The organism is Proteus sp. PR00224, from assembly GCF_016238105.1.
GTDB lineage: Bacteria > Pseudomonadota > Gammaproteobacteria > Enterobacterales > Enterobacteriaceae > Proteus.
Genome location: NZ_JAEHQU010000001.1, coordinates 692056 through 733354, shown reverse-complemented (window position 1 = coordinate 733354; position 41299 = coordinate 692056). Strand labels below are relative to the sequence as shown.

Sequence of the window (41299 nt, the reverse complement as noted above, 5' to 3'; positions counted from 1 at the left end):
AGCCAGAGCCAGAGCCAGAGCCAGCAAAGAAACCCGCTACCAAGAAAAAGGCGGTGAAAGATGCAGATAACAACGAAGGGTGAGTTAGTCATCGCAGCACTGCGTAAACTCGGTGTCGCATCGGATGCCACGCTAACAGATATCGAACCGCAATCATTAGAGGACGGAGTAGTTGATTTAGAGTCAATGATGTATGAGTGGTTTGAAGATGGCGCAGGAATTCATACTGGTTATAAATTCGCTGATGAAGATACACCAATCGACCAAGGTGATGAGCACGGGCTGCACAAGCAAGCCATTAACGCAGTTATCTACAACTTAGCTACTCGCATTGCACCTGATTACCAAATTGCCCCACTCGATAAAGTTATTACAACTGCTAGATATGGCAAAGAAAGACTCATGCGTAGTTGTGCTTTAAAGAGAGCTAAAAATGCCAGATCTCATCATCCAGATGGTTTCCCTATTGGCTCAGGTAATCGCTTATTAACGATGACTGGTCAACGATACTTCCACAGGAGAAAACCACATGCCAAGAATTCAGATCCCTCTTGCTAGAGGTTTGCGAAAAGACCCGCACACAGCAGATTACATAGACGGTCTGCCAGTTAACATGCTAGCCACGCCGAAAGAAGTATTGAATGCGTCCGGATATTTGCGTTCATTCCCTGCATTAGAAAAGCGTCATAGTGTTGATGGTGTATCTCGTGGTGTTCAGTACAACACGAAAAACAACACTGTATATCGTGTGTGTGGTAATAAGCTTTATCGTGGTCAGAATGCTATTGCTGATATTCAAGGTAAAGATAGGGTGACTATGGCGCACTCTGGTTACAGTCAAGCAGTAGCGTCAGGTGGTAAGTTAAAACTCTATCGCTATGACGGTGAGGTCAAAGAATTAACTAACTGGCCTGAGGAAAAGGTAATTACCGAAGGCTATAAACGCGACGTTAAAAAATGGACTCACAAAGACGGTAATGATGATTTTGTACCGCTCACAAAGAATGATCTAGATGGGTTCTTAACGTTAAAAATCACGCCTAAAACTTCTGATGGTAAAACCGGTAATGAGATGCTTATTACTGAGCAAATGGTGGGCGTTAAATTATCTCAGCAGGAAGATGACGAGAGACCTTATCTTACCGACGTTCTAGTCGAAGGCCTTAAGCGTGCAGGCGGTAAAATTACAGTCACGTATAAAATGAACCTTGCTAAATCTAGCGAACAAACAGCCAAAGACGTTACTGAATTTGTAATGACGCAAGAAGTGTTAGAGGTAGTTGAAAGATACCCTCAATACGAATTAGGTGATGTTGTCGATGTTGCTCGTAACCGAGGGCGCTACATCTGGTTGCAGAAAGGCGGTGAAAGGTTTGGCGTTACTGACTTAGAAGATGAGTCAAAACCTGATCGCTATCGTCCGTTCTACACTGCCGAGTCTCAACCTGACGGCATCATTGCTATTGATTCTTGGCGCGATATGGTGCTCTGCTTTGGTTCATCAACCATTGAATACTTTACCATTACCGGATCAACGAGTGCGTCACAAGTAATATATGCGCCACAGCCATCTTATATGGTTCAGATGGGTATTGCTGGTCGTGATGCTAAGTGTAAGTTCGGAGAATCATTTGCATTCATCAGCAACCCAGCAAACGGCGCGCCATCTGTCTATATCCTTGGCTCTGGTTCTGCCAGTCAAATATCTACTGCAAGTATTGATAAGATCATTCGTAGTTATACATCAGACGAGTTATCACATGCGGCTCTTGAGACTATTCGCTTCGATGGTCATGAGTTACTCATTGTTCACTTACAGCGCCATACACTTTGCTTTGACGCAGCGGGAAGCCAGCAATATCCGCAGTGGTGCATTCTAAAGTCTGGACTGTATGACGAAACCTATCGTGCAATTGATTTTATGTATGAAGGTAATCAGATCACTGTTGCGGATAAGAACGATGGTGTTGTTGGTAATCTTACCTTCAATAAATCATCTCAGTACGACAAGCAGGTCGAGCATATCCTATACACGCCTATGGCTAAAGCCGATAACGCAAGGGTGTTCGATTTAGAGCTTGAGGCATCAACAGGCGTCGCCCAGATTGCTGATAGGTTATTTCTCTCTGCAACGACTGATGGCATTAACTTTGGTCGTGAGCAAATGATTGAACAAAACTCACCATTCCAATATGACCGCCGTGTGTTATGGCGACGAGTAGGAAGAGTGAGAAAGAATATAGGGTTTAAGGTTCGCGTTATTACTAAGTCACCTGTAACACTGAGCGATCTATCGATGAGGGTTGAATAATGGCAAGTGAAAACCTTTCTAAACCCATAGAAATTCAATCCGCTTATATTGTTCCAGATATCCTACCTACTAATTTCAGTGAAACATATCGACGCATAGTACTTAGCGGTGCTGATGATATGGCAAAGGTAGCTGGTCGTGCAAATGAGGCTGGTGCTGAGGCTTTTGATGCTCAATCTAGAAATGATGAGCAAGATATTGTTCTTGCAGATCATGAGGAAAGGCTTGGTGATGCCGAACAGACAATTATTGAGCATGGCATTAGGTTAGCTAATCATGAAGAGCGGATAACGAAAACGGAAGAGGACTTATCTAAGTTAGAGGTAAGAGTTCTTAACGTTGAGCAAGACATTGATGGGCTGAAAATAAAGATACAAGACCTCGATGGTCAAATATCTGAAATCAAAGTTGATTACGTTTCTCTCAGTAAAACAGAAAAACAGAAGCTTTTATCTCCTATCGATGTTTCAGCATCCTACTCAGTAAACGGAACTAAAGTTGTTGGCACTCGTGTTGCTGGCTTTACATCAGCAACGGGTACAGCACTTAAGGGCTCGTTTAACGCTAACCAATCCTACTCATTCAGTGCTGATTACACTCGGTCAGAAATGCAAACCCTAGCAAATGGGTTAATTGAGGCTAGACAGAGAATCAAGGCGCTAGAAGATGCACTTCGCTCACACGGATTAATAGACTAATGGAAATTAAAATTATTGATAACCCTATTCGACTATCTGAGTTTTTAAATGATAAGTCGAACACGGGAAATATCGTTGATGGTAATGATCAGTATTTCATTAAGACCGATGCGCTTTACTTAGGTATTTATGAGGGAGTTCTATTGGTTGGTGTTTTCGAGGTGCGCAACTTCTGGCATACAGTCGTTGAGTGTCACGCCATATTTGATGCTGGATTCCGTGGCAAGTACGCCTTTGATGCACACAAACTATTCTGCAAATGGTTACTGGATAATAGTCAATTCACTAACTCGGTAACTATGGTTCCAGATACCACAAAATATGGTCGCGTTATTGTGAAAATGCTTGGTGCTACACGTGTCGGTCATTTAGATGATGCGTATATCAGTAATGGTAAACCAGTAGGTGTCACCATCTATCAACTAAAACGCGAGCAGTACGAGGAGTTATTAAAATGCTGATTATTTCAGAGAAATTCAGAATCTCACTTCTACCAATGCATGGATACATGAAAGGTGGCGGTGATGGCGGTGCGGGCGCTCAAGCTGATGCCACTCGTGAAGCCACTGCGTTACAGCGTGAAATGTGGCAGACGAACATGCAAAACCTTGCGCCGTTTACATCACTCGCCCAGCAATATATTGGTCAGTTGCAAAACTTATCTTCTTTAGAAGGTCAAGGTCAAGCATTAAACCAATACTACAACTCTCAAGCATTTAACGATTTATCAAACCAAGCTCGTTATCAGCAATTAGCTAGCGCAGAAGCTACTGGTGGGCTGGGCTCAACAGCAACAAGTAATCAACTTGCATCTATCACTCCTACGCTCGGACAAGGTTGGTTGGCTGACCAAATGAATAACTACCAGAACTTAGCCAATGTTGGTCTTGGTGCTTTGCAGGGTCAGGCTAGTGCTGGTCAAAACTACGCAAACAATATGGGGCAATTGCTACAACAAAATGCAAATGCTCAAGCGGCTATGGCTAATCGACCGTCATCTATGCAACAAGGAATGATGGGAGGTCTTGGTGGTGCTATGGCGGGCGCTCAACTAGGTAGCGTTGTTCCCGGCCTTGGTACTGCATGGGGCGCTGGTATTGGTGCTGGGGTTGGTTTATTGGGAGGATTGTTTTAATGGCTACATGGCAACCATCAGTTAACTCAGGCGGGTTTCTTGGTTCGATAGGTCAATTTAATGACAATGCGCCAAGAGCTAGTGATGCAAATCCTGTTATTAACTCAATTAATCAAAGCAATGAATTAGCTCGTTCTGGCGCTAATAACATGGGTCTGCAAGCATTAAATGGACTTGTAGGTCTTGCTGGTATCTATCAGGAAAATAAAGCCAAAGAGCGTCTTGGTGAATTCCAAAAAGCATGGGGTGAGGCGTACGCGAATAGTGATCGTGATGGCATGAGACAGTTGCTAGCTACTTATCCAGAGTACGCTCAAGCCATCACTGGAGGTATGCAGGGTGTTTCTGCTGATGTTCGCGAATCTTTGGGTAACTTATCATCTGGCTATCGCAATGCGGTAATGAATGGTAATGCCACTGATTACGTTAGACAGAATGCAGATACATTTCGCCGCCTTGGCATTGATCCTATGGAAGCCGTTTCTATTGCAGAAAAAGACCCTAAAGCGGCTGTTCAATTAGCTGATCACATTGGCATGTCATCATTAGGCATTGATGATTACTTTAACCTACAAGATAAACAACTTGGCAGACAGATTGACCAAGGTCGTTTAGATGAGCAAATCAGAAGCAATCAAGCTGGCGAAGCACTAACAAGAGAAGGTCATCAGATACAGGTGCGTGGACAAAATATCTCCGCTCAAAACTCTATGCGTTCAGCTAGCTCAGCAGGTAGTAAACCAGCGGCAGTTCAGGAGTATGAGTACATGATGACACTTTCACCCGAACAACGTAAACAGTTCTTGGCGCTAAAAGGCAAATCGGGAACTGAAATGCAACAAGCTCAACTGGCTAATGGTCAGACTGTGATGATAGACCCAAATGCACAAGGCGCTGGTGATTCCAAATATTACAAAGGGTTTGATGCGAACGGCAATGTAGTAACTATTCCTGTTAACGCTTTATCTAGTGTGTCATCTACTGCTGGAACAGCATCAAGCACGAGAATGAATGAGGACTTATCTTTAATTGCAAACGCTCCAGCCTCTCAGCTAAATGCAATAACTGGTGTTACTGGAGGTACAGGGACAGCGCCGATTACCGCAGATGCAGGGACTAGAACGGTAAATAAAGATGCAAGGGCTCTTTATAATGCTGCTCAACGCATTCAAGGTAACATGCAGAATCAAGGTATTGGCGCAGCTAGAGAGATGGGTGCAAGTGGCATCAATACTGTCGCTGAGGCTAAGATGTTCTTCCAGTCCATGCCGCAACTTGATTACTCTAGCCCAGAAGCATTGCAAAACTCAGTTAAGATAATCGATCAGTATACAAAGGCATTCAACTCTAAAAATAATGCCAATTTAAGCTCACCAGCAAGTCAGCAACCAACACAACAAGCGCCCGCTAATAATCAAGGTGGGTATTCTAATCTCTGGGGTGGGTAATGGCTAAACCATGGAAAGATGTGATCTCGTCACCTGAGTATCAATCACTATCTAACGAACAAAAGGTATCAGCACAGGAGCAATATTTTAATGAAGTAGTTGCTCCAAATGTTGGTAACGACGTAGATAACGCAAGACAACAGTTTTATACCGCATACCCACTTCCACAATCACAACCCGAACAAGCAACCCAACCACCACAACCAGAAAACAGCTATATCGCTGGCATGAAACAAGCCAACCAGAACCTTTCTCAAGGGTTACAGCAATCGTCTGATGATGCTAAAGGTTTCCGTGAAAATGTGATTGACGCATTTACTGGTGAAAGCAAGATGACTCCTGAAGTTCAAGGGCTAGAAGGGATCATGTCTTCGCCAGAAATGAATGCATTTAATACTGATGCAATGAAAGCGGCTTGGGTACAAATGTTCGGTAATGATAACGACTTTGTAAAAGTCATCAGCAATATGGGGGGGCAAGTATCTCAAGATGAGAAGGGTAACTTACTGGTTGATTTACCGTCTGGTCGCTATGCATTAAACAAGCCAGGTCTATCATCTGAAGATGTCATGCCATTTATCGCGAACGCAGTTGCATTCACTCCAGCGACTAGAGCGCCAACAGTGTTAGGTGCAACTGCAAAATCAGCGGGAACAGACTTGGCTTTACAATCGTCTGTTAATATGGCAGGTGGTGGCGATATTAACCCGTGGCAAACTGCATTATCAGCAGGGCTTGGAGGTGGATTTAAAGCGGCAGAGAAACTTGTTAATAGTGGTTATCGAGTAGCAACAGGTAAGCCAACTCAAGAAGCATCTGAATTGTCTGAATTTGCTAAGCAGAATAATGTTCCTTTATACACGACTGATGTTGTACCTCCGCAATCAAAAACCGGTAGGCTGGCTCAAGGAGCTGCTGAAAACATTCCTTTTGCTGGTACGGCAGGTTTGCGATCAAATCAACAAGAGGCTAGGAGTAAACTTGTTCGTGATTTTGCTGACAGGTTTGGAGAGTACGATCCTAGTCAAGTTGTTGAGAGCTTGAAACGCAAAACGTCAACAATAAAACAGGCGGCTGGTGAAAGGTTAGAATCAATCCAGAATGCGTTATCTGGCGTACCCATTACTCCTAATCGAGCAATAAACCAGATTGATAGCGAAATAGCCAAGTTATCTAAACTTGGTGAGGTTGCTGACACGCAAACCATTTCAAAATTACAATCTTACAGAAACGAACTTGCATCTAGTAACGTTGACATTTCTCAACTAAGAGACTTAAGAACTCAATTTAGACAAGACGTAAAGGGTGAGAGAATGGCTATGCCCAATCGCTCTGATGCCGCGATAAATAGAGTTTATAAAGCCATGTCTGATGATGCTAGCGATGCAATATCAACAAACTTAGGTGCTGATGCTTTACGCAAGTATAACCAAGCTAATTCTATCTATGCAGATGAAGCTAATAAAATATTAAATACTCGATTGAAGAGCATCTTAACCAAAGGTGATTTAACACCAGAGGTAGTTAACAATATTTTATTTAGCAAAAACAAATCTGAAATTAGAAGCTTGTATAACTCAGTTGACACCCGAGGTCGTGCTCAAATAAGGAATGCCATTATTGGTAAAGCAATTGAGAAAGCGGGTGATTCTCCTGAGCAGTTCTTAAGGCAACTAAATATCATGTCAAACCAAACTGGAATAGCATTTAGAGGTCAAGAAGCTATTTATATAAATGGGTTGAAGAAGTATTTAGAAGCTACACGTCAAGCGTCAAAAGCTGGTGTCACAACGCCGACTGGTCAGCAAGCAATCCCATTCATGCTTGGTTTAGGCGCAGCAATAAAACCGTCAACTGCAATTGGCGCTGGAACTTATGGCGCACTAGCTCGCATTTATGAAAGTAAACCAGTTAGAGAGGCAGTGATGAGATTAGCAGGAACTCCGGCAGGAACAAGTAAGTTCGAAAAGGCAGTCTCTACAATATCACAAAGTTTAAGTGCTGGTTCGCAGGAAGAAGTCAGGAACTAATCAATTAGGTTATGGACAACCTACAAAATAACAATACCGCTTAATTGCGGTTTTTTTACGTCCAAAATACACCAGTTTTAATCTGGTGCGACTACTCACGCTTGGAGAAAGCAATGTCAGATATTATCCCTAATGTCGTCGTGTCGATGCCGTCGCAATTATTCACTCTAGCAAGGAAATTCCAAGCAGCGAGTAATGGTAAGATTTTCATCGGTAAAATTGATACCGATCCAACATTACCAGAAAACCAAATCCAGGTTTATTTAGAGAATGAAGATGGTTCTCATATTCCAGTTCCTCAGCCTTTAATTATCAATCAGGCTGGATTTCCTGTTTACCATGGTCAGATTGCTAAGTTTGTAACAGTTGAAGGCCATAGCATGGCTGTGTATGACAGTTACGGCGTTCAGCAACATTATTATTATAACGTGTTGAAGTATGATCCTGACCAATTAAGAAATGAATTGGAGTTAGATTATGGTTCATCACTAATTGGATACAAATATCCAGCTGCAAATTCTGTAAAGCGACAATTAAATAAAAAGCTGGATGATTCTGTTTCTATTCTTGATTTTGGCGTTGTTGGTGACGGAGTACATGATGACACATTGGCTTTGATGGAGGCACTAGAATACTGCTACGAAAATAAAGTAGGTATTAATGGTGTTTCCGGGTTAAGGAGTAAAATAACTGACACAATTTACCTGCCATTATTTGAAGATCGAATGAAGTTGATTGATTTGGATTTTGGTGGGTTAATTCTTTTGCCAACTGATGATGTTGGCGATGTGTTTATTTCTGGTAAAAAAGATAATGGTAGGTGGGTGTCATGCATGGATGATCCTGTTATGGCGCAAAATGTTAGTAATCTCTATGTAAGAAATTTAGTTATTAATAATAATAATGTAGATAATGCGATAGGAAGAAGAGCGTTTGGATTTAAAGAGTTACATATTAATTGCAAGACAGACAACCTCGTTGCTAGAAATTTTGGTTTAGGTTTCGATTTTAATAATTGTTTTTATCTTCACTCTAACAATAACGTTCTTTTAAATTCTGAGGCGTTATTATCTCAAGAATCTATTGGCCACAAATATAGGAATGCTTGTAACTTGATAAAGATTGAGTCCCCTATAGCATTAAATACTAGGAATGGATACCTTTTTGAACATGGTGTAACTGGGTTAGTTATGGATAAAGCTTCATTTGAGGCTCAAGGAGTATCAATAGTCTCCAATGGTGAGATATTTGATATGACAGTGAAAGATAGTTACTTAGAAAATGTTGGTGATGATAGAGACGTCTGTTTTGACTTTAGATCATACTCTCACGTAACGTTCTCAAATAATTATATGTTACCAAAAAGAGCAAAACATCTATTTAAACATAAGCCATTTCAACCAAGAAATATGATTGAGGTACAGAGAAATAATCATATTATTGGCATTGATCCAGAGAACTATTTTATAAATAAGGGATTATCATATAGTGTAATAGACCTTAAAAATACACAGGCCAATGCCAGCTTATCTAACACACTATACAGAATGTCTGAAATTGGTGAAGGGGTAATTATTAACAAGAAGGCTATGAATATTAATGCTGGCGGCCGGATAACTCATATTAGCAATGTGGTTAATGAATATATACCAGGAAACTACAGCGGTAAATATAATTCTGGATACACTTATGGTGCTTTGCATGGATTATACAACCCAATAAAAGACATTGAAAAAGGAACATGCTCCTTTAATACACAAATACTGTATTCTGATATGCAGTTATTATTATTAAATCTTCGCATTGCGGATACCAATGAAACAAAAGAGTATATTGGTACAATATGGGGTAACACATGCAGGAAACCAGACGGAACAATAGATTCAAGAGTCCAAGTAATTAACGACAATGGAAAGGTTTCTTTAATTATATCAGGAATTAAGGTTGGGAACTTTAATATTGTAGGTGGTGAGTTAAGAGTGATTTAAATCACGTATAGCACCAATATCAATGCACAGTAACGAAGGTTTATTAATTTATTTTTCATATAACTTATTGCTGTGCATCATCTTTTAGATAACATCATGTATAATCTTATAATATTTTATTAAGAATGGTTTATAACTATATAAAATACATTACGTATCAACAATATAGTTAAATTTGAGGCTTGGTTAATGTTATCTTATAGAAGAGAGCTTGACGGCATTAGGGCGTTGGCTGTATTTGCAGTAATACTTTATCACGCAAACTTTCAGTTGTTTGGCGTGAGTGTTTTTAAGGGTGGCTACCTAGGTGTAGATGTCTTTTTTGTTCTTTCAGGGTATTTAATCACTAGTATCATAAGAGACAAACTCGAAAAAGGAAATTTTTCGATAGTTGATTTCTATTGGCGAAGAATTAAACGTATAGTTCCAGCGCTGCTTGTCGTTTTAATATTCACATCAATTTGTGCATATTTTGTTCTAATACCAGACTCTTTAATTGCTTATGCGAAATCATTAAGATCGGCATTATATTTTGGCTCTAATTATTATTTCTTATCTGAAGATAGCTATATTGCTGAAGCGAGTATACATAAACCTTTACTTCATACATGGAGTCTTGCTGTCGAATGGCAATTCTATGTTTTATTCCCAATTATTATTTTATTCATAAACAAGTTTTTTAAAAGATACACACTGGGTATCTTAATTATTATGATGCTTGCATCTTTACAGTATGCAAATATTATTGTTGGTGAAAGTTCGGATGAAGCATTCTATTTACTTCCTTCTAGGGCGTGGGAACTATTTGCTGGAGGTATAGCCACGTTTTATAACAGATCAAATCTTGATACATTGAAAGATGGAACAATAGGTAGCTTAATTGCCAAAGTAATGCCAGTTTTTGGTTTGTTTTTAGTTATTCATAGTATGCTTTTTATTGGTCATGATAATCCCCACCCATCTTTTATAACTGCGATCCCTGTTATTGGGATATGCTTGTTTATTATCTTTGCAAATAAAGGAGATATTGCAAATGATATATTCTCAACTAAGCCTATTGTATTTATAGGTTTAATTTCATACTCATTATATTTATGGCATCAGCCTGTTTTTGTTTTTTTTAGATTACTAAAGTCTGATGAAATAAATCACTCTCAATTAATTATTTTAATAATAATCGCAATGTTATTATCTGTAATAACTTATTATTTGATAGAGAATAAATTCAGGGTGAGGAAATTAAGTATTTTTAAAATAATAACACTTATATTAATGGCTTCTTTACTGTTTTCTTTTTACAAAGTAGCAATAGAAACCAAAGGCTTTTCTGATAGATTTAGTGGAAAATTAAAAGAAGTAAATGAACGATTCAGTGTATTAGAGTTTAGAAAATTAAAAGATGAAAATAATTTAGGTAAAGGATATTTATCTAGTCAACAACAATCACTATGTAATAATAGAACCGTTGATACAGCTTGTGCTTTTGGTGATAAAAAATGGATTAATATTGGAGATAGTTTTGCTGGTCAGTTAGATCCTGAATTGAAAAAGGTATTAGATGAAAAAGGCCATGGGTTTATTAGTATGACTTATGAGCAGTGTCCTTTTGTATCTCCTAATATTTGGTTTGGTAATGTCCCTGAATGCGTAGTGGTTAATGAGGATAGATTAAAATACTTTTCTAACTTACAAGAGAAAAAGAAAATTATAGTCGCAGCTAATTACTGGCAGTTTTCATTGCCCAAAAAAAGGATACCTGTAAGCAATTTATCTTCATCTGCATTCCCAGAAAATGTTGATTTTGATAAAGAAATAGCGTGGAAAAGTTATGTTGACAACATTAAGTTCTTATTAAGTAAAGGTCATGATGTTTATGTCATCTATCCAATTCCTGTTCCTCATATTGATGTAAGGAATCAATTACTAGGACAATTAAATACTCCTATCTCTACATACAGAGAGGAATTTTCACCGAGCAAATTATCATATCCAGATACAATAAGAACGACCAAAAAGCTAGATTCTCTTTTACCAGATCACCCTAATCTGCATAAAGTTTATACAGATAAGATTTTCTGTGAGAATGAGCAATGTTTAATTATTAATAGTGATGGTGCGATATATAGCGGTGGTGGTGGTCACTTAACTGATGTTGGCGCTAAAATGGTTTTAAAAAGCTTTCTTTGATTAATAGAAAAGCCCACTAAAGTGGGCTTTTTCTTGTTCATTGCCAAATATTACTCAGCTAGTTACTAAAAGAATTCTTAAAGCTCACATTTATCATTTTTATGACGGGCATCTTATTGATGCCTATTTTTCATATATCACACTTTCATTTCATATTTCGTACAAGTATATTATTTATATATAAATCAAATTACGAGGCTATGATTTTGTGGGCTGATAACTTAAGGTCAATATCGATACTTGCTGTTGTTTTGTTACACGTATCTTCAGGGTTTGTTGGAGATATAGGCATTTCAAGTGATTTATATGGAAGTAAAAGCTGGTGGGCAGGGAATATCTACGAATCTATATCAAGATGGTGCGTTCCATCTTTTGTTATGATTAGTGGTTATTTTTTGTTAAATAAGAAAGAGGATAACCTGACTTTTTTTCACAAAAGAGTAAAAAGAATATTAATACCACTTATCTTTTGGTCTGTATTTTTTTCTTTTTGGATGGTGTTAAGATATTTTGTTAAAGGTGAATTGCCAGATGTATTGCCAGCTTTAATAAAAAACTGGCTCCTTGGTCAGCCTTACTATCACCTTTGGTTTTTATTCATGATACCATTCTTATATTTGGTGACACCGATTTTAAGAGTGGCGTTTAGTAACTCATCTAAAGGTGTTTTATTTTCATTTATAGTATTGTGTTTTTCGTTATCAATGCTCACTGTTATATTTTACTATATTGCATCCTTACTTAACATGGGTAGCAAGGTAACTTTATTCACAAATAACTTTCTGATGTTTTTGGGTTATTTTTGTCTTGGTGGGTATATTTGCAAGTACAATATAGAGTTAAAATTGGTAAATAGTTTACTTATCTTCCTTCTATCAGTAATGGCGACAGCCATAGGTAGCTATTTCTTTACCTACGAATATTTTTACTCTTACTTAAGTATCACTACCGTTTTTTCATCTATATCTATTTTTTTCTTAATCAAGCAATCTTTAAATAGAAAATCATTCATTGGTTATTTTTCTGGATTAAGCTTCGGCATCTATCTTATACACCCTGTTTTTATAGATATAATCTCTTTTTTAGGGAAGGGCTTAATACAGGGGAAAATAAACGCATTCATTTATATACCGCTTGCAACAATTTGTGTTTATCTTCTTTCATATTTAGTAGCACTATTTATGAGTAAATCTAGAATTCTTAATAAATGCATATGACCATAAAGCCCACTTCGGTGGGCTTCTATTATTCACTCTTCAAATAATGCACCGAATTCCCATCAGGCAATTTCTTACTTCTCTCACAATAAAACGCTAATCGTTCATTAAAGTACGCTCTCAAATGTGCTGGTTGTTGCCGTTCAACTTCGGGCGCAACAACTGGCATGTTTAGTCGTTCTTTATATGCGACACCTGAAGCGGATAAATCAACATTAACTTTGTCTTTTTCTTCTTGAGTTAGGTTTGCGAGATTCATAGTAGATCCGGTTAGTTTTTGGAGAGTATAGCAGGGTGTGGAATTAAAAGTGAGGAGGTGTGACATACTGTGTCGAGATTGTGACACAATATATGTGAAATGATGGTAAAAATGATTAAATTCTGCAAAGCCAAACTTTGCTGGCTGGCATAGATAGTGGCTTTGTAGGCTAAATAGCGTTAATCAATACTTTCACATCATCCGATATTAAATCTATTCAGGAAGAAGTGAATCAACGTACTGCGGAAATTAATCGTATTTCAGAACAGACTCAATTTAATGGCGTAAAAGTGTTAAGTGAAGACAGCACATTAAATTTACAAGTGGGGGCGCTTGATAAAGAACAAATCAGTGTTGATCTGAAAAAAACCGATGCCACTACATTGGGTATCGATAAATTAGATCTTTCTGTTAAACCAGAAAAATTACATAGTGGTTCTGCATCAACTTTCTCTGTTACTAATCAGGTAAAAAACCCAGTATCAAAAGATATTGATATTGATACTACATCGTTAAAAGCAAGTTTAGCAACAGGTGAGTCTTTAGAAGGTGTCTATTATGCAGTGGATGCAACTGGTAAAGAAGATAAAACTAAATTGGTAATTGAGATAAAAGATGCCAATGGTGATGTCAAAACTTTTGAAGCAACCCCAGATACATCAAAAGTCATTGATAGTAGTACTGGCGACTTTGTTCCTGGCGGTAAAGTGAGTTTAACTAAAGGTAATGAAGTTAAACCTAAAAACCCACCAACAATTAACGATGCACCATTAAAAGGATTAGATGATGCACTTTCTCAAGTCGATACTTTACGTAGTGCAATGGGTGCAGTACAAAACCGTTTAGATTCTACTATTACGAATTTGAGTAACACCGTTAGTAATCTAACTGCATCACGTAGCCGTATTCAAGATGCGGATTATGCAACAGAAGTGTCTAATATGAGCCGTGGTCAAATCCTACAACAAGCGGGTACTGCGGTATTGGCTCAAGCAAATCAAATGCCACAAAACGTATTATCACTGCTGCGTTAATTTCAATCTTAAATAATCCTCAAATAACACCCACTGCAAATTTTGTAGTGGGTGTTTTATCATCAAAACAATCGTTTTTTTAATTAATCATTTATGAGTATTTCAACTGACTCCCAAGAAGCTAAAATCGCACAAAATAAAATACTATGATTTATATGTTATTTTTTTATGAACAGAATGCACTTTCTATGAGCTGATTTCTTTTAATGAGAGAAAGTATCAATTTAATTAACGGTTTTTCTAAGGATTAGTCACTAATGTTTTAGGGTAAAGTAGTTCTCGTAATGCAATGACAAATTAATTTATCAATGAAAACCCGATTTTTACTGAAAATTTGGCATAGGTGAAAAAGAGGCGCTTTTGCTTCACTGTTCAGTCGATTGCTAAATTTATTTAGCCAGATAATGGTTTCCGGTCTTTTATCCAAAGGTGTCTTTTGTTGTGAGTGATTTGTATACCGCCGAAGGCGTGATGGACAAAAATAGCCTCTGGGAGCGATATGTCCCGTTGGTTCGCCATGAAGCATTACGATTACAGGTCAAGTTACCTGCGAGTGTTGAATTGGATGATCTTTTGCAAGCAGGTGGAATTGGGTTATTAAACGCGGTTGAGCGTTATGACTCAATGCAAGGCGCTGCCTTTACCACTTATGCTGTTCAACGTATCCGTGGCTCGATGTTAGATGAGCTACGCAGCCGCGACTGGGCGCCACGCAGTGTGCGCCGAAATGCAAGAGAAGTTACCCATTCTATTCATCAATTAGAGCAGGATCTAGGACGACCCCCATTAGAACAGGAAGTTGCTGATCATTTGCAGATTGAGTTAGCAGAATACCGGCAGATCCTATTGGATACGAATAACAGCCAATTGTTCTCTTATGACGAATGGCATGAAATTTACGGTGAAAGCTGTGAACCGTCTCAAGACGAAGATCATGATGACAATCCATTACAGATGTTATTAGAAAGTGATATTCGCCAAAGAGTCATAGACGCGATAGAATTGCTTCCCGAAAGGGAAAAAATGGTTCTTACACTGTATTATCAGGAAGAACTTAATTTGAAAGAAATAGGCGCAGTGCTTAATGTCGGGGAATCCCGCGTGAGCCAGCTACACAGCCAAGCCATAAAAAGGCTGCGAGCACGCTTAAACCCAGAGAAATAGAAGTTTTGCTTATTTTTGTTTTTGTTTATTAAGACTACAACACAGGGCTTTATCTCTTATGTCTGTTTCAACACAAAAGAAACGGCCGCTAAGCCGTTACATTAAAGACTATAAACACAGCCAGACTCATTGTCTACATTGCCACAAGGCGCTTGATCGGATCTCTCTCGTATTCAATCGCCAAGTCATCAATAAAGAAGCCATTTCTGAAATGACAGATTTAGTTGATGATGAAACGTGGGAAACGTTACAAGAGAAGTTTTCTGCGCTATGTCGTTTCTGTAGTGAGATTTACTGTAATAGTGAAACTGACTACTTTGACATTATGTCTTTTAAGCAGTATTTGTTTGAACAAACGGAGATGAGCCACAGTACTGTTCGTGAGTATGTGGTTCGTTTACGTCGGCTCGATGAATTACTGACTTCAACTAATTTTCCGCGTCAAGAATTTACGACAGAGAAAATTCAGTCAGACCTGAGTAAAAAGCTCACTCCCTCTGCATTTAGTAACTACAACATTGCGCTACGTAAGTATGAGCAATATCTCGATTGGTGCCAAGAGCCACCATCGATGAGTAGCAGTCACTAATTGCGCTCAAGAGAGACCTTAAAAGGAGTAGCCTAGCCTACTCCTTTTTCTTTTGTCGCTGATAATCACACTTTATTTACCTTTCTGCTTTTCCTCTTATCTTAAAAAAGTCTTTTATTTATCCTTTAATAAGGATATTTGCACTGATAACCTATTTTTAGATAAAAAAAAGCGCCCACAGTGGGGCGCAAGTTTCAGGTATTCATAAAGATATAATTAAATCAACTTCTAGGTTGACTTGGGCGTAAGTATATTTACGAAACTAACTCGTCGCGAATAATAAATATAAAAAGAGTGAGAGTAGTCACAGCATTCAAAAAAATAATATTTTGGGCTATCTCTTTAGAAAAAATGGAGTAACAAAAGAAAAAACCACCTTTAAGAAAACAAACTTTAAAGGTGGTCTCAAAGATAAGGAGAGAAAGAGAGGGGGTAATTAACTAATCGTCATCAAGCTTGCATTGCCTCCAGCTGCGGCTGTATTAATACTGAGGGCTCGCTCGTGTAATAAACGTTCTAACAGTAAATTTGTCTCATCTCTAGCGAATCCTTGTACTGAAATGATAGCACCTTTACGTTGCGCTATTTTCTGGCAAATTTCTTTAAGTTGATCGCAATCACCATGATAAATAACGGCGTTAATTTTAACTGAATCATCATCCCATTTATCAATAAGAGTGATAGATTTCCTAACGTCATCCGGTAATTCACGATATGTTTTTTGCGAGAATGCACTGTTAACCACAATGGCATGACAGCCTGAAGCTAATACTCCTGCTATTTGGCTAAAGCCATCTTTTTCGTTATCTGCAATGCAAAGTACGTTGCCACAAGGAACTAACTGATAAGTATTACGTTCACCAGTCGGACCTGGTAATACACGCAATGTACCAGCCTGAGAGGCAGTAGCGTAATCTTCTAATGCAGCATAATACGTTTTTTCAACTTTGTTCACTAACCATGCCATAAAGTTATGATAGGTTTGTAACAAACCATTACGCATTGAAGTATCAAGAGGGAGATAAGCATCTTGGCGCGATAAAGTTTGTGTTGTCGCATTTTCAGGGCGTTTAGATAATAAGCGATATAAATAAGCAGGCCCGCCCGCTTTAGGCCCCGTACCTGATAATCCTTCACCACCAAAAGGCTGAACACCTACCACAGCACCTACCATATTTCGGTTTACATATAAGTTTCCTACTTTTGCATGAGTAGCAATATACGCAATAGTTTCATCAATACGAGTATGAACTCCCATAGTTAAACCATAACCTGTGGAATTAATCTCATTTAATAAAGTAGGCAAATCTTGACTTGCGTAGCGAACAACATGTAAAACAGGACCAAAGATCTCTTTTTTCAGTGAACTGACTTTATCTAACTCAATTAAAGTCGGTTGAACAAAAGTACTATTGCTCTCGATGTGTTTCGGCAAACTATTATGAGTCGCTTGATAAACAGAATGTCCTTCAGTGCGCATCGCTTGGATATGGCGGTCAATACCTATTTTTGCTTCTTTATCAATAACTGGACCAATGTCGGTTGATAAAAGACTTGGGTCGCCAATATTTGCTTGAGCCATCGCACCTTTAAGCATTTCAATTGTGTGATCAGCAACTTCTTCTTGAATACATAAAATACGCAATGCTGAGCAGCGTTGACCCGCACTATCGTAAGCGGAGGCCATTACATCGGTTACCACTTGCTCAGTGAGTGCCGAAGAATCAACAATCATGGCATTTAAGCCGCCAGTTTCGGCTATTAAAGGAACTGGACGACCTTCACTATCTAATCTACCCGCTAGTGTTTTTTGTAAAATATGAGCAACAGCGGTGGAGCCAGTAAACATCACACCACGAACACGTTCATCAGCAACTAAATGTGCGCCAATCGTTTCGCCTTGCCCTGGTAATAGTTGTAATGCAGCGCGAGGAATACCTGCTTGATGAAATAACGCAATTGCTTTAGCGGCAATTAGCGGAGTTTGCTCAGCAGGTTTGGCTAATACGGTATTTCCTGCCGCTAATGCCGCCGCAATTTGTCCACTGAATATTGCTAATGGGAAATTCCAAGGGCTAATACAAACCACAGGGCCTAAAGGTCGATGGGTATTGTTATCAAAGTCTTTTTCAACCTGAGCGGCATAATAATAGAGAAAATCTATTGCTTCTCGTACTTCAGCTATCGCATTGTTATACGTTTTGCCAGCTTCTCGAACGAGGATCCCCATTAATGAGCCCATTTGTTGTTCCATTAACTGAGCCGCGCGAATTAAAAACGCAGCGCGTTCTGCTGGTGGTGTTGCAAACCAAATCTCACCATTTTCTTGAGCTATCGTTAAGGCAAAATCAGCTTCAGCTTGCGTTGCTTCGCGGACAGTTCCTACAATATCGGCATGATTTGCTGGGTTTAGTACTGATTGAGATATTAATGATGTTTCTGGTTGACTAAATTCACCACCAAGTATTGGCTCACAGTGCATTTTTTCTGTTGCTGAGGTTAACAAGGCACTAGAGAGAGATGCCAAGCGGTGTTCATTCGACATATCAATGCCTTGAGAGTTTTTACGCTCATCACCATAAAGCTTATCAGGCAGTGGAATTTTAGGATGAGAAAGTCCAACGTGACCTTCTGTTTGAGCCATTTTATTGACTTCTTTAACAGGGTCGGCGACCAGTTCATCTAACGAAATTGTGGTATCAGCAATACGGTTAACAAATGAAGTATTAGCGCCATTTTCTAATAAACGACGCACTAAATAAGCCAATAACGTTTCATGAGTACCAACGGGGGCATAAATACGGCAAGGACGACCTAATTTACCTTCAGCTATCTTACCTACAACCTGAGCATAGAGAGGTTCGCCCATACCATGTAAACATTGAAATTCATATTGACCCGGATAATAGTTTTGCCCAGCTAAATGGTAGATTGCAGAAAGAGTATGCGCATTATGAGTTGCGAACTGTGGATAAATAAAATTAGGTGAAGACAGTAATTTCTTTGCGCAAGCAAGATAAGAAACGTCGGTATACACTTTGCGGGTATAGACAGGATAATCTTCAAGCCCATCAATTTGAGCACGTTTAATTTCACTATCCCAATATGCGCCTTTTACTAAACGGATCATTAAGCGACGACGACTACGTTGTGCTAAATCAATCACATAATCAATGACTAAGGGACAACGTTTTTGGTAGGCCTGAATAACAAAACCAATACCATTCCAACCGGCTAATTCTGGCTCAAAACAGAGTTTTTCAAGTAAATCGAGTGAAATCTCAAGTCTATCTGCTTCTTCTGCATCAATATTAATACCAATATCGTATTGCTTTGCTTGTAATGTTAATGAGAGCAGGCGAGGGTAAAGTTCAGACATAACACGTTCATATTGCGCACGGCTATAACGAGGATGTAATGCTGAAAGCTTGATAGATATTCCTGGGCCTTCATAAATACCTCTGCCATTAGAGGCTTTACCAATGGCGTGAATTGCTTGTTGGTAAGAGACTAAATAATCTTGGGCATCTTTTTCAGTTAAAGCGGCTTCACCTAACATGTCATAAGAATAGCTAAATCCTTTTTCTTCTAATTTACGCGCATTAGCAAGAGCCTGAGAAATTGTTTCTCCGGTCACAAATTGTTCACCCATCAAGCGCATCGCCATATCAACGCCTTTGCGGACTAATGGCTCGCCACTTTTGGTGAGAATGCGATTTAAAGAGTTAGACAGTTTTTCTTCATTATGTGTAGAAACTAATTTACCTGTGAATAATAAGCCCCATGTAGCCGCATTCACAAACATAGACTGGCTTTGGCCTACGTGTGAACGCCAATTTCCGTGGCTAATTTTGTCACGAATAAGTGCATCACGCGTGGCTTTATCTGGAATACGCAATAAAGCTTCTGCTAAACACATTAGGGCAACACCTTCTTGTGAAGAAAGTGAGAATTCTTGTAATAGACCTTGAACTAACCCTGAGCGTCCAACACCATTTTTTTGTTTACGTAATTTTTCGGCAATGGAATAGGCTAATTTATGCGTTGCTTGTGCCTCATGTTCAGGTAAGGTCGCTTGTTGTAAGAGCATCGGTACTGCTTGTATTTCAGGGGTGCGATAAGCAGAAGTAATTGCTGAGCGTAAAACTGATTGAGGATGAATATGTTCAGCAAACTCCAAGAAAGGCTGATAATGAGCGGTTGGTGTTTCAATGCTTTCATCAATATCTTGCTCTGTAAATGTTGAGTCACCAAGATTAACCTGATTATTTTCAACTTGTTCTAGATAATTGAAAATAGCCTGTTTAATTAACCAATGCGATGTTCTATCTAGTTTCTGTGCAGCTTCTTTTAATCTATTGCGGGTTTCTTCATCAAGTCTAACACCCATTGTTGTGCTACTCATGCAGTGCTCCTCATATTCTATTTCTAATTCACAAGTACAGTTACCCGTTATTTTTATTAATATCATTCATGTTGCAACTTTGTGCAACATTGTTAACAATTTATTTATAAATAATGTGAAAGTAGTCAGGTTTTGTGGGTGATTAAAAGTGATCTAATTTATTTTCTCTATATATTTATATATAAATCAATAAATTATATTTATTTTGTTGATGTTTATATTTATAATACACCTTCGAATTAAGACAAATAGTGTGAAGTCATATACAAAATTTAAACATTTAAACGTTAATTTCTTGTTAAATGCAGTTAACCTATTCTAGGATTGATGTGAATGCTTTATCTGTTGCTGTAAGAAATTATTTTAATTAAAAACTGAAAAGATCATTAATGCGCAACGAAGTGCAACGTTCCTGTACAAGTCAAAAGCATACCGATGATCGGAAACAGATTTATGGAGAACTGCAATTATGGCTTTAACTTCGCCAATGCTAATTACATTTACGATCTATATCTTGGGTATGCTTTTTATTGGCTACCTTGCTTATCGTTCAACAAAAAACTTTGATGATTATATTCTTGGCGGTCGGCGATTAGGCAGTGTAGTCACTGCGTTGTCAGCGGGTGCTTCAGATATGAGTGGTTGGTTATTAATGGGATTACCTGGCGTGGTGTTTTTCGCTGGTATTTCAGAAAGTTGGATAGCTATTGGACTCTGTTTAGGCGCGTGGCTAAACTGGCGTTTAGTTGCAGGGCGTTTACGTTTGCAAACTGAAAAAAATAATAATGCATTAACGTTGCCCGATTATTTGACATCGCGTTTTGATGATAAAAGCAAAATGCTACGTATCATTTCAGCGTTAGTTATTCTTACCTTCTTTACTATCTATTGTGCATCAGGCGTGGTTGCTGGTGGAATGCTGTTTGAGTCTACGTTTCATATTCCTTATCACGAAGCGATGATTTATGGTGCGCTTGCAACTATCGCATATACCTTTTTAGGTGGCTTTCTTGCTGTAAGTTGGACAGATACCGTTCAAGCGACTTTAATGATTTTTGCTCTGATCCTGACACCTATTATTGTTATTTTCTCAGTGGGCGGCATTGATACTTCTGTTGCTATCATTAAAGCAAAAGATCCATCTTATTTGGATATGTTCAAAGGGCTTGATTTTATCGCGATTGTTTCGTTATTAGCATGGGGATTGGGCTATTTTGGGCAACCTCATATTCTTGCACGTTTTATGGCGGCTGATTCTAATCAAACTATTCGTAAAGCACGCCGTATTGGTATGACGTGGATGATCCTCTGTTTAGGTGGCACGGTTGCGGTTGGATTCTTTGGTATTGCTTACTTTGAAATGAATCCAGCACAAGCTGGCGCTGTAACAGCTAAAAATGAACGTATTTTTATGGAGCTGGCTTCACTGCTCTTTAATCCATGGATTGCTGGTATTCTGTTGTCTGCAATTCTAGCTGCGGTAATGAGTACATTAAGCTGTCAATTATTAGTCTGTGCAAGTGCGTTAACTGAAGATTTATACAAGCCATTTATTCGTAAAAGTGCGAGCCAAAAAGAGCTAGTTTGGGTAGGGCGTGGCATGGTGTTATTAGTTGCGATAATCGCAATCTTCTTAGCGCGTGATCCAAACAATAAGGTGCTTGATTTAGTGAGTAACGCGTGGGCTGGTTTTGGTGCCGCTTTTGGCCCTGTGATCCTCATTTCTGTAATGTGGAAACGTATGACTCGTAATGGTGCATTTGCTGGAATGTTGATTGGTGCTTTAACCGTGTTAGTGTGGATGCAATATAAATGGTTTGGGTTATATGAAATAATTCCTGGTTTTATCTTTGCCTCTATCGCTATCGTTGTCATCAGTTTAATGGGTAAAGAGCCGAGTAAAGAAAACCAACAACGTTTTGATGAAGCTGAAACTCAATATCGTAATACATAATAAAATATAGAAAATTAGAACAATAAAAGGCCACTTTATTTAATAAGGTGGCCTTTGTTATGTAAATTCATTATAAATTTAAAAGAGAGTATAATTTATAATACTAGTAACTTACTCATAATATTCAAATTTATTATATACAATTGCTGTGCTGGTATCGATTATTGTGTCATCTTTTCTAACTTCACTTACCATATTCCATGTTAAGCAATTATTATATTTATCCCATTCTTGGCAAGTACTATCATACTCTCTTATATCGTCATACAAACTCGTAAATATTTGCGTTTGATGTAAGATTTTATCATCTTCACCATAATTAAATTCTAACATTACTTCATTATTATCAATTGCTTTTAAGAGGCGGCCTTTATTATCATAAGAATAATATATTGTACTTCCTTGATTTTCAGCACTAGATTCAATAATTGTTTCTGATGCAATCTTATTGCCATCATAAACAATTTTTGAAAAATCGGTTCCTATGAGTGTTCCATCTCCATCATAGAAATGAGAAGTTTTATTTATTAGTTGGTTCTGACTATTTTTACCATATATTTCATTCAGATAGAGAGTATAGATCTTGTGTAAGCTCTTTAGCTGGTATTTATATTTGATATTATAAGGTGTTGACATTCTTACAAGATTTGTTTCGATTCGCTCATGAATATATTCTTGCGTAGAAGAATCAAATTTAGTAAGAGAGCCACATTCATCAAATTGTATTTCACCTTTATAGGCTTTAAATCGACCGTTTTCAGGTAATGTACTAGTGATGCTGATTGATTTTATAGGCCCATAATAAAACTCTAACAGAGTGGGCATATTATTAGACTGGTTCACCTGTTTTTGTAGAACTTTACAAGATGTTGATGTCGCAAATACTGGGAGTGAAATAAAAAGTGTGTATAGAGAAAAAATAAAAAGAAGTGATAATTTCATATAATGCGTCATCTTAAATTTTATTAAAAGAGAACATGCTATAAAGCATATTCATCATTAATTGATTTAAGTAGTTTTACACAAATTGTTTTTTAATGAAAGTATCACGAAGAAGTATCTAACCATAGATAAGAAGATATGTAATAAATATAAAAACCAGTCTATTTTTGATAGTCTGATTTTTATATTATTAACTTAAATTTGATACAAAAATATAATGTAAATATTATTCGTAGTAAATAAACTCGTTATGAAGCATGGCTTTACTGAAATTAATCACTTCATCATTAAATTTAATCGTACTTTCAAGTTCCTCTTTTGAACAATTAGCAAATTTGTCCCATTCAAGGCAAGTAGTGATAAAGGCTTTATCTTCTCCATTAACGCCTTTGATATAGTTTGATTGAGTAACGACTTTTCCTTTTGGATCATACTGATACTCTACATTTATTTTACCGTCTTCTATTACGGATTGTAGTTTTCCTTGAGGATTATAGATGTACTCTGTTGTGATAGTCTCAGTTGTAGGATCAGACGATTTACTCGTTTCTTTAATAATGCGCCCATCTTTATAGTCGAATTGGCTGGTGATTGTATCCAGTAAAGCGCCATCATTTGCATAATATTGAATTATTTTTTTGTTGAACCGGTTCTGTCCATCTTTATGATAGGTTTCTTGCATGTAGATAGAGTGTGAGCCATAGGCATTTTTTATCTGAAATTGATATCTGATAACAGAAGGATTATTAGGTAATGTTCTTATTAAATTAGTTTCTACATTACCTTCAAAGTACTCTTGCATTGATGTGCTATCTTTCAATAACTTTCCACATTCATCAAAGTAAATTTCACCTTTTAGTGCTTTAAAACGCCCGTCATGGGGTATAGAGCTTGTCATCGTGACTGATTTAACAGGGCCGTTGTAAGAACTGAGCAATATAATATTGCTATTAGCAATATTGGTTTGTTTTTCAATATCAGTACATTGAGTCGACGTAGCGATTGCTGGCAATGAGGATACCGCATAAAGGGAAAGAGAGATAAGGAGTTGTTGTAATTTCATAAGACCGTCCATGTATATATTTGTCATATTTCAAGCTACAGCGCTACTCGTCATACTTCAAGCTACAGCGTTGTTGCCTATGTTCATTCACACTAGTCACATACTTATGTATGCTCCTAGTGACTCATTCACTTGTCGCCTAGCTGTAACTTGAATTATTTAGAGTATTTGTTTGCATATATTCAAGTTGTTGCAAATTATTTAGCGTATAAGTAGTACATAAAATATAGGTCTAGTATAGATAAAATCCTATATAATTAAACAATACATAAAGGTAAGAAAAATATTTTGGTACGATCAGAATTGTTTTTTTGGGACATGAATATGTTAAACGCATTTTCTTTTATGACTGATACGGCAACTCTGGCCATTTTTGATTTACAAGCGATCCGGCATAGAAAATCAGATACAGCAGATTGGTGGAGCATACCTGATGATGAGTTAAATGAAATGAACAAAGGTAATATCGCATTTATTGGTTTGGGTAATGATGGTTTTTACACTATTAACCTATGCGATAAAATTGAAGATCCAGATGTAAAAATAAACATACATTGTCCATCAGGTGAAATTTTTATTGGTGCAGGAGAGGATACAACTGGCGGTAATTTAGAGCCAGATGATCCACAATATCGTGCAGGAGAGATTATTTTTCTTCCAGTAGGATATTATGATGTATCATTAAAAAAGGTAAATAGCCTACTTTTTATTTCTATCATTTACAGTAAAGTGAAAATAAATAAATTTGAGAGTGTTTTACGTTTATATTAAAGGAATATATAAATGGTAACATAAAGGTATAATAACAATTTAAAAATACTATTATTTAAAGCGCCATTCCTGTACTTTATTAATAAGTTAATAAATGTAGATTAAAAAAACATGGTTATGTTAAGTACAATATAACGAATACGGTAATTATAAATAAAGTTAATCAATTAACTACATCTTAATTAATTAATTAATTAATTAATATGGTTTAAATTTCACTAAAAGAAAAAATAATATTTCAATAATAAAATAAAAAATGGGAAAGGTTTTATTAAATTTAATTAATAAATTTATTGTTCTTATTTTATTAAAAATGACAAATATCAATTTGAACTTGATTAATATAATTTTTAATATTAATCCTAATAAAATTAATAAATTTTTTACCAAAAATACGTAATAGTCATATTTAGATTATAAGAATATACTTAAAATCGAAAAATGTATACGTATTAACATCTATGCTCGGCGAATTTAGTTGCATTTTATGAGTAAATAAGCTGATAATTATACATACTTAAATATTAGTACGTAATAAACATGAAATAAGGTTATTAATAAACTTATTTCATGTTCGCCTTTTTATATTACCAATACAATAAACTAGTCTTATTTTGATATATTACCGGAGAGTTTTATTATGAATAAAATACTTCTTGCTACTGTTATAGCAGGTGTTTTTTCTTCTACCGCTTTTGCAGCTTCTGATAATACCATTCGTTTCCAAGGTGAAGTTTCTGATGAAACTTGTACTGTAACTGTTAATGGTAATTCTGCACTTCCTGTTGTTTTATTACCTACTGTTCCTGTTACAGCATTAGACACAGCAGGTAAAACTGCAGGACAAACACCATTTACTATCGCAGTGAGTGGTTGTACTGGGTCTAAACCAACAGATACAAATATTAAAACCATTTTTATTGCTAATAATCTGACAACAGAAGGTCGTATTGGTAATACAGCAGCAAATAACAATGTTAGCTTAGAAATTATTGATCCTGCGAAAACAGGTACCAAAATTGATTTAACTGGTGTAGGTAACGAAGGTTTAGTATTAAAAGCAAACGAAAAATCAGCATCTTATGATTATGCTGTACGTTATTATGCCGATGATGTTGCAACAGCAGGTAAAGTAGAAGGTAGTGTGCAGTACTCTATCTCTTATCAATAATGCTTATATGTCTCCTTTATATAAAGGAGACATTTTTCTATTTATATAAGAGGAAGATAAGTAATGAAAAAAATAATAATGCTAATTGCCGTATTTTTCTTAAGTTATAGCACAGCATCATATTCTAGTGTCACTATGCTAAAAACACGTATTGTTTATTCATCGGATTCACGCTTTGAAGTTTTAAAGTTTATGAATAACGATGAAATTCCCTACATTATGCAAATATGGGCGGATAAAAATAATCCTAATTCGACCCCAGATAATGCAGATGCGCCTTTTGTTATTCAACCCCCCGTGTTTCGTATCGACCCTAAAACAGGGAGAGACGCACGATTAATTTATACTGGTGAAGGTTTACCACAAGATAAAGAATCTATTTTCTATTTAAACGTAGCACAGATCCCACCTAAAGATTTGAATAAAGATATAAAAGAAGGAAATAGCTTTACGGTTATTGTGCATCATCGATTAAAAATATTTTATCGCCCAACAGCGATTGTCTCGCAGCTAAATAATATCGAGAAACAAATATCTTTCTCAAAAGAAAGTAATGGCAATATAAAAGTTAAAAATGATTCACCTTTCTTTGTGTCATTTGCACAACTTGAGGCCACTAATGCTTCGGGACAAAAATTTATATTTAAATCAACTATGGTTTCTCCGTTATCAACGGAGATATTAGTCGCTGAAAATGGCGGAAAGCTTTCATTTTTACCCGATAAAATGACCTATAAATACCTTAATGATCTAGGTGGACAAAATAGCATGACAGATTTAATTCATTAATAAAAATGGCATTGAAATGAAAGTCATAGAAAAAAGCACAGCACAATTAAATAATAGAATAAAAGTCGTACTCTTAATCGGCTCATTTTCTCTATTTATTCAATCAATGACTTCTGCATTTGCTGATGATTATGAATTTGATCCTTCTTTATTATTAGGTAGCAAAAATAATATCAACATTAATCAGCTTCATGATAGTAATTATGTGGAGCCTGGTGATTATGATGTTGACATCTACATTAATAATCGTTTTTTTGAAAGAAAAACTGTGCGTTTTCAACTAAATGATAAAGGTAAAGTGACACCTTGTTTTAATCAACAACAAATTGATGAAATGGGGATCTTGCTGGATAACGAGATCAGTCAAGATAATAGTCAATGTTTAGTATTAAACCAAATTAATACAAACATTGTAGATTCGTTTGATGCTTCTAACTTTAGAATAATGATTGCAGTGCCTCAAATCTTATTAAAACGAAGACCACAAGGCTATGTCAATGAAGACGATTTAGATGCGGGCAACACCATGTTGTTCACCAATTATTCGGGTAATTACTATAAGAATAAATCGAACGGACAAACTTCAGACTATGGTTTTGGTAGTGTCAATATGGGCGTAAATCTGGGAACTTGGCAATTTCGTCAACAAGCATCTTACTCTTATAATTCATCAAAATCGGGAAGTAATAGTGACTTTAATTGGATAAGAACTTATCTACAAAAGCCGTTACTGACATTAAAATCGATGTTAGTTGTCGGCGATATTTATACAACAGGCGCACAATTTTCAAGTCTGGCATTTAAAGGTATTCAATTAATGTCTGATGAAAGAATGTTGCCAGATTCTCAAAAAGGCTATGCACCTGTTATTCGTGGTATTGCGACGACTACCGCCCGTGTAGTGATAAAACAAAACGGCACTGAAATTTATCAAACAACGGTATCACCTGGACAATTTGAAATAAACGACCTTTATCCAACCAGTTATGAAGGGGATTTATTAGTCGAAATCCACGAAAGTAATGGCAAAGTTTCTTCTTTTACAGTGCCATTTACCGCATTACCTGAGTCAGTAAGGGCAGGTCGCTTTAAATATAACTTTACTGCGGGTGAAGTGAATAACTTTGGTTCAGAAAATAGTTATTTTTCAGATATCGCTTTGCAATATGGTGTGAATAATACGGTAACGCTAAATACAGGGATGCGTGTAGGTCATCAATATCAGGCAGTATTTGTCGGCTCTGTTATTGCTACAAAATTAGGGGCGATAGGTTTTAATTCGGCCTTTTCAAATGCTGAAGTCGGCGGTAATAATTATCAAGGTGGACGATTAGGTATTAGTTATAGCCGTACTTTTAGCCCAACCAATACCGTTATTACACTCGCAGGTTATAAATATTCAACAGAGAATTTCCGCGAATATAATGATGTCTTGGGATTGAGAAAAAGTGCAAGCAATGACATGGAATGGAATTCCAATAGTTATAATCAAGAAAGCCAGTTTACACTGAGTGTTAATCAGTCTCTTGATAAGTGGGGGCAACTTTATATTTCAGGCTCTATCAGTAATTATTATGGTAATAAAGGACATGATGCCCAGTATCAAATCGGTTATTCCAATACCTATAAAGATATTGCTTATAGCCTCGCTTATAGCCGCCAAAAAACGGGGCAAATGATGGCAAATAATACTTTTACATCAATAACAACCGATCCGATATCGGAAGATATGGTGATGTTATCTGTTTCTATGCCATTAGGACGCTCTGATTATTCACCAATGCTATCATTATCTTCTAGTCATTCTAGTGATGATTCAAGTTACCAAACGAATTTATCAGGACTTTTAGGGGAAGATAAAACACTTTCTTATAGTGTAAATGCAGATTACGACACACAAAATAGAGCGGTGGGCAGTGGTTTGCATTTAATTAAACAGCTTCCTTTTACTACGTTATCAGGCAGTATCTCTAATGGTAAACATTACACTCAAGGCAGTGTGGGTATTCAAGGTGCCTTAGTTGCACACAGTGGCGGGGTAACATTAGGGCCTCGTATTAGTGATTCTTTTGCTTTAGTGGAAGCAAAAGGTGCAAGTGGTGCGAGTGTGAGTAATGGTATGGGGGCACGCATTGATCCTTTTGGTTATGCTATTGTGCCTTCCCTTGTTCCTTATCAATATAACAATGTTAGTTTGGATGGGAAAAATATTAGAAATAATAATATTGAGCTACTGGAAAATACTAAACAAATAGCACCGTATTCAGGTTCAAGTACCAAAATCGTTTTTAAAACCCAAGTCGGATATCCTGTATTGATTTCGGTTAAGCCTGAAAGTCCATTGGCATTAGGTGAAAATGTTTATGATAAAGATAAGCACATTGTTGGCATGGTGGGGCAAAGTAACCAGATTTATGTCAGGGTTGAAAATAAAAAAGGGACACTGACCGTCGGTAAAGATGAAGATAGCTGCCAAATCGATTACTCAATACCAGAAGAAAAAGAAGCCGATAAACTCATTTTATTATCAGGTCAATGCTTATGAAATTAAATCGCTGTTTACTTTCTTGTCAGTTCTCTATTTTATTAGCGTTGATGCTATTTCCTTATTTAGCTTCGGCAACATGTTATAAAATAACAACCACGACGACGAATCCCAATAGTGTACTTTATACTGAGCCTGGTAAAGGTTCAGCGAAAAATTGGCAAGGCGCGCGGGATGATTCAGGATCAATGGGAAGTACGCCTAAAGTAATTAATGTTAATAACGATCAGTTTCAAATTCCGGGTACATTAGTGGCGAGTGGCTTTGTCTCTTTTTTTGAGGCGGGTTATGAAGTTTATGATCCTGAACAAATATTATTTCGTTGCACAGCCGATGAGGAAGGAAAGTTAAGAGAGTTTTATTCAACGAATGGTGATTATAACTATGGTGGCAAAAATTTAGTTAATCCAGCTTTAGGATTACAAGAAACATATATTAGTCTTGCAAGAGGATTAGGTATCCGTATTAAAAATACTATTACGGGTGAATATTATAGCCGCTATTGGAAATCGCGACCATTAACAAATTTAGAAAGAGATAGCAAAGGGTGGATCTTAGTAAAAGCAAAAGACTTCTCTAATATGGAAGTGGAGTTATTTAAGATTAACTATGAAAGAACAAGTGATATGCCACCCGCACAATCAAGTAGTGGGCTAATTACGTTTATTAACCAACCAGCAGGTTATATCGCTTTTCAAAGCTCTAACTTCTCTTATTTATTAAAAGATGGTACAGATCACGCTACAAATTATCATGGCTTTTATGCTTATTGGCCTGCTGCTGTAAATATGTCTCGTCGTATTTATATTCGTAATGCGTCTACTTGTTTTGTACGAAATGTTACGCCTTATGTTTCATTCCCATTGGTCACTATTAATGAGTTAGCAAGTGGCAAAAAAGTGACTTTACCTATTACTATTGATTTTTATTGTCAATTAGCACCACCTGCGAACGATGGCATGAGTAATATTTCCAGCGGAACGGGAGCAGGGCAAACTGCAATGGGATTTTTACCTAGACCTACAAATGTTAACAAGGCAATTGAATTAGGATTAACAGTACCTAATGGTGCCGCAATTACCCATTTAGTGACAGACGGTTATGGTACTGACTCAAATATGGCAAAAGGGGTTGGTGTAAGAATATATCGCCCATCAGGTATGCCATTAAACTTGTTATCAACATTAGCTAATGAAGGGCAAGGTGAGGGTTATGGTTGGTATCCTATTTATGATGATGCTAGTTCAGTCTCATATAATAATGGTATTGCCGATTTAACTAAAACATTATATGCCTCATTAGAAGCGTTACCGAGAGAGAAAATAACTGCTGGTAAATTTAATGCGACATTACAAGTAATTATACAGGTGCAATAAATATGAAAAGGATCAGTATTTTTATTCTGTTACTGTGTTTTTCGTTTATCGCCAAAGCGAATTTAGCATTAGAGGGGTCAAGAGTGATCCTTTATCATTCAGACAGAGAAGCATCCTTAAATATAAAGAATGATGGTGAGTTTCCTGTGGTGGTTCAAACATGGGTGGATGATGGTAATCCAGAAAATACTCCAGAAACCATAACTGATGTTTCCGCTTTATCATTACCGCCAGTATTACAATTAAAACCGAGTGAATCACAACGAGTACGAGTAATTAATAAATTTACCAATACAGATAAAGAGAAAGAGACACTTTACTGGCTTAATTTATATGAAATCATGCCTAAGCCTGAGAACAAAAAATATGATGAAGGTTTAATTAATGTCGTTGTCAGATTACAAGTAAAAGTATTCTATCGCCCTGATGATTTAATTATGGTGATTTCCGATGTCAGTAGCGCTCTTGTTTTTACGAGATCAGATAAACAGTTTACAATTGAAAATCCGACACCTTTTTATGTCACCATTAAATCAGCATCTGGCGAAAATAATCCTAATATTCTCATTCCTATGATAGCGCCATTTTCAAAACAACAAATTACATTAGAAAACAGTCAAATAAACCAAATTAGCTATATTCTTATTGATGATTTTGGTGGCGAATTTAAAGATAAAAAAGAGATAAAGTAGATTTGCTGGTAGTTTGTATTGGATTATGTAATTAAATTAGACTAATTGTTTGTTTTAATTAGTCTCATTAATTATAAAAATTGAATGAAATATAAGCCAATGTTATTTTTTAATTACCGTATTATTTTGAGTTTCTAGATTAAGATAAATGCGCCATTTTGTCGCCACTTTCCTCCAGAGACAAAAAAGCCACTTATTTCTAAGTGGCATAAATGTCTGATTTATCAGCTTAAAATTGGTGGGTCGTGGGAGGCTCGAACTCCCGACCAATTGATTAAGAGTCAACTGCTCTACCGACTGAGCTAACAACCCGATGCGCTGATTATTCTCCTCTCAAATGCGATGGTCAAGTGCTTATTTTGATTTTTTTTCAAATGGATAAAATATCGCCGATTAAATTAAAGAAAGGATCTTATCTGGTTATCAAAGCATCATTCATTTTACTAAAAGTGATCTTTTCATTACTTATACTGAGATTTGTGTCACAATAATTTCGCAAACATATTACCGCGTCAAAAAATAAAATAGCGGTAAAAACAACATCGAAAATATGAAAACACTTCAGGTATTGTATGGAAGATCAAACAGAAATTTCTCCTCCCGCTAGAGTGAAAAATGCCACTCTACAGCGCGGGCTAACAAATCGTCATATTCAATTAATTGCTATTGGTGGTGCTATCGGTACTGGTCTATTTATGGGATCAGGGAAAACCATTTCGTTAGCTGGACCATCAATTATTTTTGTTTATATGATAATTGGCTTTGTCTTGTTCTTTGTGATGAGAGCGATGGGCGAGCTGTTGTTATCAAATTTAGAATATAAGTCATTTAGTGATTTTGCTGGTGATTTATTAGGGCCGTGGGCTGGTTTTTTTGTCGGCTGGACTTATTGGTTTTGCTGGGTCATTACGGGTATTGCCGATATCGTCGCTATAACGTCCTATATTAGTTATTGGGCTCCTAATTTTCCTGAATGGGGAACATCCTTTATTTGTGTGCTGACATTGCTTATTTTAAATTTAGCAACAGTCAAACTCTTCGGAGAAATGGAATTTTGGTTCTCCATGATAAAAATAACCGCAATTGTCTCTTTAATTATTGTTGGTATTGTTCTTATCAGTATTGGGTTTGAATCGCCAGCAGGACATACAGCAGCACTAGAGAATATTTGGAATGATGGGGGAATGTTCCCTAAAGGGTTAAGTGGATTTTTTGCTGGATTCCAAATTGCTATTTTTGCGTTTGTTGGGATTGAATTAGTCGGGACTGCGGCTGCAGAAACTCGTGATCCAGAAAAATCCTTGCCGAAAGCTATCAATGCTATTCCTATCCGTATTATTACTTTTTACGTATTAGCATTAGCAATTATCATGTCGGTAACTCCATGGCGTTCTATTTTGGCGGATAAAAGCCCATTTGTTGAGTTATTCGTTATGATAGGAATACCCGCAGCTGCAAGTTTAGTAAACTTCGTGGTATTAACGGCAGCAGCCTCTTCTGCAAATAGTGGGATATTTTCCACAAGCCGAATGTTATTCGGTTTATCTAAAGAAGGCGAAGCGCCAAAACAGTTTAGCCAATTATCTAAACGTGCAGTACCTGCCAATGGACTGTTATTTACTAGCTTATGTTTGTCATGTGGAATTATATTAATCTACTTTATTCCTGATGTTATGCACGTATTTACCTTGGTAACAACAGTCTCTGCGTTATTATTTATGTTTATTTGGAGTATGATTTTATGCTCTTATTTGGCATATCGTAAAAAACGCCCACAATTGCATGAAAAGTCTATCTATAAAATGCCTTTGGGAATTATTATGTCGTGGCTGTGTCTTGCATTTTTTGCATTTATGACGTTGCTACTCGCTTTTGAACATGATACTCGCCAAGCATTAAGTGTGACTCCATTATGGTTTATTGCATTAGCAATTGGCTATCAGTACGTTAAAAAACGTAAACAAAAAATGGCAATAGAAAAATAAATTACATATTCTTTTTTATTAAATGTATAGCCTTATCAATCCATGATAGGGCTATTTTTTTAATTAAAAATTAGGTGTCATTCAAGTGAGTTAAAATATTTTTAGAATATGTTAACTATATCCAGCAATTTTTTAAAAATACACTATCCTACAATTAAAATAAAAGGAGACGGTATGTATAAGAATATTTTGGTTCCCATTGATATTGATGAAGATAACCTGATGAACAAAGCAATTCCGTTAGTGGAAAATATTGCAAAAAATGAAGATCCTTATGTTCACTTTTTGTATGTGTTACCTAAACTTCCACAATCTTCTTATTATCGACTTGTTATGAATGGCGATCAATTAGATCAAGGATGCTTAAAAACGTCAGCGGAAAAAGAGCTTAAAAAAATAATCGAACGTTTTGATTTACCTGATGACAGAATGCAAACTCACATTTGTATTGGTACACCACGAGATGCAATATTGCAGATTGCTGATGAGGTGAATGCGGATTTAATTGTGATTGGTTCGCATAATCCTGAAGATGATTCTTATCATATCGGTTCAACCGCCGCAGATATTACACGTTATGCAAAACGTTCTGTTATGGTAGTAAGATAATAGAGCCGTAAGATAACTCTAATGTGTTTATAAGTGAAAAATAAGAATATTTGCAGAGTTTAGTGATATCGCTGTTATGTTTTGTTCACACGTAACAGCGATTATGCGATTAAAAAGGTAAAGCAATCGCACAAATCAGCAGCTTTTATATTTGGAACAAATTCTTTTTTTAATTACTATTACGTTATCTCCTGATAATAATTAAAAAATCCCTATGTTAACGATCACCGCATTACTAGAAAACAAATCGATTAATCCTGAACTTAACCATTATCCTGGTTTATCATTATTGTTAGAAGATGATGAGTGCCAAGCTAAAATTCTCTTTGATACTGGAAAAGACCTTACCTTTATTTCAAATGCAAAAAAAATGGGTATTGATTTAACCACATTGAAAACGATTGTTGTGTCTCATGGGCATTATGATCATTTTGGTGGACTTACACATTTGTCAGCAGATTTTTTCACCCATAAACCACGAATTATCGCCCATCCTCATTTATTTTCTGTTCGCTATTCAGCCCTTTTTTTAGGTAATAAAAATATTAAATTTAAACGTTTAGCACCTTTATTTGATCGAGCAAAACTCGAAGCGCAGTTTTCTTTTGAATTAACACAAGCACCGTTAGTAATCGAAAAAAGTTTTATCTATTCGGGACAAGTGACTCAACGTCAAGTGAATAAACGCTATGGTGTTATTATTCATGAATCAGGTGAAGAAGATGATTATGTTCTTGATGATAGTTTTCTTGTTTGGCAAGGAAAAAAAGGCCTAGTGATTATCACTGGTTGTAGTCATTCTGGTATTGAATCTATCATTGAGCACGCGAAAAAAATAACCGGAAATAACCAAATTCAAGCGATTGTCGGGGGATTGCATTTACGTTGTGCAACACCATTTGATTTACAGCGTGCTAAAAAAGCCATAGATGAAAATATTGATGTGTATGGATGCCATTGCACTGGGGTATTAGGGCGAAAATATCTTAATGCGAAAGATTTCAATGCAGGACAATCTTTATCTTTTGAGTAGTATTTAATAGAACGAAGTCTATTGAAAGAGACGAAATTTTTGTTTTTTTGGTTTGCATTCTAACAAAATAAGCTATTGAAACAAAAAAATTAAAGTGCATTTAGTGCTATTTATAATGAAGAGAATAGTCGAATACTTATTGGCAATAAATAATATAACTTTATTGCCAAAAGGAAAGTGTTTTGGTGATTTTACTTGCGGATAACCATTACTGAACGCGACGTATTGTTTACAATATAATCCGCTGTTGAACCCAGTAAAATATTACGTTTATTGCGTGAACTTGAACCAATAATAATGGTATCTGCATCAATTTTATCTGCTAACTCTAGAATATTATAATTAGGTGTACCAATAACGGCATGGCATTGGTATTGCTCTTTGGGTAAGTTAAATTGTTGTTTTACGCATTGCTCTAATTTTTCAGTCAATAAAACTAAAGCTTGTTGCTTTTTCTCAATGACCGACGAGCTGTCACAATTAAGCCCATAAGCTTCTAAAGAGCGCAAATTAGGCATAACTGTAATGAAATGGAAATAATTTTCTGGTTTCCTAGCTAGGAAGTGAATATCTTCGATCATGCGCTGAATTCTGCTATCTTCTAATAAATCAATTGCAACGAGGTATTTGTTAGCCATAGTGTGCCTTTTCAATAAATTAGCCCTTAAATTAAGTATAAGTAAATCGGCTTACAAGTTGAAATTTAAAAGTAAATATTGCGATTATTGCATCATTATTCTTGGTTTTTTGGCTCTAAAAGATAAAAAAATGGTGTGGTGAATGCGTAAATCCATTAAAATTTAGTAAAATTGTTTAATAGATCTTTTATTATTATTACACATCACGGAATGATCCCACTAGGTTATAGTTTATATGAGAAAATCAAGCGAAGACTTACTGAAATGTATTGCCACTATATTACAGTGGGTGCTTAATATTGGGTTACTTATTTTAGCGATTGTATTGGTCAGTTTTCTTATCAAAGAAACATATGTAATTGCTTCATTATTATTTAATTTAGGTGCAGAAGAGTCGTCTTATCAATTATTAGAAGGTATTTTGATCTACTTTCTTTATTTTGAGTTTATTGCACTTATTGTTAAGTATTTTTTATCTGGTGGGCATTTCCCATTAAGGTATTTTATTTATATCGGAATAACAGCAATAGTACGACTCATTATTGTTGAGCATAAAGACTCCGTTGATACGCTAATTCAATCAGGTGCAATATTGTTGTTAGTTATTGCGTTATTTATCGCTAACACTGAAAAACTAAAACGAACTTAATTCGCCTATAAGTTGTGCTTAGTAAGCTACTCAGCATAGAAAGCATGACTTAAGATTAAAAATAAAGAGTAAGGTTTTCCGCAAGATTGGGAGAGGTATGTTATTATCTCTCCCAATTCTATTCTGGGTTATACAAAAATATTACTATGTCTTATCAATGTCCATTATGTTATCAGGCGCTTTCTCTTCAAGCTCACAGTTGGGTTTGTGAAAATAATCATCAATTTGATTGTGCTAAAGAAGGGTATGTCAATTTGTTGCCAGTGCAATTTAAACGCTCAAAAGAGCCTGGTGATAGTGCTGAAATGATTAACGCACGCCGTGAGTTTTTAGATGCAGGTTTTTACCAGCCAATGCGAGATAAAGTGGCTGAGTTAATACAAACATTATTGCCTGAAGATAACAGTGTTGTATTGGATATTGGTTGTGGTGAAGGTTATTACACCAATCAATTTTATCAAAATCTAAAATTACATAATTCACAAGTTTATGGCTTAGATGTTTCTAAGGTTGCAATTAAATATGCAGCTAAACGTTATTCATCCATTCATTTTTGTGTAGCTTCAAGTCAACGTTTACCTTTTTGTGATGCTTCTTTAAATGCGGTTGTGCGTATTTACGCCCCCTGTAACAGTGATGAATTAGCAAGAGTCATTGTGCACAATGGTTATATTATTACTGTTACACCAGCCCCTCGTCACCTTTATCAGTTAAAAGCACTGATTTATTCAGAAGTACATCTTCATCCATTAAAAGAAGAACATTTTGATGGATTTAATAAAGTGTCTGAACATCAGGTTGCTTATATGATGAATTTAAACGGTAAGCAGGCTTTTGATTTATTACAAATGACGCCGTTTGCATGGCGTGCAAGCGAAGAAGTAAAACAGACATTAGCGGAAAGTAAAAACTTTGAATGTGAAACAGACTTTTTAATTCGAGTCTATCAACGTCATGCTTAATAATGTGAAATAACAATATTTTATTAAGTTAATAAAAAAGCTTAGGTCGTGATATTTCAAACCTAAGCTTTTTAATATGCTTTATTAGCGATTATTTGGCGTACATAAATAATTCTAAGTGTTCGAATACAATATTAAAGCCGATAGCAATTAATACGATCCCGCCAATAATTTCTGCTTTTTTTCCAAGTACTGGGCCAATGTAGCGCCCAATTAGCATACCCAGCGTAGCCATGATCATGGTCATCATACCAATCGTCATTGCGGTATGAACAATATTGACTTGAAGGAACGCTAAACCGACACCAATTGCCATTGCATCAAGGCTTGTAGCAATACCTGTGGCGATTAAAGACAGTGAGCCGTGACGTTGTGGGGCGTCTTCTTCACAAGGACAATCATCGCCACGTTTTAAGCTTTGGTAAATCATCCGGCTACCAAGAACAAACAGTAATCCAAAGGCAACCCAGTGATCCCATTGAATAATATATTGGCTAGTATATAAGCCTATCGCCCAACCAATAACGGGTGTGCTGGCTTCAATAATACCGAATATAAATCCAGTGCGGAGTGCTTCGCGAAAACGAGGTTTGTGTAATGTGGCTCCTTTACAGACAGCAACAGCAAATGCGTCCATAGAAAGGGCAAGGGCGAGAATGATAGTAGCGTAGAAACTCATAATAAAGCCTCGGTTGGGGTATTTCCATATACACACAATTGACCCCCAACCAAAGAAGTACAATTATGTGTCTATGGTCTTGCCAACCGTATTACGGCATCTGCACCACGCTAGATGAAAATAAGCGAGTATGTTGATACAGATTTCTTAAAATAATTATTCTTATTTTAAGACAGGCTACTCCCCAATGACTTGGTGCAGAAGATAACATATTATTTTCGAAAGGCAACATATTATTTATTATATTTCAAAGATGATATTGATAATAATTATCATTATTAAATCAGATTGCTTTAAATATATTTTAAACGATCTTTAAATGTTAAAAAAATGATAAAATTCAATATGATGAATTATTAACCATATAATAAATAATGGGTTTTAATTATTTTTATAATAAGAAATTAATATTTTATAGAAATGAGTACACCTAAAAATTATAAGCTCTATTTCCTACAAAATTAAATGAATATTAAATGAGCCTATATTTAATAAGTATATTTAGTGCTGGAATTTAATATATAAAAATAAAAAGTTTTAAATTATAAAAAGATAGATTGCTTAATTTCAAATGTATATTTAATAATTATTTTCTTTAGTTATCTAAGGGTTAAGCGATGATTAAAAATAAAGTAGCTGAAATAAAAAAGCCATTCAAAAAGAATGGCTTTTCGTCTAAATAGTATTAATTAGTCACACTGTACTTTGATTGCAAGACCACCGCGCGATGTTTCGCGGTATTTAGCATTCATGTCTTTACCCGTTTCATACATAGTTTCAATGACTTTATCGAGAGAAACACGAGGTTCACTGGTACGACGAATTGCCATACGCGCGGCATTAACGGCTTTAACAGAAGCAATGGCATTACGTTCAATACAAGGAACTTGAACTTGGCCTGCAACAGGGTCACAAGTTAAACCAAGGTTGTGTTCCATACCGATTTCAGCAGCGATACAGACTTGTTCTGGACTTCCGCCTAATAATTCAGCAAGACCCGCAGCTGCCATTGAACAAGCTACGCCAACTTCGCCTTGGCAACCTACTTCTGCACCAGAAATAGAAGCATTCATTTTGTAAAGAATACCAATTGCGCCAGATGCTAAGAAATAGCGTAAGTAGATTTCTTGTGTAACAGGTTCGATGCAACGATCGTAGTAAGCCAATACAGCAGGAACGATACCACATGCGCCATTTGTTGGTGCTGTTACAACGCGTCCACCTGCTGCGTTTTCTTCATTAACCGCCAGTGCAAACATATTGATCAGATCAACGACTTTCATTGGATCGTTTGACAGGCTGTTGCTTGATGTCAATAAGCGATTTAATGCAGCAGCACGACGAGGTACACGTAATGGCCCTGGTAATACGCCTTCTGTATTTAAACCGTGTTCAATACACTCTTGCATTGTTTTATAAACATCAGCGAAATAAGCATTAATTTCTGCTTGAGTATGCAGATCCAGCTCATTTTTCATCATTAAGCTGGAAATGGATAAACCCGTTTCTTTACAGTGTTTTAATAGCTCTTCTGCGCTAGCATAAGGGTATGAAACAGGCTTGCTGTTTAATGTTGATTTACCGAAGTTTTCTTCATCAACGATAAAACCACCACCAATAGAGTAGTACGTTTTTCTATAGACTTCTTTGTCGCCAGCAAAAGCATGGATTGTCATACCATTTTCATGTAATGACAGGTTGTCATTGCTAAAATGCATACTTTCTGCTGGGAAATCGACCACTTTTAAGCCGTTTGCTAATGATAGCTTGCCAGTTTCTTCAACTTCACGAATAAAACCGGGAATGCTGTCAATATCGACAGTAGCTGGTGCATTACCTGCTAACCCCATAATAATTGCGATATCAGTATGGTGACCTTTGCCTGTCAAAGACAAGGAGCCGTAAACATCAACAGCTACGCGAGTGACAGACGCAATCAATTCCTGGCTGACTAAATCATCGACAAATTCTTTACCCGCTTTCATTGGCCCTACGGTGTGAGAGCTAGATGGTCCGATGCCCACTTTAAACATGTCGAAAACGCTAATCACGTCAGACTCCTTAATAATAAGAGAGAGGGTTAAAAAGAATGAAATATAGTTATTTATAGTAAAGGGATCGTTTTTACGATTATATCGTCCCGTTAATGATGTAGTTTACAACATTTTTTTAAAATAGCTAAGTAGAGTTGTGAAGGCGATGATAAAAAGCACAAGCTGAATATAAAATAGCGTGTTAAGTAATATGTAAAGCGAGTCTATGTAAAATAGCGGCGGTTAATCCCCAGACGAGATGTCCATTATAGGGATAAAAGTAGATACGATGATTTTCACCAGCACGATGAAAATCTAGTGGTTGATAATGTTGGGCATTAAGTACATGGCTTAGTGGCATTTCAAAGATAGAGGCGACTTCAGCAGGGTTATGGCGTAAAGGTAAACCCGCAGGAATAACACCCACAATAGGGGTAACTAAATATCCGCTAGAACTTTGCAAAGGGGCTAATTGACCAATAACGGATACGGCATGGGGTGGAATAGCCACTTCTTCATGCGCCTCCCTTAGAGCTGTTGCAATAAGGTTGCTATCTTCAGGATCGCGTTTACCGCCGGGTAAAGCGACTTGCCCTGCATGAGAGCGTAACGTTGATGCACGCTCAGTTAATAATAATGTTGGGTTAGGTTTATTGATAATCGGCAGCAAGACGGCTGCCGATTTTTGGGCATGAAGAGGCTGATTTACCTTGTCATCAGGTAATGTGAGTTGAAAACGATTGATAAAAGTATCAATGGGTGTCATCGATAGTAGACTCACTTAAAACAGTTAATATTTGCCCAAGTTTATCGAATGTTTCTTGGTACTCTTTTTCAGCAACGCTATCAGCAACAATACCACCGCCTGCCCAACAGTAAATTTTATTTTTTTCAGTTAATAAAGTGCGAATGCTGATATTGGTGTCCATTGTGCCACAAAAAC

At 36.6% G+C, this 41299-nt stretch carries 33 protein-coding genes, 1 tRNA gene, 2 pseudogenes and 1 riboswitch (1 of these 37 cut by a window edge); of the genes and pseudogenes, 26 read left to right on the top strand and 10 right to left on the bottom strand.

Features of this window, described 5'->3' with window-relative positions; all coding sequences use genetic code 11:
• Window positions 1-60: 60 nt before the first annotated feature.
• From JEP71_RS03375 to JEP71_RS03325, 11 genes and pseudogenes are all read left to right on the top strand, one after another.
• Complete coding sequence (locus JEP71_RS03375) at window positions 61-558, top strand: packaged DNA stabilization gp4 family protein (protein WP_198625752.1); 498 nt, start codon at window positions 61-63, stop codon at window positions 556-558.
• A pseudogene (locus JEP71_RS17740) lies at window positions 530-868 on the top strand (packaged DNA stabilization protein); the annotation flags it as partial. The gene JEP71_RS03375 and the pseudogene JEP71_RS17740, both read left to right, overlap by 29 nt.
• A 420-nt stretch (window positions 869-1288) precedes the next feature.
• Window positions 1289-2311, top strand: a pseudogene (locus JEP71_RS17735) (packaged DNA stabilization protein); the annotation flags it as partial.
• Complete coding sequence (locus tag JEP71_RS03360) at window positions 2311-3009, top strand: phage tail protein (protein WP_198625751.1); 699 nt, start codon at window positions 2311-2313, stop codon at window positions 3007-3009. The pseudogene JEP71_RS17735 and the gene JEP71_RS03360, both read left to right, overlap by 1 nt.
• Complete coding sequence (locus tag JEP71_RS03355) at window positions 3009-3470, top strand: DUF2824 family protein (RefSeq protein WP_198625750.1); 462 nt, start codon at window positions 3009-3011, stop codon at window positions 3468-3470. The genes JEP71_RS03360 and JEP71_RS03355 overlap by 1 nt, the downstream gene beginning before the upstream one ends.
• The gene (locus tag JEP71_RS03350; protein WP_198625749.1) at window positions 3464-4144 is read left to right on the top strand and encodes a DNA transfer protein; all 681 of its coding nucleotides are present in this window, start codon (window positions 3464-3466) and stop codon (window positions 4142-4144) included. Before JEP71_RS03355 ends, JEP71_RS03350 begins: the two co-directional genes overlap by 7 nt.
• Window positions 4144-5592: a phage DNA ejection protein gene (locus JEP71_RS03345; protein WP_198625748.1), complete on the top strand. Its 1449-nt coding sequence runs from the start codon at window positions 4144-4146 to the stop codon at window positions 5590-5592. Before JEP71_RS03350 ends, JEP71_RS03345 begins: the two co-directional genes overlap by 1 nt.
• Window positions 5592-7622 carry a lytic transglycosylase domain-containing protein gene (locus JEP71_RS03340; protein WP_198625747.1) on the top strand — a complete coding sequence of 677 codons (2031 nt, stop codon included), beginning with the start codon at window positions 5592-5594 and terminating at the stop codon, window positions 7620-7622. The genes JEP71_RS03345 and JEP71_RS03340 overlap by 1 nt, the downstream gene beginning before the upstream one ends.
• A 113-nt stretch (window positions 7623-7735) precedes the next feature.
• Window positions 7736-9610: a phage head-binding domain-containing protein gene (locus JEP71_RS03335; RefSeq protein WP_198625746.1), complete on the top strand. Its 1875-nt coding sequence runs from the start codon at window positions 7736-7738 to the stop codon at window positions 9608-9610.
• A 189-nt stretch (window positions 9611-9799) separates the two neighbouring features.
• Window positions 9800-11797, top strand: a complete 1998-nt coding sequence (locus tag JEP71_RS03330) for an acyltransferase family protein (RefSeq protein WP_198625745.1) — start codon at window positions 9800-9802, stop codon at window positions 11795-11797.
• Between the two features lie 206 nt (window positions 11798-12003).
• A complete protein-coding gene (locus JEP71_RS03325) occupies window positions 12004-13014 on the top strand; it encodes an acyltransferase (RefSeq protein ID WP_232797465.1) in 1011 nt (336 codons plus the stop codon).
• Between the two features lie 28 nt (window positions 13015-13042).
• On the opposite strand, the gene JEP71_RS03320 is transcribed toward JEP71_RS03325, so the two are convergent.
• Window positions 13043-13273, bottom strand: coding sequence for a DNA polymerase III subunit theta (locus JEP71_RS03320; RefSeq protein ID WP_198625743.1), 231 nt, complete (start codon window positions 13271-13273; stop codon window positions 13043-13045).
• Window positions 13274-13500: 227 nt separating this feature from the next.
• Between JEP71_RS03320 and JEP71_RS17690 the strand changes: the two genes are divergently transcribed.
• The 3 genes from JEP71_RS17690 to fliZ all read left to right on the top strand — a co-directional run bounded on the left by JEP71_RS17690 (window position 13501) and on the right by fliZ (window position 16060).
• A complete protein-coding gene (locus tag JEP71_RS17690; RefSeq protein ID WP_442958803.1) occupies window positions 13501-14307 on the top strand; it encodes a flagellin in 807 nt (268 codons plus the stop codon).
• A gap of 441 nt (window positions 14308-14748) precedes the next feature.
• Window positions 14749-15471: an RNA polymerase sigma factor FliA gene (locus JEP71_RS03310; RefSeq protein WP_036912728.1), complete on the top strand. Its 723-nt coding sequence runs from the start codon at window positions 14749-14751 to the stop codon at window positions 15469-15471.
• A 58-nt stretch (window positions 15472-15529) separates the two neighbouring features.
• The gene (gene fliZ / locus JEP71_RS03305; RefSeq protein ID WP_088495242.1) at window positions 15530-16060 is read left to right on the top strand and encodes a flagella biosynthesis regulatory protein FliZ; all 531 of its coding nucleotides are present in this window, start codon (window positions 15530-15532) and stop codon (window positions 16058-16060) included.
• Window positions 16061-16496: 436 nt separating this feature from the next.
• Here the strand turns inward: fliZ and putA are convergent, their stop codons facing one another.
• Entirely contained in the window at window positions 16497-20465 is a 3969-nt protein-coding gene (gene putA, locus JEP71_RS03300; protein ID WP_198625742.1) for a trifunctional transcriptional regulator/proline dehydrogenase/L-glutamate gamma-semialdehyde dehydrogenase, read from the bottom strand.
• 469 nt (window positions 20466-20934) lie between these two features.
• Between putA and putP the strand changes: the two genes are divergently transcribed.
• A complete protein-coding gene (putP, locus tag JEP71_RS03295) occupies window positions 20935-22419 on the top strand; it encodes a sodium/proline symporter PutP (protein WP_109374192.1) in 1485 nt (494 codons plus the stop codon).
• A gap of 111 nt (window positions 22420-22530) precedes the next feature.
• Here the strand turns inward: putP and JEP71_RS03290 are convergent, their stop codons facing one another.
• Window positions 22531-23361, bottom strand: a complete 831-nt coding sequence (locus tag JEP71_RS03290; RefSeq protein ID WP_198625741.1) for a hypothetical protein — start codon at window positions 23359-23361, stop codon at window positions 22531-22533.
• Window positions 23362-23587: 226 nt separating this feature from the next.
• A complete protein-coding gene (locus tag JEP71_RS03285) occupies window positions 23588-24436 on the bottom strand; it encodes a hypothetical protein (protein WP_198625740.1) in 849 nt (282 codons plus the stop codon).
• A 312-nt stretch (window positions 24437-24748) separates the two neighbouring features.
• Here JEP71_RS03285 and JEP71_RS03280 point away from each other — a divergent pair, with 312 nt between their 5' ends.
• The 6 genes from JEP71_RS03280 (at window position 24749) to JEP71_RS03255 (ending at window position 31768) form a co-directional block, all read left to right on the top strand.
• Window positions 24749-25195, top strand: coding sequence for a DUF6386 family protein (locus JEP71_RS03280; protein WP_232797464.1), 447 nt, complete (start codon window positions 24749-24751; stop codon window positions 25193-25195).
• A gap of 640 nt (window positions 25196-25835) precedes the next feature.
• Entirely contained in the window at window positions 25836-26366 is a 531-nt protein-coding gene (locus JEP71_RS03275) for a fimbrial protein (RefSeq protein ID WP_198621004.1), read from the top strand.
• 63 nt (window positions 26367-26429) lie between these two features.
• Entirely contained in the window at window positions 26430-27155 is a 726-nt protein-coding gene (locus JEP71_RS03270) for a fimbrial biogenesis chaperone (RefSeq protein WP_198625739.1), read from the top strand.
• A gap of 16 nt (window positions 27156-27171) precedes the next feature.
• Window positions 27172-29700 carry a fimbria/pilus outer membrane usher protein gene (locus JEP71_RS03265; RefSeq protein ID WP_198625738.1) on the top strand — a complete coding sequence of 843 codons (2529 nt, stop codon included), beginning with the start codon at window positions 27172-27174 and terminating at the stop codon, window positions 29698-29700.
• Window positions 29697-31076, top strand: a complete 1380-nt coding sequence (locus JEP71_RS03260; protein WP_232797463.1) for a fimbrial protein — start codon at window positions 29697-29699, stop codon at window positions 31074-31076. Before JEP71_RS03265 ends, JEP71_RS03260 begins: the two co-directional genes overlap by 4 nt.
• Window positions 31077-31078: 2 nt before the next feature.
• Window positions 31079-31768 (top strand): fimbrial biogenesis chaperone, encoded by a 690-nt coding sequence (locus tag JEP71_RS03255; protein ID WP_198625737.1) that lies wholly within the window; start codon window positions 31079-31081, stop codon window positions 31766-31768.
• Between the two features lie 236 nt (window positions 31769-32004).
• Here the strand turns inward: JEP71_RS03255 and JEP71_RS03250 are convergent.
• Window positions 32005-32080: transfer RNA gene (locus JEP71_RS03250), tRNA-Lys, on the bottom strand.
• A 260-nt stretch (window positions 32081-32340) separates the two neighbouring features.
• Between JEP71_RS03250 and cycA the strand changes: the two genes are divergently transcribed.
• The 3 genes from cycA (at window position 32341) to JEP71_RS03235 (ending at window position 35395) form a co-directional block, all read left to right on the top strand.
• Window positions 32341-33753 carry a D-serine/D-alanine/glycine transporter gene (cycA, locus tag JEP71_RS03245; RefSeq protein ID WP_198621008.1) on the top strand — a complete coding sequence of 471 codons (1413 nt, stop codon included), beginning with the start codon at window positions 32341-32343 and terminating at the stop codon, window positions 33751-33753.
• Window positions 33754-33927: 174 nt separating this feature from the next.
• Entirely contained in the window at window positions 33928-34362 is a 435-nt protein-coding gene (locus JEP71_RS03240) for a universal stress protein (protein WP_100160390.1), read from the top strand.
• A 214-nt stretch (window positions 34363-34576) separates the two neighbouring features.
• Entirely contained in the window at window positions 34577-35395 is an 819-nt protein-coding gene (locus JEP71_RS03235; RefSeq protein WP_198621009.1) for an MBL fold metallo-hydrolase, read from the top strand.
• 191 nt (window positions 35396-35586) lie between these two features.
• On the opposite strand, the gene JEP71_RS03230 is transcribed toward JEP71_RS03235, so the two are convergent.
• Entirely contained in the window at window positions 35587-36033 is a 447-nt protein-coding gene (locus tag JEP71_RS03230; RefSeq protein WP_198621010.1) for a universal stress protein, read from the bottom strand.
• A gap of 235 nt (window positions 36034-36268) precedes the next feature.
• Between JEP71_RS03230 and psiE the strand changes: the two genes are divergently transcribed.
• Together psiE and rlmA are read left to right on the top strand one after the other, a co-directional pair.
• Window positions 36269-36682 (top strand): phosphate-starvation-inducible protein PsiE, encoded by a 414-nt coding sequence (gene psiE, locus JEP71_RS03225; RefSeq protein WP_023581865.1) that lies wholly within the window; start codon window positions 36269-36271, stop codon window positions 36680-36682.
• A gap of 146 nt (window positions 36683-36828) precedes the next feature.
• A complete protein-coding gene (rlmA, locus tag JEP71_RS03220) occupies window positions 36829-37644 on the top strand; it encodes a 23S rRNA (guanine(745)-N(1))-methyltransferase (RefSeq protein WP_198625736.1) in 816 nt (271 codons plus the stop codon).
• 91 nt (window positions 37645-37735) lie between these two features.
• Here the strand turns inward: rlmA and mntP are convergent, their stop codons facing one another.
• From mntP to pabB, 4 genes are all read right to left on the bottom strand, one after another.
• Window positions 37736-38323 carry a manganese efflux pump MntP gene (mntP, locus tag JEP71_RS03215; protein WP_198625735.1) on the bottom strand — a complete coding sequence of 196 codons (588 nt, stop codon included), beginning with the start codon at window positions 38321-38323 and terminating at the stop codon, window positions 37736-37738.
• 59 nt (window positions 38324-38382) lie between these two features.
• A riboswitch (yybP-ykoY riboswitch) is annotated at window positions 38383-38521 on the bottom strand.
• Window positions 38522-39012: 491 nt separating this feature from the next.
• Window positions 39013-40374: an L-serine ammonia-lyase gene (locus JEP71_RS03210; protein WP_160230451.1), complete on the bottom strand. Its 1362-nt coding sequence runs from the start codon at window positions 40372-40374 to the stop codon at window positions 39013-39015.
• Between the two features lie 184 nt (window positions 40375-40558).
• On the bottom strand, window positions 40559-41122 hold the full coding sequence (locus JEP71_RS03205) for a CoA pyrophosphatase (protein WP_109374206.1): 564 nt from the start codon (window positions 41120-41122) through the stop codon (window positions 40559-40561).
• Window positions 41109-41299 carry the end of an aminodeoxychorismate synthase component 1 gene (gene pabB / locus JEP71_RS03200; protein ID WP_198621012.1) on the bottom strand. The gene runs 1195 nt beyond the window's last position, so the window shows 191 of its 1386 coding nt (coding positions 1196-1386); its start codon lies off the right edge, out of view — the gene reads right to left on this strand; the stop codon is at window positions 41109-41111. The genes JEP71_RS03205 and pabB overlap by 14 nt, the downstream gene beginning before the upstream one ends.

Excerpts from the sequence above, each read along its gene's own strand:
- JEP71_RS03375 (WP_198625752.1), top strand. The coding sequence starts at position 61 with ATGCAGATAACAACGAAGGGTGAGTTAGTCATCGCAGCACTGCGTAAA.
- JEP71_RS03360 (WP_198625751.1), top strand. The coding sequence starts at position 2,311 with ATGGCAAGTGAAAACCTTTCTAAACCCATAGAAATTCAATCCGCTTAT.
- JEP71_RS03355 (WP_198625750.1), top strand. The coding sequence starts at position 3,009 with ATGGAAATTAAAATTATTGATAACCCTATTCGACTATCTGAGTTTTTA.
- JEP71_RS03350 (WP_198625749.1), top strand. The coding sequence starts at position 3,464 with ATGCTGATTATTTCAGAGAAATTCAGAATCTCACTTCTACCAATGCAT.
- JEP71_RS03345 (WP_198625748.1), top strand. The coding sequence starts at position 4,144 with ATGGCTACATGGCAACCATCAGTTAACTCAGGCGGGTTTCTTGGTTCG.
- JEP71_RS03340 (WP_198625747.1), top strand. The coding sequence starts at position 5,592 with ATGGCTAAACCATGGAAAGATGTGATCTCGTCACCTGAGTATCAATCA.
- JEP71_RS03335 (WP_198625746.1), top strand. The coding sequence starts at position 7,736 with ATGTCAGATATTATCCCTAATGTCGTCGTGTCGATGCCGTCGCAATTA.
- JEP71_RS03330 (WP_198625745.1), top strand. The coding sequence starts at position 9,800 with ATGTTATCTTATAGAAGAGAGCTTGACGGCATTAGGGCGTTGGCTGTA.
- JEP71_RS03320 (WP_198625743.1), bottom strand. The coding sequence starts at position 13,273 with ATGAATCTCGCAAACCTAACTCAAGAAGAAAAAGACAAAGTTAATGTT.
- fliZ (WP_088495242.1), top strand. The coding sequence starts at position 15,530 with ATGTCTGTTTCAACACAAAAGAAACGGCCGCTAAGCCGTTACATTAAA.
- putA (WP_198625742.1), bottom strand. The coding sequence starts at position 20,465 with ATGAGTAGCACAACAATGGGTGTTAGACTTGATGAAGAAACCCGCAAT.
- putP (WP_109374192.1), top strand. The coding sequence starts at position 20,935 with ATGGCTTTAACTTCGCCAATGCTAATTACATTTACGATCTATATCTTG.
- JEP71_RS03290 (WP_198625741.1), bottom strand. The coding sequence starts at position 23,361 with ATGAAATTATCACTTCTTTTTATTTTTTCTCTATACACACTTTTTATT.
- JEP71_RS03285 (WP_198625740.1), bottom strand. The coding sequence starts at position 24,436 with ATGGACGGTCTTATGAAATTACAACAACTCCTTATCTCTCTTTCCCTT.
- JEP71_RS03280 (WP_232797464.1), top strand. The coding sequence starts at position 24,749 with ATGTTAAACGCATTTTCTTTTATGACTGATACGGCAACTCTGGCCATT.
- JEP71_RS03275 (WP_198621004.1), top strand. The coding sequence starts at position 25,836 with ATGAATAAAATACTTCTTGCTACTGTTATAGCAGGTGTTTTTTCTTCT.
- JEP71_RS03270 (WP_198625739.1), top strand. The coding sequence starts at position 26,430 with ATGAAAAAAATAATAATGCTAATTGCCGTATTTTTCTTAAGTTATAGC.
- JEP71_RS03265 (WP_198625738.1), top strand. The coding sequence starts at position 27,172 with ATGAAAGTCATAGAAAAAAGCACAGCACAATTAAATAATAGAATAAAA.
- JEP71_RS03260 (WP_232797463.1), top strand. The coding sequence starts at position 29,697 with ATGAAATTAAATCGCTGTTTACTTTCTTGTCAGTTCTCTATTTTATTA.
- JEP71_RS03255 (WP_198625737.1), top strand. The coding sequence starts at position 31,079 with ATGAAAAGGATCAGTATTTTTATTCTGTTACTGTGTTTTTCGTTTATC.
- cycA (WP_198621008.1), top strand. The coding sequence starts at position 32,341 with ATGGAAGATCAAACAGAAATTTCTCCTCCCGCTAGAGTGAAAAATGCC.
- JEP71_RS03240 (WP_100160390.1), top strand. The coding sequence starts at position 33,928 with ATGTATAAGAATATTTTGGTTCCCATTGATATTGATGAAGATAACCTG.
- JEP71_RS03235 (WP_198621009.1), top strand. The coding sequence starts at position 34,577 with ATGTTAACGATCACCGCATTACTAGAAAACAAATCGATTAATCCTGAA.
- JEP71_RS03230 (WP_198621010.1), bottom strand. The coding sequence starts at position 36,033 with ATGGCTAACAAATACCTCGTTGCAATTGATTTATTAGAAGATAGCAGA.
- psiE (WP_023581865.1), top strand. The coding sequence starts at position 36,269 with ATGAGAAAATCAAGCGAAGACTTACTGAAATGTATTGCCACTATATTA.
- rlmA (WP_198625736.1), top strand. The coding sequence starts at position 36,829 with ATGTCTTATCAATGTCCATTATGTTATCAGGCGCTTTCTCTTCAAGCT.
- mntP (WP_198625735.1), bottom strand. The coding sequence starts at position 38,323 with ATGAGTTTCTACGCTACTATCATTCTCGCCCTTGCCCTTTCTATGGAC.
- JEP71_RS03205 (WP_109374206.1), bottom strand. The coding sequence starts at position 41,122 with ATGACACCCATTGATACTTTTATCAATCGTTTTCAACTCACATTACCT.